The sequence below is a fragment of the Limnothrix redekei LRLZ20PSL1 genome (genome assembly GCF_043235035.1).
Classification (GTDB): Bacteria; Cyanobacteriota; Cyanobacteriia; order CACIAM-69d; family CACIAM-69d; genus CACIAM-69d.
In genome coordinates this window covers 1-57,671 of record NZ_JAZAQF010000088.1, presented here as the reverse complement: position 1 = coordinate 57,671, position 57,671 = coordinate 1, and the positions used below count along the sequence as shown (strand labels likewise).

The 57,671-nt window shown below is 53.2% G+C and carries 50 protein-coding genes and 2 pseudogenes (1 of these 52 running past the window's edge); 35 read left to right on the top strand and 17 right to left on the bottom strand.

The features are described 5' to 3' along the window. Positions 1–170: the 3' portion of a tetratricopeptide repeat protein gene (locus tag VPK24_RS16750; RefSeq protein ID WP_393015087.1), read on the top strand. It extends 637 nt beyond the left edge of the window; 170 of the gene's 807 nt are visible here — the last part of the coding sequence; its start codon lies beyond the left edge, outside the window; the stop codon is at positions 168–170. A gap of 93 nt (positions 171–263) precedes the next feature. On the opposite strand, the gene VPK24_RS16745 is transcribed toward VPK24_RS16750, so the two are convergent. The 5 genes from VPK24_RS16745 to VPK24_RS16725 all read right to left on the bottom strand — a co-directional run bounded on the left by VPK24_RS16745 (position 264) and on the right by VPK24_RS16725 (position 5,364). Next, positions 264–1,160 (bottom strand): tetratricopeptide repeat protein, encoded by an 897-nt coding sequence (locus tag VPK24_RS16745; protein ID WP_393015085.1) that lies wholly within the window; start codon positions 1,158–1,160, stop codon positions 264–266. 221 nt (positions 1,161–1,381) lie between these two features. Next, positions 1,382–1,744 (bottom strand): response regulator transcription factor, encoded by a 363-nt coding sequence (locus VPK24_RS16740; protein ID WP_099534967.1) that lies wholly within the window; start codon positions 1,742–1,744, stop codon positions 1,382–1,384. Positions 1,745–1,803: 59 nt separating this feature from the next. Continuing rightward, a complete protein-coding gene (locus tag VPK24_RS16735) occupies positions 1,804–2,283 on the bottom strand; it encodes a secondary thiamine-phosphate synthase enzyme YjbQ (RefSeq protein WP_099534966.1) in 480 nt (159 codons plus the stop codon). A 604-nt stretch (positions 2,284–2,887) separates the two neighbouring features. Further along, positions 2,888–4,528, bottom strand: coding sequence for a ShlB/FhaC/HecB family hemolysin secretion/activation protein (locus VPK24_RS16730; RefSeq protein WP_393015082.1), 1,641 nt, complete (start codon positions 4,526–4,528; stop codon positions 2,888–2,890). 386 nt (positions 4,529–4,914) lie between these two features. After that, complete coding sequence (locus VPK24_RS16725) at positions 4,915–5,364, bottom strand: hypothetical protein (RefSeq protein WP_393015080.1); 450 nt, start codon at positions 5,362–5,364, stop codon at positions 4,915–4,917. 301 nt (positions 5,365–5,665) lie between these two features. Here VPK24_RS16725 and VPK24_RS16720 point away from each other — a divergent pair, with 301 nt between their 5' ends. From VPK24_RS16720 to miaA, 5 genes and pseudogenes are all read left to right on the top strand, one after another. After that, positions 5,666–6,754, top strand: coding sequence for an isochorismatase (locus VPK24_RS16720; RefSeq protein ID WP_393015078.1), 1,089 nt, complete (start codon positions 5,666–5,668; stop codon positions 6,752–6,754). 101 nt (positions 6,755–6,855) lie between these two features. Continuing rightward, positions 6,856–7,266: pseudogene (locus tag VPK24_RS16715) on the top strand (SufE family protein); the annotation flags it as partial. Positions 7,267–7,463: 197 nt separating this feature from the next. After that, positions 7,464–8,792, top strand: a complete 1,329-nt coding sequence (locus VPK24_RS16710; protein ID WP_393015076.1) for a recombinase family protein — start codon at positions 7,464–7,466, stop codon at positions 8,790–8,792. 692 nt (positions 8,793–9,484) lie between these two features. Next, complete coding sequence (locus VPK24_RS16705; RefSeq protein WP_393015074.1) at positions 9,485–10,366, top strand: prohibitin family protein; 882 nt, start codon at positions 9,485–9,487, stop codon at positions 10,364–10,366. Positions 10,367–10,537: 171 nt separating this feature from the next. Further along, on the top strand, positions 10,538–11,716 hold the full coding sequence (miaA, locus tag VPK24_RS16700) for a tRNA (adenosine(37)-N6)-dimethylallyltransferase MiaA (RefSeq protein WP_393015072.1): 1,179 nt from the start codon (positions 10,538–10,540) through the stop codon (positions 11,714–11,716). Between the two features lie 647 nt (positions 11,717–12,363). On the opposite strand, the gene VPK24_RS16695 is transcribed toward miaA, so the two are convergent. Beyond that, complete coding sequence (locus VPK24_RS16695; protein WP_393015070.1) at positions 12,364–14,094, bottom strand: ATP-binding response regulator; 1,731 nt, start codon at positions 14,092–14,094, stop codon at positions 12,364–12,366. A 516-nt stretch (positions 14,095–14,610) separates the two neighbouring features. Continuing rightward, the gene (locus VPK24_RS16690) at positions 14,611–14,904 is read right to left on the bottom strand and encodes a hypothetical protein (RefSeq protein ID WP_393015068.1); all 294 of its coding nucleotides are present in this window, start codon (positions 14,902–14,904) and stop codon (positions 14,611–14,613) included. Positions 14,905–15,543: 639 nt separating this feature from the next. Between VPK24_RS16690 and VPK24_RS16685 the strand changes: the two genes are divergently transcribed. The 6 genes from VPK24_RS16685 to VPK24_RS16660 all read left to right on the top strand — a co-directional run bounded on the left by VPK24_RS16685 (position 15,544) and on the right by VPK24_RS16660 (position 24,257). Continuing rightward, complete coding sequence (locus VPK24_RS16685) at positions 15,544–16,770, top strand: EAL domain-containing protein (RefSeq protein ID WP_393015066.1); 1,227 nt, start codon at positions 15,544–15,546, stop codon at positions 16,768–16,770. 1,063 nt (positions 16,771–17,833) lie between these two features. Continuing rightward, positions 17,834–19,117 carry a response regulator gene (locus VPK24_RS16680; RefSeq protein ID WP_393015064.1) on the top strand — a complete coding sequence of 428 codons (1,284 nt, stop codon included), beginning with the start codon at positions 17,834–17,836 and terminating at the stop codon, positions 19,115–19,117. A gap of 294 nt (positions 19,118–19,411) precedes the next feature. Further along, on the top strand, positions 19,412–19,717 hold the full coding sequence (locus VPK24_RS16675; RefSeq protein ID WP_393015062.1) for a glutaredoxin family protein: 306 nt from the start codon (positions 19,412–19,414) through the stop codon (positions 19,715–19,717). A gap of 34 nt (positions 19,718–19,751) precedes the next feature. Continuing rightward, positions 19,752–21,278, top strand: a complete 1,527-nt coding sequence (locus VPK24_RS16670; protein ID WP_393015218.1) for a UDP-N-acetylmuramoyl-L-alanyl-D-glutamate--2,6-diaminopimelate ligase — start codon at positions 19,752–19,754, stop codon at positions 21,276–21,278. Between the two features lie 217 nt (positions 21,279–21,495). Further along, positions 21,496–23,430 (top strand): response regulator, encoded by a 1,935-nt coding sequence (locus VPK24_RS16665; RefSeq protein WP_393015060.1) that lies wholly within the window; start codon positions 21,496–21,498, stop codon positions 23,428–23,430. Between the two features lie 449 nt (positions 23,431–23,879). After that, positions 23,880–24,257: a response regulator gene (locus VPK24_RS16660; protein ID WP_190532714.1), complete on the top strand. Its 378-nt coding sequence runs from the start codon at positions 23,880–23,882 to the stop codon at positions 24,255–24,257. A gap of 165 nt (positions 24,258–24,422) precedes the next feature. Here VPK24_RS16660 and VPK24_RS16655 read toward each other — a convergent pair whose 3' ends face one another. From VPK24_RS16655 to VPK24_RS16625, 7 genes are all read right to left on the bottom strand, one after another. Beyond that, a complete protein-coding gene (locus VPK24_RS16655) occupies positions 24,423–25,292 on the bottom strand; it encodes a transglutaminase family protein (RefSeq protein ID WP_393015058.1) in 870 nt (289 codons plus the stop codon). Between the two features lie 66 nt (positions 25,293–25,358). Beyond that, complete coding sequence (locus tag VPK24_RS16650) at positions 25,359–26,039, bottom strand: pseudouridine synthase (protein ID WP_393015056.1); 681 nt, start codon at positions 26,037–26,039, stop codon at positions 25,359–25,361. Positions 26,040–26,117: 78 nt separating this feature from the next. Continuing rightward, a complete protein-coding gene (locus VPK24_RS16645) occupies positions 26,118–27,854 on the bottom strand; it encodes a diflavin flavoprotein (RefSeq protein ID WP_393015054.1) in 1,737 nt (578 codons plus the stop codon). Positions 27,855–28,085: 231 nt separating this feature from the next. Continuing rightward, on the bottom strand, positions 28,086–29,501 hold the full coding sequence (locus VPK24_RS16640; RefSeq protein ID WP_393015052.1) for an aldehyde dehydrogenase: 1,416 nt from the start codon (positions 29,499–29,501) through the stop codon (positions 28,086–28,088). 318 nt (positions 29,502–29,819) lie between these two features. Next, a complete protein-coding gene (locus VPK24_RS16635; RefSeq protein ID WP_393015051.1) occupies positions 29,820–30,866 on the bottom strand; it encodes an ABC transporter substrate-binding protein in 1,047 nt (348 codons plus the stop codon). A 378-nt stretch (positions 30,867–31,244) separates the two neighbouring features. Then, on the bottom strand, positions 31,245–31,775 hold the full coding sequence (locus VPK24_RS16630) for a DUF4214 domain-containing protein (protein ID WP_393015049.1): 531 nt from the start codon (positions 31,773–31,775) through the stop codon (positions 31,245–31,247). 453 nt (positions 31,776–32,228) lie between these two features. Then, complete coding sequence (locus tag VPK24_RS16625) at positions 32,229–35,387, bottom strand: AAA family ATPase (protein WP_393015047.1); 3,159 nt, start codon at positions 35,385–35,387, stop codon at positions 32,229–32,231. 270 nt (positions 35,388–35,657) lie between these two features. Between VPK24_RS16625 and VPK24_RS16620 the strand changes: the two genes are divergently transcribed. The 6 genes from VPK24_RS16620 (at position 35,658) to VPK24_RS16595 (ending at position 41,772) form a co-directional block, all read left to right on the top strand. Further along, entirely contained in the window at positions 35,658–36,758 is a 1,101-nt protein-coding gene (locus VPK24_RS16620; protein WP_393015045.1) for a C1 family peptidase, read from the top strand. A 287-nt stretch (positions 36,759–37,045) separates the two neighbouring features. After that, entirely contained in the window at positions 37,046–38,125 is a 1,080-nt protein-coding gene (fni, locus tag VPK24_RS16615; RefSeq protein WP_393015217.1) for a type 2 isopentenyl-diphosphate Delta-isomerase, read from the top strand. Between the two features lie 568 nt (positions 38,126–38,693). Next, on the top strand, positions 38,694–39,743 hold the full coding sequence (locus VPK24_RS16610) for a diguanylate cyclase (protein ID WP_393015043.1): 1,050 nt from the start codon (positions 38,694–38,696) through the stop codon (positions 39,741–39,743). 111 nt (positions 39,744–39,854) lie between these two features. Continuing rightward, a complete protein-coding gene (locus tag VPK24_RS16605; RefSeq protein ID WP_099534942.1) occupies positions 39,855–40,025 on the top strand; it encodes a chlorophyll a/b-binding protein in 171 nt (56 codons plus the stop codon). A gap of 377 nt (positions 40,026–40,402) precedes the next feature. Then, entirely contained in the window at positions 40,403–40,771 is a 369-nt protein-coding gene (locus tag VPK24_RS16600) for a hypothetical protein (RefSeq protein ID WP_393015041.1), read from the top strand. A 92-nt stretch (positions 40,772–40,863) separates the two neighbouring features. After that, positions 40,864–41,772, top strand: coding sequence for a 6-carboxytetrahydropterin synthase (locus tag VPK24_RS16595; protein ID WP_393015039.1), 909 nt, complete (start codon positions 40,864–40,866; stop codon positions 41,770–41,772). Positions 41,773–41,787: 15 nt separating this feature from the next. Here the strand turns inward: VPK24_RS16595 and VPK24_RS16590 are convergent, their stop codons facing one another. Next, positions 41,788–42,114 carry a heavy metal-binding domain-containing protein gene (locus tag VPK24_RS16590; protein WP_099534939.1) on the bottom strand — a complete coding sequence of 109 codons (327 nt, stop codon included), beginning with the start codon at positions 42,112–42,114 and terminating at the stop codon, positions 41,788–41,790. 235 nt (positions 42,115–42,349) lie between these two features. Here VPK24_RS16590 and VPK24_RS16585 point away from each other — a divergent pair, with 235 nt between their 5' ends. The 8 genes from VPK24_RS16585 to VPK24_RS16550 all read left to right on the top strand — a co-directional run bounded on the left by VPK24_RS16585 (position 42,350) and on the right by VPK24_RS16550 (position 50,222). After that, positions 42,350–42,721, top strand: a complete 372-nt coding sequence (locus tag VPK24_RS16585) for a cupin domain-containing protein (RefSeq protein ID WP_393015037.1) — start codon at positions 42,350–42,352, stop codon at positions 42,719–42,721. A gap of 371 nt (positions 42,722–43,092) precedes the next feature. Continuing rightward, on the top strand, positions 43,093–44,478 hold the full coding sequence (locus VPK24_RS16580) for a nicotinate phosphoribosyltransferase (RefSeq protein WP_393015215.1): 1,386 nt from the start codon (positions 43,093–43,095) through the stop codon (positions 44,476–44,478). 127 nt (positions 44,479–44,605) lie between these two features. Beyond that, complete coding sequence (locus tag VPK24_RS16575) at positions 44,606–45,184, top strand: nicotinate-nucleotide adenylyltransferase (protein ID WP_393015035.1); 579 nt, start codon at positions 44,606–44,608, stop codon at positions 45,182–45,184. Beyond that, complete coding sequence (locus tag VPK24_RS16570; RefSeq protein WP_393015033.1) at positions 45,166–46,005, top strand: NUDIX hydrolase; 840 nt, start codon at positions 45,166–45,168, stop codon at positions 46,003–46,005. The genes VPK24_RS16575 and VPK24_RS16570 overlap by 19 nt, the downstream gene beginning before the upstream one ends. 63 nt (positions 46,006–46,068) lie before the next feature. After that, positions 46,069–46,770: a DUF2834 domain-containing protein gene (locus VPK24_RS16565; protein WP_393015031.1), complete on the top strand. Its 702-nt coding sequence runs from the start codon at positions 46,069–46,071 to the stop codon at positions 46,768–46,770. A gap of 294 nt (positions 46,771–47,064) precedes the next feature. Next, the gene (locus VPK24_RS16560; protein ID WP_393015029.1) at positions 47,065–48,162 is read left to right on the top strand and encodes a TRAP transporter substrate-binding protein; all 1,098 of its coding nucleotides are present in this window, start codon (positions 47,065–47,067) and stop codon (positions 48,160–48,162) included. Between the two features lie 60 nt (positions 48,163–48,222). Continuing rightward, positions 48,223–48,879 carry a TRAP transporter small permease subunit gene (locus tag VPK24_RS16555; protein ID WP_393015028.1) on the top strand — a complete coding sequence of 219 codons (657 nt, stop codon included), beginning with the start codon at positions 48,223–48,225 and terminating at the stop codon, positions 48,877–48,879. After that, positions 48,879–50,222 carry a TRAP transporter large permease gene (locus VPK24_RS16550; protein ID WP_393015026.1) on the top strand — a complete coding sequence of 448 codons (1,344 nt, stop codon included), beginning with the start codon at positions 48,879–48,881 and terminating at the stop codon, positions 50,220–50,222. The genes VPK24_RS16555 and VPK24_RS16550 overlap by 1 nt, the downstream gene beginning before the upstream one ends. Before the next feature lie 213 nt (positions 50,223–50,435). Here VPK24_RS16550 and hpsN read toward each other — a convergent pair whose 3' ends face one another. Next, positions 50,436–51,449, bottom strand: coding sequence for a hormogonium polysaccharide biosynthesis glycosyltransferase HpsN (hpsN, locus tag VPK24_RS16545; protein ID WP_393015024.1), 1,014 nt, complete (start codon positions 51,447–51,449; stop codon positions 50,436–50,438). Positions 51,450–51,548: 99 nt separating this feature from the next. Further along, positions 51,549–52,106 (bottom strand): rhomboid family intramembrane serine protease, encoded by a 558-nt coding sequence (locus tag VPK24_RS16540; RefSeq protein ID WP_393015023.1) that lies wholly within the window; start codon positions 52,104–52,106, stop codon positions 51,549–51,551. A gap of 52 nt (positions 52,107–52,158) precedes the next feature. Here VPK24_RS16540 and VPK24_RS16535 point away from each other — a divergent pair, with 52 nt between their 5' ends. The 9 genes and pseudogenes from VPK24_RS16535 to VPK24_RS16495 all read left to right on the top strand — a co-directional run bounded on the left by VPK24_RS16535 (position 52,159) and on the right by VPK24_RS16495 (position 57,360). Continuing rightward, a complete protein-coding gene (locus VPK24_RS16535; protein WP_393015021.1) occupies positions 52,159–52,365 on the top strand; it encodes a hypothetical protein in 207 nt (68 codons plus the stop codon). Positions 52,366–52,707: 342 nt separating this feature from the next. After that, a complete protein-coding gene (locus VPK24_RS16530) occupies positions 52,708–53,136 on the top strand; it encodes a hypothetical protein (RefSeq protein WP_393015020.1) in 429 nt (142 codons plus the stop codon). A 25-nt stretch (positions 53,137–53,161) separates the two neighbouring features. Further along, positions 53,162–53,527 (top strand): annotated as a pseudogene (locus VPK24_RS16525) (L,D-transpeptidase); the annotation flags it as partial. Between the two features lie 282 nt (positions 53,528–53,809). Continuing rightward, complete coding sequence (locus VPK24_RS16520) at positions 53,810–55,321, top strand: UbiD family decarboxylase (protein ID WP_393015018.1); 1,512 nt, start codon at positions 53,810–53,812, stop codon at positions 55,319–55,321. Positions 55,322–55,327: 6 nt separating this feature from the next. Next, positions 55,328–55,687: a VOC family protein gene (locus tag VPK24_RS16515; protein WP_393015016.1), complete on the top strand. Its 360-nt coding sequence runs from the start codon at positions 55,328–55,330 to the stop codon at positions 55,685–55,687. 134 nt (positions 55,688–55,821) lie between these two features. Further along, positions 55,822–56,178: a nucleotidyltransferase family protein gene (locus VPK24_RS16510; protein ID WP_393015014.1), complete on the top strand. Its 357-nt coding sequence runs from the start codon at positions 55,822–55,824 to the stop codon at positions 56,176–56,178. Positions 56,179–56,413: 235 nt separating this feature from the next. Continuing rightward, positions 56,414–56,671 carry a HepT-like ribonuclease domain-containing protein gene (locus VPK24_RS16505; protein ID WP_393015012.1) on the top strand — a complete coding sequence of 86 codons (258 nt, stop codon included), beginning with the start codon at positions 56,414–56,416 and terminating at the stop codon, positions 56,669–56,671. 61 nt (positions 56,672–56,732) lie between these two features. After that, positions 56,733–57,095 carry a nucleotidyltransferase family protein gene (locus tag VPK24_RS16500; RefSeq protein ID WP_393015010.1) on the top strand — a complete coding sequence of 121 codons (363 nt, stop codon included), beginning with the start codon at positions 56,733–56,735 and terminating at the stop codon, positions 57,093–57,095. Beyond that, on the top strand, positions 57,076–57,360 hold the full coding sequence (locus tag VPK24_RS16495; protein WP_393015009.1) for a HepT-like ribonuclease domain-containing protein: 285 nt from the start codon (positions 57,076–57,078) through the stop codon (positions 57,358–57,360). Before VPK24_RS16500 ends, VPK24_RS16495 begins: the two co-directional genes overlap by 20 nt. Positions 57,361–57,671 lie beyond the last annotated feature (311 nt).

The window sequence follows — 57,671 nt, the reverse complement described above, 5'->3', positions numbered from 1 at the left end:
CGGCCCTGACGGCGGCCCTGTGGGACGCGGGCGATCGGGGCGAGGCCGAAAGCCAGTGGGTCTCGGTGGTGGGCCTCGATCGGCGCTACAAGGACTTGGAATGGGTGGCGAAGGTGCGCCGTTGGCCGCCCGCCATGGTGGCCGCCCTAGAAAAATTCCTCAAGCTTTAACCTCTAGAGCAATCCAGCGGGCGAGAACCGGCATTGTCCATCCCTGCTGGATTGCGTTGAAGCTAAGCGAGTTGAAGTTGAGCGAACTGGCATTTAGCGAGCTGCGGCCCGATCGCGCTTGAGGCGATCGAGCAACACTTGTGCATCTTTCAACAGTTGAGTGCCCCAGAGGTTGTCCTTCAGGTACTGCAAATCCGCATAGCGCTCATCGGTGTCCAAAGCTTCCTGGGCCAGGGCCAACCCCTTCAGGCAGTTGGGATCTCGGGCTTGGCTTTGGCAACCGGCAGCGGTATAGGTGGCCGTAGCGATCGCCAGTTTGGGTTCTGCGGCAGTTGGATCCACTGCCAAAGCCGCTTCCCACTCCTTGAGGGCGTTGTCTCGATCGCCCAACTCATACAGCGCCAAGCCGATATTGTTCACCGCTGGCCACATCCGCGCTTCCAGGGTCACCGCTTGCCGAAACTGCTCGATCGCCTGCTGAAATCGGCCCATGGTTAGGTAGACATTCCCCAAATCAAACCGGCCCGTGGGCGAATCCTGAAGCTTAAGGCCCGCCTGCAACGTGGTCAGCGCCTCATCCCAGCGCTTCTGTTGCCCGTAGGCTGACCCTAACGCCAACAACACCGATGGATCTTCCGGAGCCAAGGCCCGGGCCGATTCCAACACCTGAATGCCCCGATCAATCTGTTGAGACTGGAGATATAAACCGCCCATCAACCGCAAAACCTGCGGATTTTTGGGAGCGAGATAGGCCGCCACTCGAATGCGGGCCAGGGCCTCATCGTATTGCTCAAACTGCACCAATCGCGCCGCATCTTGGGCTAGATCCAAAGCCTGCTCAGACCATTGGGGATCAATCGGCGGTGCATAGGGAAGCAACACTTCCGCCCGGGCCGGCATGGATAACCCCATGCAACCCCAAAGCACAGCCAGAACCTGGAGCGCTCGGATGCTCTGTTTTTTGAAGCTCAGTTTGCCCAGTTTGCTCACAGTCCTGTTTACCCAATGCTGCTGACAACGATCGCAAGGCCATCTTAGCAACCTGAATTAATCCAGCGGGCGATTAATCTGGCACGGCGGGTGGGCAGGGGCAAAAAACTGGGTTGGGTTCAAGACTCGATCGCCCAATATCCCCGGAGTCTCGCGCGATCGCAGGTGTTGCCAGGGAGGGGATTGGCCCAATTTCAAGATTCCAGACGCTCCTTCAGGTGCTACTTCAACAGTTGCCGCACCGTGTCAATCAGCTCTTCCGGTTGGAAGGGCTTGGCGATGTAAGCATCGGCCCCTTGTTTCATGCCCCAGTAGCGATCGAACTCTTCGCTTTTGCTGGTGCAAAGCACCACGGGCACATCCTTTCGGTTGTTATCCGACTTCATCCAACGACAAAATTCATAGCCATTCATCCGGGGCATCACAATGTCTGTGATTACCAAATCCGGAGCACTGGCCTCAAATTGCACCTGTGCCTCTACCCCATCGCCCGCCAAAACCGTCGTCATGCCGTGTTTTTGGAGGAGTGCGGCAATCATCTCGCGCATCGTTGCGCTGTCATCGACAATTAGCACCTTACTCACGACATCCTCCTTCGCAGTTGGCGGCGGTTGCTGACCGCCATCCCTCGCAATCGGGCGAGTTAACCACCCATGATATGTACCACAACTTCGCGCGTGCGACCGTGCTGTCGATGTTCCCAGAGATAGATTCCCTGCCAAATCCCCAGTCCCAGTTGACCATGCACGATCGGAATTTGTTCAGAAGTGTGGGTCAAGGCGGTGCGAATGTGGGCCGGCATGTCATCGGGCCCTTCGGCACTGTGTTGGTAGGGAGCCGATTCGGGGACGAGGCCGGCGAGGAAGGCTTCCAGGTCTTGTAACACGTCAGAATCGGCGTTTTCCTGGATCACCAGGCTGGCGGAGGTATGCTGCACAAACAGCGTACAGAGGCCGGTGGTCACTCCCGATCGCGCCACCAGTTCCGCGATCGCGCTGGTGATGTTGTGCAACCGTTTGCCTTGGGTTGAAAGGCGCAGCACCTGTTGCACATGGGTCGTTTGCGATCGCTGGTCGATCGCCCCAACCGAAATGACAGTGGCGGAGGCGCTAGAACGACTCATGGAAACTGGAATAGGGACTGAAAAAGTTCTGCATGGAGCGATCGAAATATTTCAAAAAGCAATTATTCACAAACAACCACGAACAATCACAAACAATTATTCATGGATCCGGATCGGTCGCTCTATTCCGATGCAATGCCGCCATCAAAAATAGGGTTGACATCCTCCCCACCGCAAGTGGACGGGGATTCCCAAATCATGAGGTTTGGGTTTCTGCTTCATCGCACCAGCCTGCTGAGATCGATTCTCTTTGGGTTTTACGGTTGCTCCACAGACTGAAACCGCTAGCCCAGCGGCCACCTGTAATTTAGCATGACCTGAAAGGGCGGGGTTTTAGACCTAAATTTTTCTATAAATCGATTTTTAGCGAGATTTATGGACAAGATTTCCGCCATTGACAGCTTGGGTTCACCAATTTTGGGGGAAGGCTGAGTCCTGGTTGGGCGGTGGTTGGGTGCTGGTTTTGGGTGGTTATTTTGGATGATCGCTCCCCATCGTTCCCAGCGGCAACGGGGCAATGGGAGCTATGAGTTTTTGGAATTCGTGCCCGATCGCGCCGATCGCCGTTGGGTCAAGGGAATTCGCCAGCGGCGGAACTCCGCAATCAAAAAGCTCGCCACTGCACGGAAAAATAGAGGCCATTTTCCTGCCAGGTGTCTTGGTCTGGGTTGTCCACCTCCACCAGGGGAATGGCGTAGTCTAGGCGCGCTGTGAATCGATCGCCCTGTTGCCATCGGAGGCCCAACCCGAGACCAACGAGGGTTTGGGGATCGGGATCGGGTCGATCGCCCCGGTTCCAGCCGGTTCCCACATCCAGAAAGGGCACAATTTGCATCACCCCTTTAATTTTGGGCGCGCGGAACAGGGGCAGGCGCAATTCAGCCGACCCAAACAGCCCGCCATCGGTCAGCAGCAAGTCTTGGCGATAGCCCCGAACGCTTTCAAATCCCCCTAGGCCAAACTGCTCCACGGGCAAGAGCGGGCGATCGGCCCATTGGGCCTCACCCCGCACCAGCAGCAGCGTATCGGGCGCAAATTGGCGCACCCACTGGGCTTGGCCACGCCAGGCCAAGAATTGACTATCGGGCGACTCGCGATTGATGGTGGAGTCAAGGGCATCCAGTCCCAAACTCAGTTGCGATCGCAAGGCCAAAACGTAGCTTTCGCTGCGACTGGTCCACTCGTGAAACCACCGCAGGGCAGTGACGCTGGTTTGTCCTTGGTCATCGGCTCCCGGGGAAAGGGGAAAGTCAATGCCGAGCAGGCTGGTTTGGCTGTCCAGGTGCGAGAGGGTTAAGCCCGTGACGACTTCATAGTTGGGCTGCTGCACCAGGGGGCGGCGATAGGTCAGTTCGTATTGGTAGGAGTCGGCTTGGATGTCGAGGGGGCCGAAGGGATCTTCAACGATGCTGCTGCCGGTCCATTGGAAGCGGGCCCCGATCGTGCTGTTGCGACTGTCGATCGGGATGGTGTAACTGGCTTCGATCGAGTCGCTGCCGTCGGTGTTGGTGTAGCTGAGGCTGATACCATCGCCTAGCCCCAGCAGGTTGGCTTGGGTGATGGTGGCGCGTCGTCGAACTGTGCCCACGCTGGGCGATCGCCCATTATCCACCGATAGATCGCCATGGAGGCTGTCGGCTTCCGTGAGGGTGATCCGCAGCAGGTTCGTGCCCGGTTCGGTTCCTGCCGAAAGCTCTGCGGAAACGGTTTCAATGAGGGGATCGGCCTGCAACAGTTGCAGAGCGGTCAGCAGGCGATTGACCTGGAGCGGCGGTTGGGTGGCCCGTTCAATGCGCCGTTGCACGTAGCTGGGGCGCAGTCGTCGTAACCCCTGCACCTCGATCGCCTCTAGCCGACCTTCCAGTACCCGAATCTCCACAATGCCCTGAACCGGATCAATCTCCTGGGGCGGCAAAAAGGCCCCGGAGGTTTTGTAGCCTTTGTTGACATATTGCTGTGTCACCGCCGATCGCGCTTCCAGCAACTCCGCAAAGGTGAGGGGGCGATTGGTGTAGGGTTGAAGCAGGGTCGCAAATTCACGCTCTGTGAAAATCGTGCTGCCCGTGACCCGAAAAGCCTTCACCATAATTTGACCGGGGATCGGCGGCAGGTCAGAGGGCGAGGCTGGCTGCTCGATCGGGGGCGGCTGCAAAGTGGGCGGGGGCTGGTCTGGCTCCGGAATGGTGATTGGATCCGGCAGGCGATCGGGACGGGGCAAAGGGGGAGTTTGGGCGATGGCTGCCACTGTCCCACCGCCCAAACAGCCCAAGCTCGCCAGCGATCCCAGCAACCACCGCCAATGGCGATCCGAGCAATGCCTGAATGTAGGCTTCAATTCATGGCTCTCATGGTTCAATTCAGGCTTCGATATTGGGAATCTAAAGACTAGAAATCTAAGCGCTGGAAATCTAAGCGCTGGAAATTGCAAGGGTAGAAGTTGCAAAGCTAGATATCGCAAGGCCATAGATTAAGAGACAGATCGACCAAACGATCGCACCAACCGTAACAGATCAGTCAATCGGGGTCGAGCCATCTGTAATCCTTGGCCACAACCCGTTTGTGTTCAGAAGTTGATAATTGGGTTGCTCCAAAACAGTCCAGTGCAATCATGCTTTGGCAAAAAGTGCCGATCTAGCGTTTACATTGCTCGAAACGGGCGATCGCCAGGGCTGTCAGGTCAGCCAGTCCCGGGCCTTGGTGGGTGCTGGCCGCATTAGGTAGGCTGCCAGGCGGAGGCAGTGGCGCGGGAGCCTCCTGGGCCGCCCATTCCTGGGCTAGGCTCGTGGGGGCGGCCATGGCGGCCAGACGAGATTGGGTGCGCAATCCCAACTGACCGTCGCTATAGTCGCTCCAGAGGCGATCGACCTCCAGCAGCAAATCACAGTCCGTCTGCATCAGGCTGTCCACCTGAGCATTAGGAGCCAAAATTTGCCAAGTCAAGGCATTGGCCGTTTGCCAATGACCACTGGCCAACTGCTCCGCAAGACGGCTGAGGGTCTCGTTGCGAGGCCGCATGACCACCAAGGCCGCAGCCCCGGCCCAAAGCAGAATCGCAATGACCGATAAACGCTTGAAATTCACGGCCGATGTCATGACTGTTCCCGGTTGCCCCTCCATCGCGCTAGGACAATTGGCTGCCTCAGCGGTTGTTAGTGTAGTGGCCGCTGGACTTGGGTAAGCTGACACGAGTGAATGATGCTGGGGGCTGTTTAACAACATAAGAAGCTCGTCTGCGAGAGAGCCTTGAGCGATCGCTGCTGAGGCTAAGCAACCAATCCCTTCTATTGATTTATTCTGAGGAAAAATCAGACTATCCGAATAATCTGGCATTCATTTTTGAACCATTTGAATACAGACTTTTCACATTGGAGAAAATTGCTTGATGTCCTTATCATTACCGATTCCTGACTGGTTTGAGGGCGATCGCGTTGGCGAAGTTTGGCGTGTGCCCTATGCCCAACTGGCCACCGAGGCTCAACAATGGGCCAAGGCACACCAAATTACACCGGCACAGGAAGATTCGCAACGAATTGCTCTGTTAATGATTGATGTGCAAAATACGTTCTGCGTTCCTGATTTTGAGTTGTTTGTGGGCGGGCGATCGGGGCAAGGTGCAGTCGAAGATAATATTCGTTTATGTAAATTTGTTTACCGAAATTTGAATTTACTCACGGAACTCATCCCCACGTTGGATACCCATGGGGTTGCTCAGATTTTTCATCCAATCTTTTGGGTAGATGCCGAAGGGAACCATCCCGAACCCCTGACTAATATTGACTGGGAAGCGGTCAAGACTGGCCGTTGGCGACCCAATCCCCAATTGCAAGCCAGTTTCCAGCTTCTGCCTAACGCCATTGGCCAAAGCGCATTGCTTGATCGCTCTCCAGAAGCCGCGAAGATGCATGGCAACTTGACCACCTATGCCGCCCACTACACCAAAACCCTAGAAGATTTAGGTAAATATCCTCTGACCATTTGGCCCTATCACTCCATGCTGGGCGGTATTGGCCATGCATTGGTTTCGGCCGTTGAAGCTGCCTGTTTTACCCATGCCATTGGGCGGCAAATTCCAACACGATTTGAGCTGAAGGGTAGCCATCCCTTAACGGAAAATTATTCCATTCTCAGCCCCGAAGTTCTCAGTGATGAACATCAACAACCGATCGCCCAAAAGAATCAGGCTCTGATTCAGCATCTTTTTGAATTTGATGTAGTGATTATTGCTGGGCAAGCAAAGAGCCACTGTGTGGCTTGGACAGTGGCTGATTTTCTGCGAGAGATTCAAACACAAAAACCGGAATTTGTCGATCGAGTCTATTTACTCGAGGATTGCATGTCGCCCGTGGTGGTTCCTGGGGTGATTGACTTCACGGAATTGGCTGATCGAACCTTCCAGGACTTTGCTTCAGCGGGAATGCATTTGGTGCGGTCTACGGACCCGATCGCGCAGTGGCCAATGTTTAATCGCTAGTGAAAAATTCAATCCGAGAACTAGCACCAGAGTCATTTCAATAAAATGGTAAACTAAGCATAGTTTTTCAGAAAAAACTCATTCAATTCACGCTTCTGCCCATGACTGTTCCTACCTCTGCCCTACCGGAATCCTTGGCTAAATTAGTTCAGCGATTTTCCCGAGTCACCAACCCTAAGCAAGGTTACGAGCAACTCATTTGGTTTTCAAAGCGGCTTCCTGAGCTGGATGAAGTGGATCGTAGCCCTGAAAATAAGGTTCATGGCTGCACTTCTCAGGTATATGTGGCCGCAGCACTAACCGATGGCAAAGTTTGGTATCGGGGTGATTCTGATTCACAACTAGTGAAAGGTTTAGTGGCATTTCTAGTTGAAGGGTTGAACGGTCTAACACCGGCCGTGATCACTGCTTTAAAACCGGATTTCATTCAACAAACAAAGCTCAACGCTAGCCTGACTCCTTCGCGGGCTAATGGATTTTTCAATATTTTCAAAAAGATGCAAGATCAAGCTCAATTGCTTCAGTCTGAGTCCCATGCAGATTTGAATTTCTTGGGTTCATTGTCCTCCCCACCAAACCTTGAACCTAATCATGAAGCTCCTGAAAAAGTGACTGATTGAGCCGTTGATGAATGCTCAATGACGCAAACGCGGCAACGCAGGCGCAATGAAACCAGGCGCAATGAGCCAGATGCAATGAGCCAGATGCAATGAATCAAACGGTTGCCTATATTTATCATGACCCAATTTTGGAATTGGTCACAGAGCCAATCGATTGGGAAGTTGATGTGCAAAACCTATATGTGGATTTGGGCGATCGGCAAGCATTGGGGCAACTCATGCAGTTGGTGAAGCAGGGAGCAATTCACACACTTCTCATTCGACAAATTCGCGACTTGGGCGACTCGATCGAGTCCATTCTCAATGTTTTGAATCAGTTAGAAAACGCTAGGGTGATACTGCGAGTGATGCAGGGTGGCCTCCCCAAGGGAACCGATCCTAACTGGATTCAACAATTGCAATGGCTTCAGGAACTGAACCAAGACCAGCACCGACATGCCATTCAAAAAGGCCACGCCCGTAATCGGTTAGCAGCCTTGCCACCGCCGGGGCGTGCTCCCTTTGGCTATCGACGGGGCAAGGATCGGTATGTGATTGATCGCGCTGCGGCCAGTATCGTGAAAGACTTTTTTGAAAACTTTTTGCTCTATGGTTCCTTGCGAGGAGCGGTGCGATTTATTAACCAAAAACATCAGAAAAAAATTTCAATTTCGACGGGTCGTAATTGGCTGACTAATCCTGCTTATCGAGGTGATTTAGCCTATAAGAATGGCGATGTAATTTTGAATACGCACCCCCCACTGGTATCTCGCGAAGAAGCAGCCCAGGTTGATCGACTCTTGCGACGTAATCAGACCCTGGCTCCCAAAACGGCTAGCGCTGCACGTTCCTTGGCGGGGTTGGTGAGCTGTGCCCAATGCCAAGCAAAATTAGCCGTAACTTCCACTCGATCGCGGGGATCCAAAACTCCCAATTATCTTTACTTGCGCCCCAATCCCTGTGGAAAAGGACAATCAGCTCCCGATCGATGCCCCCTGGCGGACTATAACCAGATCTTGAAGAAAACAATTCAACGTATTTGTCGAGAATTGCCACAACGAGTGAGTCAGGCACAGTTACCGAATATTGAGCAATTAAAATCTCAAATTCAACAACAACTTCAAGCTCAGGAAGAGCGCCTAACTCAGCTCATTCAGCTTAAAGAAAATGGAATTTTGGATGAAAATATATTGCAAGTTCGTTCCTATCAAATTCGAATCGAAATGGGAACTTTACAAGATCGGCTTTCGCAACTGCCTCCTGCCAGCTTATCGATGATTTCTCGATCGGTTTCAATTCCAGAATTTTGGCAAGGTTTATCCGAAGCCGAACGGCGTTTCTACTTTCGCGAATTCCTGAAAGGCATCTGGCTAACTTATTCAACAAAGGGAAAAGGGCAACCGGCTTGGCGTGTACAATCTTTGGATTTTGTTTTTTAAAATTAGTTGTTTAAAATTTTTTTAAAAAATTTAAAATTCAAACTAAAGATTAAAAGCATTTTTAAAAATCAAGCATTAATGTTTTTCTATCTTCATCAACGAATGAAAGTAAAAAATTTCACTCTTTCGTTTCTATAATTGACTTTAGACCTCTTTTATGAATCAGTTAAAAGCTTTCATCCTTGAACCCCTTCCCTCAAGATGGGCTAATCAACGATTAGCTTGTAGGTTGAGTTGAGGTACGAAACCCAACAACAGTGAGGTTCGTGATGATCGAGTTGGGTTGAGCTTTGCGCGACCCAACCCACCGAAGAACCAGGCGATTGAAAATGTTGTCAGTCAATTAGCAATCTCGGAGAGAGATTTAGGATAAGGATTGTGATTGATGCAAGAGGTCTTTTGAATGAATCCTGCTAATCTAAAACAAATTTTGAATAATTGAGTATTTCTTGTGACGGTTGATTGAGTGTTTACATTGTTAGTTAAAGCAATTTCAAAATCAGATTTTAAATAAATTTTGCATGTTTTTACTTTTTCGTAAAATAAGTTGCTCATCTCCAAAACTCATAAATTGCTGTCTATAATGTTGCTTGTGAGGCGATTTGATCACAGATTAAAATTTGATCGCTTAGGCTGTTGAGCAAGCCTAAACTTTAATATTCAATGATAGTACTAGCACTTTAGGTGAGTTTATGTTTACGTTTTTTCTAATGCTATTGATTGGCGGTGGCGCAGCCTTTGCCGCCTTGAAAAGTGATGATTTACCTGCACCATTGCCTATTCGATGGGCCGTGCGGGGCGGCGGTGGCTTTGTGGCGGTTTTTGTGGCGCTCTATGTCATTAGTCGTTTCGTTGCGAATGTACCGACGGGAAGTGTTGGTGTGCGTGATTCCTTAGGCAATGTGGAAGAAAGACCATTGCTACCCGGGTTGCATTTCAACACACCTTTTTCGCGAGTGGTAGTGTTTTCAACACGGTTGAAGAATATTCAGGAAGGTATTGAAGCAACATCCCAAGAAGGTTTAATTTTTGATTTAAACGTCAGCTTGCAATATCGCATTGATCCGCGAAAAGTGTCCCAGGTTTATCGAACCATTGGCACAAATGAATCAGAAATTGTCGTATCTCGATTTCGAGCAGTCGTTCGCTCAATTACTGCATTACATCCAGCCGAGTCTATTTATTCAACCAAGCGCACAGTGATTGCTGAAGAAATGCGCCGACAATTGGCACAACAACTGGAGCCTTTGGGATTTATGGTAGAAGCAGCTCTGTTGCGAGAAGTGAAACTGCCGGAAACTGTCCAAGCAGCAATTCAACAAAAACTGAAAATCGAACAAGAAAGCAAACAAATGGAATTTGTGTTGTCAAAAACTCGTCAGGAGGCTGAACGAAAACAAATTGAGGCCCAGGCGATCGCCAACTACAATCGAACGGTTGCTCAGGGCTTGACCAATCAGGTCATTCAATTGAAGCAAATTGAAGCTATGCAAAGTCTAGCAGAATCCAAAAATACAAAGGTGATCATTACCAATGGCAATTCACCGATTTTGGTTTCTCCAGGCGGTAATTAGTCCAATGCCCATGAACGTGCAATTGATCGCCACTGAGTAGAATTGCTTCGATCGACTAATCTATTTCATTGAATGATGAATTGCACTAAATCAATTTGTTTAAAAGCTTTGATCCAAAATTACCTATAATCTTGAAACCCTATTGATTAGAAATTTGAATTGGCGACACAAATGTCGGAACCCAGCATGGCAGCGGATGAGCGCCACCCCGATCGCCCATTGAATTCAACTTCAGAAGATGTGAACTTTACGCCTAAGCTGATTGTGATTGTGGGGCCGACAGCTTCAGGCAAGTCCGCCTTAGCGATCGAGCTAGGTCGGTCTTTAAATTCTGTTATTCTGGGAGCGGATTCTCGCCAAATTTATCGCAATTTTGATATTGGAACTGCTAAGCCGTCATTGAGCGATCGTGCGGCGGTTCCCCACGAGTTAATTGATATTTGCGACCCGGTTGAGGTCTTCACAGTTGCTGAGTTTCAGACCCAAGCAAATCAACTGATTCATCATTATCATCAACGCCAAACAATTCCCCTATTGGTTGGGGGAACCGGACTTTATATTAAATCTGTGGTTCGAGGATTACGCATTCCTCAAGTGCCGCCCCAGCCAATCTTGCGATCGCAATTGGAGCAACTGACTCGCCTCGATCGCCGCCAACTTTTGTTGACTCTTGATCCTGTTTCTGCACAACAAATCCATGAGCGTGATGATGTGCGAACCATCCGAGCACTGGAAGTTTTTTATGCCACAGGTCAGCCAATTTCTAGCCTGCAAGGAGAAAAAATTCCCGCCTATCCAATTTTGCAAATTGGCCTAGACTGCCTCGGTGCTAAGAGTTTGGATGGACTGATTGCTAACTCGCGATTAACTAACGATTCAAACGATTTAAACGATTCAAAGAAGGCGATCGAGCAACTCGATTGTTCCCAAACCCATCCTCAAAATTCTTCTCGCCAGCGGTCAAAAAAGCACAGGAAAGAAAAATTAGCCCCAGATGAAAATGATCGGCTATGGCAGCGAATTCAACAGCGCACTCGCTCGATGTTTGAGCAAGGGTTTGTGGAAGAGGTTCATCAGTTAGTGGAACTTTATGGCCAGAATTTGCCCTTACTTCAAACCTTGGGCTATCGTGAAGTGTTGCAAGCAATGAATGGTGACATAACTTGGCCAGAGGCAGAACAGTTAACTGCTGTTCACACTCGCCAATTTGCAAAACGACAGCGAACTTGGTTTCGGGCAGACCCTAACATCCATTGGTTAGATGCAGATCACCCAAGACTCTTGGAGATGGCTCTAAAGTTGGTGCAAAACTTCCTGAATGATAGTAACAAATTTGATCAAAGTTCTTGATTGAGTTGATATAAAAATAGACTAAAAAATGACAGAACGCTTAATTCAATCAACCTCTTTCAGGAATCAGTTAAAAGTGCTTATTCTTAACCTCTTTTCTTAAGATCGGCTGATCAACGATTATCTGGTAGTAGCACGACAGACTTAATGCATTAGACCTCTTGCGTCAATCACGATCCTTATCCTAGATCTCTCTTCGAGATTGCCGATTGACTGACAAAATGCTCAGTCGCCTGGCTCTTTAGTAGGTTGGGTTTCGCAAGGCTCAACCCAACTCGATCACTACGAACCTTACTGTTGTTGGGTTTCGTACCTCAACCCAACCTCAAAAATGATTGTTGATTAGCCCATCTTGAGGGAAAGGATTCAAGGATGAAGGCTTTTAACTGATTCGTGAAAGAGGTCTATTGGGTCAAAGTTGCGGAGCCAGGCGCGGTAACAAGGGGCTTGAGCATCTTGCTGCTTAACGATCAGACGATGGTAACAGCCATGTAATTTAACCCAGCGAATTAAGGCAGACACGCTAGTAGCTAGTAGGTTGGGTTGAGGCACGAAACCCAACAACAGTAAGATTCGCGATGGTCTGAAAACTAATCAAGGCTTAACCAAGAATCATATCAATAGCTAATCAAATTCCTAAATTTTTCTTAGGAAGACGATAGCCTTGGTTCTTGAGAAATGGTGTAAGTGGTTTGGATAATTCCTTCAATGTTATTACTTCGATCCAGACTATTACAGTCAAGGGAACCAGGCGCAAGATGATTCGCTTCTGGATTTTGAGATTCTGGAAGCTCGCTCCAATTTTGAGGTAAAGAAATATGGAAAGTGCTGCCCTTTCCTAGTTCACTGGTAACCCAAATTTGTCCGCCATGCTGCTCCACAATTCGACGACAAAGGGTTAGGCTGACCCCCAGTCCACCACGCGATCGGGAGTCGGAGGAATCCACTTGATAGAAGGGTTCAAAGATTTGCTCTAGGTCTGTGGGGGGAATGCCACAGCCATGGTCAGTAATATGAAAAATCACATCCTGTGGTGAAAGGGTGACCGCAAATCCTAAGACTGAGCCAGGCGATGAAAACCTGATCGCATTATCTAAAATGCGATCGAACAAATCTAAAATGGCATCAGGATCAGCCCAAACGGTTAGGTCGTCGGGAATTGAATAAGTAATAGATAAATTTTGGGCTTGTAATCGACTCACCACGCGCTCGTAAGCTCGATTGGCCAAATCCTGCACCCAACAGCGTTGCCTGGCGAGGCTTTCGGTAGATGCTAAATCGGCCAATCGCAACACCACATCAATTGCTTGCCCCAACCGTTCCGCACTTCGCAGGGCCACGGCAATTAATTGTTGTCCTTGCATGGATTGCAAATCACAGCGTCCCGTGGCCAAAAGCTTAATTGCACCCTGCAAAGAGCTGAAGGGGGTGCGTAACTCGTGGCTCACGATCGAGACAAATTCATCCTTCATCCGCTCGATCGCCTTGTATTGGGTAATGTTGCGACACATCAGCCGCACACCATCACCCAACTTGCAGGCATCCACTCGAAACCAACTGTTCAATCGCCGATCGAACACCTCGCGCGATTGGTTGGCCTCCTCCGTCACCACCGGTAGCAACCAGGTGAATAACTCTTGGCTGGCCCGTGCCGCCTGCTCCACCTCCGACTCGCCCATCACCACCGGCTCCGCACTAAACGGCACGGCTGCCCGCGCCCCCGGATCCGTGCCATGGGCCAGCAAACTGCGCTGGGCCAGCACCGCCGCCGAACAGCCCGTTGCTCGCTCCGCCGCCGGATTCACCAACCGCCACTGAAAATTCACCACCCGATCTCGGTCATCACGCATCACCTGTAACACCGCGATCGCGTCCGGCGACAGGTTCAACACATCCATCAAAAATGATTGGGAATCCGCCAGCCGCAACTCCGCCTGTTTCCGCTCGATCGCGTAGCGCATCGATCGCACCAGCAGCGTGGGCGAAATTTCCCCCTTAATTAAATAGTCTTGGGCCCCCAACCGCAGGGCATCAACCCCCGCCTGCTCGTCACCCGTTGCCGTCAACACCACTACGGGAATCGTGGGTTGGGCGGCCTGAAGTTGGCGCAGCGTCCCCAGCCCCACCGAATCTGGCAACGACAAATCTAGCAACGTCACATCAAAACGCTGCTGTCGAATGCAAACCAGCGCCTCTGCCAGGGTGCCCACCGCTACCAGATCAACTCCCGACAGCAAAAACTCCGCCTTCCGCAGCATGAGTTGCACAAGGCGAACGTCGATCGGGCTGTCTTCAACCAGCAACACCCGTGGTGAAAACAGCGAGGCCGATTGGTTGAGCAAGGGATTGCCCTGAGATGCAGAATCAGAAAACGTCATACGCCCGACTGTTTGGGCCTGGTACAGCACTTGCAGAGCCACATGAGTTGCACAGAAGCAGCAGACAACATCGCTACCCGAAAAACTTTTGAATTTTAACGGCGATCGACAGGCTCCCTAGTTCATCTTATGCGCTCCCCTGAATTGTCCCCATCGTTTATTGCCTGACCCGCAATCCGATTCGTGATAAGAGCCACTCGATTCGCGATCGCTGAACCCTGGTTTCACCTTTCTTTCAGATTCAATTTTATTTGCAGAGGGAGATGAGATGCACCTGATCAGAGACAAATTTGAGCGTCTCTTGTCACCCAGCCGCAGAGAATTGATTCGGTATTAACAGAGAATTAAACAAAAATCTGATGAATGAATCAGTTAAATCAAGCACTTTGGCCTGGAGGATAGAGGTAGCTCCAAACAACGAATCGCTCCATCGCAATTTTGAGTTGCAACGGGATCGCGACGTGATCATCAAGCCTTCCACTACACCCGTAATTACGAGAGTGCAACCGCCATCGTTTATACCATCATTACGCGAAATCCCGTGCTAGTCATCAGGGAAATACTTCGCTTGAAGCACTTGTCGCCACCTGTTGTGGGCAGCTCACCCTCAATTTTCCCAAGTGACGAGCGGCTGGGGGAAATTGTCCAGTCTCCCCCCTCCATTACAGCATTTGAACCTTCCCGCTGCTCGAGATCCGCGCGATCGCCCTGAGGTTCATCATCATGTGCCCCGATCGCTAATTTAGTCACCATCAGCCAATTCCAAAATGGCTTGATCTCAAAAAACTCTTTAAATCCACCACTTTTCATCGATTTTATTGGGTATCTAATCGGATGTCTGACAAATCCCGACTCATAAGGATCTTGTCCGCATCTTGTCCGCATCTTGCTCGCGCCTGGTTCGCAAAACTTACTCAACAACCTTAAAAACTATGTTTCATGTAAATTGATCATCGTTAAAAGAACTTAACTTGAATTTTTATTCAAAGTATCAACTTAAATTTGCAACACCAAATTACGATTTTCGATTTGTATCAGCTTTTGGTTGGTTTTTGTCAACCAACTTGCTAAAAATCAAAACTTAATGAAGGGCTGCCAGTTCGTTATTTGTGAATTTTAAGTGCGTCTGCTTTTATAAATCTTGTTAAAAGAGACTAAAAATCATATCTTTTAAGAAATTTTTAACAATAAATATCAAAACAAAATTTGAAAAATCGCAAAATAATTTTGAATAATTTCATGTTCTGAATCAAACATCAATAGGAATTACTTGATCAAGGTGAAGAGAAAATCAGGAGGTCAGTTAATCTAAAAAAATGACTCATATACCCATGAAATTTCCCGTAATTCTCGACTTTTTCCCGTAATTCTCGACTTTTTCACCTTTTCTGCCTAGTCTGGCATTGAACAGCGGTGGATCCACGATACCTATTAGAGCGAGTTTGGATAATGTTTCTCATTTCTGACTCAGAGTTATCGCCTAGGGCGATCGACTTACCCGAACCAAACCCATCCGACTCCCCTTCCCCCGCTCTTGCAACAGCCTCTTCGCCTGCCAACACGCCCGCTAACCTATCTGCTAATTTATCTGCAAATCTGCCCCCAAATCTGCCTCAAAGTTTACCCGCAAACACTCACCTCAATGCCAAAGATCATCTGAAAAATACCGCCAACACGAACAGCAATACCAACATCAACACCAGCGTTTCTCTGGGATATGAATTGCGGGCTTCCCTCGCCTCAATTCATGGGGCCCTGCGACTGCTCACCAGGGATCAAGACTCGGTGACCGATCCCAACGCACGGCGGCTGTTGCGAATTGCCATGTCTAACACGCATCGGTTGCTGAGTTTGGCCGTTGCGATCGAGGGCGAAACCCAACAACCCAATGTCCTGACAACCGCTGCGATCGAGCGCCTAAGACTGGCCAACGAACTGCAAGGGGCGGCTGAGCGGGGAGAATTCATACTGGTTTACCAACCCGTGATTTGCTTGGTGAGCGGTCGCACCGTGGGTTTGGAAGCGTTGGTGCGCTGGGAACATCCCACCCGAGGATTGTTGCAGCCTGATAGTTTCATTGCGATCGCCGAAAGTAGCGGTTTCATTGCTGAATTGGGCCTGTGGGCCATCCGAGAAGCCTGCACCCAGCTTCGTCACTGGCAGCGAACGGGGATGATTGACTCAGATCTGTGGGTTAGTGTGAACCTCTCCCCCTGCCAATTGTTGGAACCAAACCTGCTGGGGCAGTGCGAAGCCATCTTGCGCGAAACGGAATTATCCCCCCAATGTTTGCACCTAGAGCTAACGGAATCCGTTGCTTTGGACTTGGGCATGGATGTGCTGGCAATTTTGCAAGGATTCCGGCAACTGGGCATTGCGATCTATGTGGATGACTTCGGCACGGGCTATTCCTCCTTGGCCCGACTCCATGAGTTCCCGATCGATGCGCTGAAGATCGATCGCTCATTCATCCTGCGGGAGCAGTGGGAAATCGTGCGAATGATTGCCCTCCTGGCCGAGCACCTGGGAATTCAAATTGTGGCCGAGGGAATTGAGTCGGTACACCACCTGCACACACTCCAAGGCTTAGGGTGTCAGATGGCCCAAGGATTTTTAATTTCGCGCCCTTTGGATGCGTCGGCGGTAATTGACTTCATTCAAGATCTAGACTCATAGAGAATCGCGATCTGATGGATTGAGTCACTCAGTAGCCAATTTAACCATTAACTCATCTAGTCAGATTTGCCCAAAAACCGAATAACCAGCAGCGGCTACTAGTCCATGGGGGCATTCTTTAGCCGTTGCTGGCAAGTTCACTGGCTACGAATTTACGAATTAACGAGTGATGAGCCTATCATTCAAGGCTGTCGATTTGGAAGTATAAACACAGCCCCAACAGCCATGACAAACTTAATTATTGAAACTGTGCACTAGATCACACCCACGACTGTCACTTAGCTTTTAGGATAGACACCGTTTATGGAACTGGTGTTCAGCCCTGTTGTAATCACGAAGGCAAAACTGTTGCCTAATCCATCCTTCTCTGAGCCTGCGAATTGAGTGCTGTGTCTCTTTCGATTTTCGCTGCCAGTTCATTCCCCAATCCCTTAATCGTCTTGCATCAAGTCTGAACACCAACCTAGCCACTGCTCTGCTTCAAGATTAATCCAGAATTCAGACCGAGAGCCGTGCTGGGCAAGAATCGGGGTTGGTTTGAATTCAGTATTAACACTTAATGATCGAGAGTCGAAATAGTCGCCCTTGGCACAATTTTGGCTGAGTAACAAGCTCCGTAGCTGATGGGTGTCAATTGCCACATGCTTGCAACCAATTAATTGAAGGATGATTCATTCTTTCCGAGTTTTTCACGATTTTTTCTTAAAATCATGTATGCAACTTGGGGGTGTTTCTGCAAAGTTGACAATGCTTCTAGTTAGCTCTAAATGGGAGATGAAGCTGATTAATAGATGCCTGAAAATGCCTGAAAATCATGTAAGCATTTACGAAACCTTAAAGAATTGAAGTTTAAATCGACTGCTGAGCTAGTTTCAAGATCGATCGTAAGAGTAAATTCATTGGCTGTAGATAAGCTCTGAAAAATTCTGGAAAATTCTGGAATTGCTCTGGCGATCGATAGACCAAGAGGGCTACACATTACTGAAATCACTTAAGATCTTCAGTTGCCCGTCTCCGGATGCAAGTTACTCCTATGAACACAGGCGCAGTTGCGAGGTACGCTATGTCAAACCAAGTTGTCGGTCTGCTATCCCTCGCGCGGGCCATTGCCCAGGTGAACCACAATCAGGTGTCTGGAACATTGATGGTTCGGCAGGGCCAAACCCATTGGCGGCTGGAGTTTCATCAGGGCAAGTTGGTTTGCACTGCGGGCAGTGATCATCGGGTGCGGCGCTGGCGGCGTGCTCTGATGGGGCAACAGATTGAGCCAGCGGAATTAACGACGGGGCAGCCTCCGGCCTCCTACGATCCTTGGGAATATGCGCTGTTGAGTCGGGCGGTGATGGCAGGTCGGCTAGATAGCGGTAAGGCGGAGCAGGTGTTGGCAGCGCTGACCCTGGAGGCGCTGACGCAAATTGCGACCGATGCAACGATTCGGGTGACTTGGGAGGTGCGATCGAACCGATTGCTAGACTGTGCGGTGGTTGGTTCGGGACTGCACTTGCCGGGCGATCGCCTGCAACAATTACTGAAAGATGCGCGGGACTTGAGCCAACTGTTGCCGAGTGACCGGCCGGCCCAAGCTTGGATCGATCGGGGACTGTCGTTGGATGCCGGCATTGAGCTGGATGATAGCCGTCAGCACACTGCCCTGAGCTTGCAACCGCTGTTTAATGGCCGGCGCACCTTTTGGGATTTGGCCCTGAAGTTAAATCAATCCCCTGCCATGACGGCTCGGATGCTGGGTTACTTTTTCCGGCAGCAGTTGCTGACCTTTCAGGTGTTGCCGGATTTGGAGTTTCACCCCATGCTCTCATCCACGAGTTCCGCCACCCCGGCGACCAAAGCCGAACCGCCTTTGGTGGTTTGCATTGATGACAGCATGGTGGTGCTGCAACGGCTAGAACGAATTGTGACCCAGGCGGGCTATCGGTTCTGTGGAATGCGGGATTCGGTGCAGGCGCTGACGCAGTTGATTGAGCTAAAGCCAGATTTGATCCTGCTGGATGTGGTGATGCCGGTGGTGAATGGCTATGAAATTTGTGCGCAAATTCGCCGGGTGAAGGCCCTGGAGCATACCCCGATCGTGATTTTGACCGGGCATGATGGCACGATCGATCGGGTGCGGGCCAAATTGGCGCGGGCTTCCGAGTTTCTCTCGAAGGTTTCGGATAGTGGGCGAATTCTGGCGACGTTGGAGCGGCACTTGCCGAGCCACAATTCCACCCGCCCACATGCACCCCATCCAGATCCGTCCCTATCCGGTTGCACTACCAATGGGCAAGATCAGGGGGCTGGCTTCAACCTAAATTCACCCCCCAGCGCGTTCAAGTCTGCTTTGGCCTGAGAGGATCTTGGAGAGGATGGCGAAAAAGCCAAACTTGCATCAGTCCCATAGACCAATCTTCATTCCAGATCCATCCCAGTATGAATCCGGCGGATGAACGGTTGCTGTTGTGCCCGAATTTGCCAAGATGCGCCCAAAGTGGTTCCTCGATGCTGTTGCTGGGGGTAGTTGCTGGGAGTATGATTCCGGCATCGGTGGCCGTCAGGATTCGTGATCAGTGAGCGATCAACTAGCCATTCATGAGATCTCATGAGCCATCAGCCGTCATTCAACAAGTCATTCAACGCCCGTCCCTTGTCTCATCATCTGCCCCACCATTTGATTTTGTATAGCAAGCCCGGTTGCCATCTCTGTGAGGGATTGCAGGAAAAGTTGGAAATGGTGAACTTGTCGAGCGATCTGCACCTCACGATCGAGCTGCGGGACATCACCACCAACGATCGCTGGCTTGCCGCGTTTCAGTACGAAATTCCGGTGTTGCGTTGGCTGGCGGATGGGGAATCTGAATTGCCGATTCCGCGGCCGTCGCCCCGCTGTTCGGTGGTTCAGCTCGAACAACACCTCCGGAAAGCCTTTGCCACAATCACCCAAAACCACTGAGCCATCTTAGGAGAGGCAACCGCCCATGGAACCCATGACTTTGCGCGAACTGCTGGCCAGCGTCTCCACGGAACTGGTGATTCCCGACCATCCGGCACTCGATCGCCCAGTGAAGGGGCTGACGACCAATTCCCAGGCTTGCCAACCGGGTGACCTGTTCATTGGTCTGCCGGGGACTCGGGTTGATGGCGGTGAATTTTGGCCCAATGCGATCGAGTCGGGGGCGATCGCGGCGGTGGTGTCGTCGGCCATTGCTGCCGCCCAGCCAACCCAGCCGGCCGGGCCCTGCCTGATTGGGGCCATGGACGTGGTGGGGGCCTGTGCAGATTTGGCGGCGGCGTTCCATGGCCACCCAACCCAGCAGTTGCAATTGGTGGGGGTGACGGGTACCAATGGCAAAACCACCACCACGCAATTGATTGAGTTTTTATTGAAAACGGCCGATCGCCCCACGGCACTGCTGGGCACGTTGGTGGTGCGTTGGCCGGGCTTTGAGCAAACGGCGATTCATACCACGCCCTTTGCGGTGGAGTTGCAGGAGCAGTTGGCCAATGCTCGATCGGCCGGGGCGGACTATGCCGTGATGGAGGTTAGCTCCCATGCCCTGGCCCAACGACGGGTGCAGGGTTGTGAATTTCAGGTGGCGGTTTTCACCAACCTGACGCAGGATCACCTGGACTTCCACAACACGATGGAAGAGTATTTTGCGGCGAAGGCCCTGCTCTTCCAGCCCAATTACCTGCGAGGCCGGGCGATCGTCAACTTTGATGATCCCTATGGAGCGGCCCTCGCAGCTCAACTCGATCGTGATCGCTGCTGGTGCTACAGCATTGACGACTCCGAAGCCGATTTTTATCTGAGTGATTTGAGCTATGGCCTCGATGGGGTCAGCGGCACGTTGCACACGCCGGCTGGCGCGATCGCGTTTCGATCGCCCCTCGTGGGCCAATTCAACCTGCAAAACTGGCTGGCCGCCGCTGCCACCGGGTTGCACTTGGGTTTGGATCTTTCGGCAATGGTGCAGGCCCTGGCCCAGTTCCCCGGTGTGCCAGGCCGAATGCAGTTAGTCCAAGTGACCGATACGCCCTTGCCCCAAGACATTAGCGCGATCGTGGACTATGCCCATACGCCCGACAGCTTGGATAATGCCCTGCGGGCGGCCCGTCCGTTTGTGCAAGGGCGCTTGATTTGTGTATTTGGTTGTGGGGGCGATCGCGATCGCACCAAACGGCCGATTATGGGTGGCATTGCAGCCCAGGAGTCCGACTGGGCGATCGTCACTTCCGACAACCCCCGCACCGAAAATCCCCAGCGAATTTTGAACGATGTGGTGGCCGGGATTCCCGTCGCTGCGAACTACACTGTGGAGGGCGATCGCGCCAAAGCTATCCAACTGGCCATTCTGGAAGCCCAACCTGGCGATTGCGTCTTAATTGCGGGCAAAGGCCACGAAGACTACCAAATTCTAGGCACTGAAAAAGTGCATTTTGACGATCGGGAACAGGCCGAAGCGGCCCTACGCCTGCGATTGCAAGAAACCATTACAACTACTGCAAGTTGAAGCAGGTTGAAGCAAGTTAAAGCAGGTTGAAGCACCTGGATACAACTCCATGAGATTCAGCGATCGAAAAATCAGGGGCGTATCCCATGCTCCGACCCCGCCCGCCCGCGATCTATTGGCTGAATCTGTTAAAAACTGTTAAATCTCATCCCTGAGCGCCCCCGTTTGGATTTGCCCATGATTCTGTGGAAGATTGATACCGTTTCTGCGAAGTTGCGTGAGATTCCTGTTAGTTGAAGATGACCCAGCCATTTCCCACACGCTCGGCGCGGCCCTGGCGGAGCAGTTCTATGTAGTGGATGTGGCTGAGGATGGGCAAGAGGGACTGGATTACACCCGATCGTTTACCTATGACCTGATCATTCTGGATGTGACCCTGCCTCGACTGGATGGCCTGAGTCTGTGTCGCCATCTGCGGCGGGAAAAGTATACGGGCCCCATCTTGCTGTTGACCGCCAAGGGCGAAACCGAAGACAAGGTAAAGGGTCTGGATGCCGGGGCTGATGATTATGTGGTCAAGCCTTGCACCGTCCAAGAACTGATGGCGCGGGTGCGGGCCCTGTTGCGTCGCCAGCGATCGACCGATGCGCCCGTGTTGGAATGGGGCCCCCTGCGTTTGGATCCGAGCGCCGGTCAAGTGACCTATAGCAATCGCCCCATCAACCTCAGCCCCAAGGAATACAGCCTCCTGGAATTGTTTTTGCGCCATCCCCGGCGGTTGTTTTCCCGCAACGCTATCCTCGAACACCTGTGGTCTGTGGGCGATTTTCCCGGCGAAGAAACCGTCAAAGCCCACATCAAAGGTGTGCGGCGCAAGTTGGCCCTGGTGGGAGCGCGGGATCTCATTGAAACGGTTTATGGCATGGGCTACCGGCTGCGGCCCGGGAGCGCTCAGGTGCCGGAACCCCAGGATGGGGATGTGTCCCTGCGGTTGCGCTCGGCGCTCGATCGCGCCTGGGAACGCTTTGAAGGGATGATCTATGAGCGGCTGGAGTCCCTGGAGCGAGTAACAGCGGGCATTGGGGCTGATCGCCTCTGCGAAGCCGATCGCCTGCGGGCCCTGGAAGATGCCCACAAACTGATCGGCTCCTTGGGGCCATTTGGATTGGTGCGCGGTTCCCAACTGGCCCGCGCCATTGAAGAGCAACTACAACAACTGCAACCCTACGCCCAAGATCCCCACAGCCCTCCTGACCCCAACGGCTTCGGTTGCGCCGCCAATTCGGCCGCCACGAGTCCAACGGCCACCAATCGCCACAGCATCCTGCAACTGGCCCACCAAACCCTCATTGCCTTGGTGGGTGATCTGCGCCGCGAAATTCAAAGCCGCCAGCAGATCGAACACAATCGCCTGCGGCTGGTTTATTTGGGCAACAACAGCCGCTGGTCTCAGGCCCTGGCCGCCGCCATCGCCCAAGAAGGGGCCTTGATTGACCTGGTGCTGCCCAGTTCTCCCACCACTTGGCTCACGCAACCTGCCACCGCCTTGCCCAGTGTGGTAATTATGGATTGGAGCGATCCGGAGCGGGCCGATTTTCTGGCGGTATTACCCAGCTTGCGCCAGCGCCAACCATCCCTGATCGCGATCGCCCTGATGGAGCAGTCCGACCCCAATGATCTGCTGCAATTTGCGGATGAAGGCTGGGACACGGATTGGACGGTCGATCGCTCGATCACGCCCCTGATCCAAGCCCTCAGTCAATACCAAACCGAACAACGCATTGGGGGCAATTTGCGAATTCTGGCCATTGGCCTGTCTAACAACGCCAACAACCTGGTAAGACGCTGTTGCCAGCAACAACAATGGACGCTGGCCGCCGTTTCCCAACCCCAACGCGTCAGCGCCAGCATGGCCGCCAGTCGGCCGGATCTCATTTTGCTGGCGGCCGATAGCAGCCCCTGGGGAGGCGTTTTATGGACGAGGGCCCTCCGCAGCGAGGGATTTGGCGGGCGGCGAATCCCGGTGATTGTTTTTGCCTCCGAAGCCTCGCCCCAAACCCTCGATCGACTCTACCAGTCCGGGGCAACTGCCTGTATCCTAGAGCTTCCAAGTGCTGAAGAATTGGCGGATAGTTTGCGACATCAGCTCATCCGAGCCGGTCGATCGGAATTGTTCAATGGCCGAGCCACCAAACCAACTAGTAAATATTAATTGGCACTAATTGGCACTAATTGGCTTGATTAACTGGAAGGATTAATTGGAATGAATTGAACTCATGAATTTAGCTCAATTCAACTGAATTTAACCCATTCAATCAACTAATTCCACTCAATTAATCAACTAAGAGGTTGAGCTAATAAAATTAATTAACTCAACCTACCTGGATCGATTAATCTGATTAGTTCGCTTAACTCGATTAACGATTAATTCGATTAATTAGTTGAATGACTTGGTTAAATTGATCAATTGAGCTTATTCAGTGGAACGGATAGTCCAATTAATTAAACTGATGGACAAGACTGATGGCGCTGCTGGGACTTCCTAGGCCAGTTAGATTGCTTGGTTGCATCCGATGGCACTTGATTGAACTCCTGGACTGGCCATGGCTTCTGGATTCATACGAAAAAGCCCCACAATTCATATTTTCCTCTCCATCTCCTATGACTAAACAAGTGCTTGTTATTGATGATGAACCAGACATGCGAGAAATTGCGCGCATTGGTCTGGAAGTTTGTAATGGTTGGCAGGTGTTGCTGGCGGCTTCCGGTGCTGAAGGAATTGCCGTGGCTGCGGCCCAACAACCTGACGCAATTTTGTTGGATGTGATGATGCCACAAATGGATGGCACGGCAACCTTGGAAGCATTGCAAAAAAATCCCTCCACCAGTCATATTCCTGTCATTTTATTGACTGCCAAGGTGCAAGCGGCCGATCGCCAACGCTATGCTCATTTGAAGGCGGCCGCAGTGGTTACCAAGCCATTTGATCCCTTGGTGTTGGGAGATTCCATTTGTCAAATTTTGGGCTGGTCTTCCTAATAATTTCTCATCATTAGGTTGAGATGACTCGGCTGAGATGATTAGGTTGAGCGGCTTGAAACTGGGGCGATCGAGTCAAATCTAGTTCAATTCAGTCAAATCTAGTCCAATTCGGTTTGATCGAATTCCGCTGCACCGGAACTGGTTCAATCGGATCAAATTGAGTCAAATCGAGTCAATTGGCTCAATTTCTAATTCAAAGGTCATGTGGGCCGAGGCCGATCGCCCGCGAAACGTGCCCGGCATGGGGGCCGTGTTTTGGGGGAAAGCGCTGGCAGCCAGGGGAATATGCCGATCGGCCGTGACCAGCCCTTGGGTGGGGTCATAGCCTCGCCACCCGGCCCCCGGCAAAAAGACTTCAACCCAGGCGTGCAGGTGCTTTTCGGGCAATTTGGGGTCACCCGCTTCATAGCCACTGACAAACCGCACCGCCAAGCCCACCACCCGGCAAACCTCCATAAACAACACCGATAAATCGCGACAGGAGCCGGTTTTGCGCCGCCAAGTCATGCCCGGTGGCATTGGGTCGCCCGTTTCTCGCTGCTGATAGCAACAGTGGTTATAGACCGTTTGGTTCAAGTCGCCCAAAAAGTCCAGGGTGTTGCCATGGTTTTTGTAAAGCAACCCTTGGGCTAACTCCCAAATGGCGGGATCGAGTCGATCGCCCCCCAACCGTTGATCGCTCAGGTAAGGCCGCACCTGGGCCAGTGTTGAGGCGGGATAGTCGAAGGGGAGCGACAGGGCCCAAGGTTCCAGCAAAAAGTTAAACGGGTTCGATCGCAGGGTTTCCACGATGCTGGTGGCCTTCACATGCAAGGATTCCACCAGATCTCGGTTAAACCAACTTTGAATGACTGTGTTGCCTTCCAGGTCAAAAATATCGGCTAAACCCAGGGGGTGCGGCGACACCTGAAGTTGAAAATCGTGCAAGACCTGGGATCCATCGCAGCGGGGCCGCAATCGCAGGGTATGGGGGCCAAGTTCGACGGGTTGGCTATAGGTGTAATGAATTGCGTGATGGATGCGATAGCGCATGGCCCGGCCTAACGAACAATGGGGATTCCATGGCCATTTTAAGGAAGTCCCCCTTGGAAGTGGGGTTTAGGAGGAAGCTGGAGATCGGCGCGATCGCCCCCGACGTTTGGCCGGGCGACTTCGGGGCGATCGAGCAGTGGGTTCACCCCTGACCGCCGAGGCTGGCTGGGAAGATTGGGCGATCGCCCGCAGGCTGGCTAGTTCCGTTGCGGTCAGGAAGCGCCACTGGCCCGGCTCCAACCCCGCCAAGGTGAGCGACCCGATCGCCACTCGCACCAAGCGCAAGGTGGGATGGCCCACGGCCGCCGTCATCCGTCGCACCTGGCGATTGTGGCCTTCGGTGAGGGTTAACTCCAACCAGGCGGTGGGCACGGATTTCCGGAACCGAATGGGCGGATTGCGAGGCGGCAGGGTTGGCTCCTCGGGCAACAGACGCACCTGAGCGGGGCGGGTTCGGTAGTCTTGAATGGTCACGCCCTGTTGCAGTTGGGCGATCGCCTGATCCGGGGGAATCTGTTCCACCTGGGCCCAGTAGGTGCGGGGATGGCCCCAGCGGGGATCGCTTAACCGGTGTTGCAGCGGCCCATCGTCTGACAGCAGCATTAACCCTTCGCTGTCCCAATCCAACCGTCCGATCGGGTAGATCTCAGGCACATCAATGAAGTCCTTCAGGGTGGCCTTGCCCTCGGAGGGGCTAAATTGGCTCATCACCTGAAAGGGCTTATAAAACAGGACGTAGCGGGCCATGGTCGGGCGGAAAAAAGGGGCAAGGGGCAGCGCGGTGTTGCAGCGCGGTGTTGCAGTGCGGTGTTGCAGTGCGGTGTTTTAGTAGTGGCTGCCCGATCGCCGGTGGTGAACCGCCGTGACTCCTGTGGTGTCGAGCACTTTGCCGCTGTTAGCAGTGGCATAAACCACCCAGTGATCGCCACATTCCATGCGACTGCGCACGGTGCATTCCAGAAAAGCCAGGGCATCGGTTAACACCGGACAACCATTGCTGGCGGTTTCCACTTGTAATCCCTCGAACCGATCGGCCCCTGGCGGGAAGTTTTTCATGAAGTGCCGCCGCAGTTGTTTGCCTTCCGCCAACACGTTCAGGACAAACTGCGAACCCTCATGCATCAGGGACTCGATCGCCCGTTCCTTGGCCACGGCGATCGTCACCCCCGGTGGCTTGAAGGTGGCTTGGGAGACCCAGGAGGCCAGCATGGCGGTTTGCACATCATCCTGGCTGGCGGTGACCACACACAGGGAACCCACCACGCGCCCAACGGCCTGGGCCGTGCGATCGGCCGTACCGGCGGCCGGTTTGGGAGCGCGGCGCTTGTTGGCCCGTTGCAGGGCCTGGGCAAAGTCCGTGCCCGCCTCTTCGCACTGTTGCAAGACCGCTTGGGTGGGGGCAAATTTGACCCGAATCGTGGGCATGGCAAATTGGTAGCCCCCGTCCTGGAGTTTGTTTTCCAACAGGTCGATCGCCTCGCCGCTCCAACCAAAAGAGCCGAACACCCCGGCGGGTTTGCTCTTGTCAGCACTGTTCAGGACAATGCCCAGGGCCGTTTGGATTTGGGTGGGAGCATGGCCGCCCAAGGTGGGGGAGCCGATGATGAAACCGGCGCATTTCTCGATCGCCCCTTTAATTTCCTCTGGATCCAAATATTCACAGTTGATCGACTCCACCGCCACGCCGGCCTTGGTGATGCCTCGGGCAATGCTTTGGGCCACGGCGGCCGTGTTGCCATAGGCCGAGGCGAAAATCAGGGCCACGGAAAGTTCCTTTTCTGTCTGCTGTTGCGTCCAGTGGCGATAGGCGTGGCGCAGTTCCGCAAAGCCATAGCGCACGATCGGCCCGTGGCCCGGCGCGTAGGTGGCGGCGGGCAGGTCGTCTAATTTATCGAGGGCGGTGCTGACCTGTTTGGGCTGGGAAGCGTGCAAGCAGTCATAATAAAACCGTCGATCGTCCTCGTAGATCTGCCAGCCCTCATCAAAAATCTGATCGCCGCAAACATGGGCCCCGTAAAGCTTGTCGGTGAAGGCAATTTGGCTGGCGGGGTCGTAGGTAACCATGCCATCGGGCCAACGGGGCGTTGGAATCGGGATGAATTTCAGCAGGTGGCCTTGGCCCAGGTCAAAGGTTTCTTCACTACGCACCACCTCGATCGTCAAGTCCCGATCGGGAAAGAGCGATCGCAGGGTGATGGCCGCCGGGTTGGAGCAAATGAAGCGGGGGGGCTGGCTGGCTTCCAGGAGTCTTTCAATGGTGGCGGCCCGGTTGGCGTTCAGGTGACCCAAAATAACGTAGTCGATCGCCCGATCGCCCAACTGCTGCGCCAATTTATTCAAAAACACATCGGTGAAGGTTTGCCCCGGCGGGTCAATCAGGGCCACCTGATCGCCTTGAATCAGATAGGCATTGGCGGTGGTGCCTTTTTTGAGGGAATATTCAATTTCAAATTTCAGGCGTTCCCAGGTGCGCGATCGCAACACGGTGGTGCCAGGGCCAATCGGCATCACTTGCACGTCGCGGGGTTTGGCCGTTGGGGGGGTTGCTGTGGCGATCGTCATTGCTGTGGCTCCGTGGTTCAAGCCTGATCCCTATAGTTGCCATCCTAGCGGGATCGTGGGCGCAATCAACGGGCGATCGCTTTGCAAAATGTAATCGGCTGGTTAATCAAATCTGAGAGGGAGGCTGAACAGAGTCTTGAAGTCCTGGCACAGCACCCCTGGTTCTGGGCGCAAGGGGCTTCAGCCCCTTGTCTTTGCGGATCGGGAGGGATCTCGGGAGGATCGCCCGCTCTAGCCCATACCCAGCAATTTTTTAATCAGGCCGACCTTTTGAGCATAGGGGGCATAGCGCCAATCTAAATCGAGCCAAGTGGCCTTCTTCAAAACGCTGCGATGGTGCGAGAAGGTGTCAAAGCTGGCCTTGCCGTGATAGCTGCCGATGCCGCTGTCGCCCACCCCGCCAAAGGGCAGCGATGGACAACCCACATGCATCACCGTTTCATTGATGCAAGCGCCGCCGGAACTGGTGCGATCGAGCAAGTAGCGTTGGGTTTGGGTATTTTCCGAGAACACATACAGCGCCAGGGGTTTGGGGCGGCTGTTCACTTGGGCGATCGCCTGATCCAGTTGGTCGTAGGGCAACACCGGCAGAATGGGCCCAAAAATTTCATCGGCCATCACGGGGCTGTCCCAATCCACATCGGTGAGGATTGTGGGAGCAATGTAACGATCGGCGCGGTTGTGTTGGCCGCCCAAGAACGGTTTCCCAGACTCCAGCAAAGTAGCCAGGCGATCAAACTGGCGATCGTTAATAATTCGCCCAAAATCCCCGCTTTGAGCCGGATCGGTTCCATAAAATGCCGTGACCGCCCCGCGCAATTGGGCCAGCAACTCCGGCATCACCGCCCGATCGACCAAAAGATAATCCGGTGCGATGCAAGTTTGGCCCGCGTTGAGGAATTTGCCCCAAGCGATCCGCTTCGCCGCGATCGCCAGATTGGCATCCGCCGTCACAAAGCAAGGACTCTTGCCCCCCAACTCCAGGGTGACCGGCGTGAGGTGCTTGGCCGCCGCTGCCATCACAATGCGCCCAATGGCCGTCCCACCCGTGAAGAAAATATGGTCAAACTTGTTGGCCAACAGGGCTTGGCTGGTGACAGCATCCCCTTCAAACACCGCCACAAAAGCCGGGTCAAAGGTTTCCCGAATCAGGGTTGCCACCACTGCCGCCGTGGCCGGAGCCACTTCCGAGGGTTTCACGATCGCGCAATTTCCCGCCGCGATCGCCCCCACCAACGGTGAAATCGCCAAAGAAAAGGGATAGTTCCAGGGGCCAATAATCAGCGCCACCCCCAAGGGTTGCGGCTCAATCCAAGCGGAACCCGGCCATTGATCGATCGACAACTTGACCTTTTGAGGCTTGGCCCATTGGGTTAAATTTTTCAGGGCCCCGTCAACTTCTGCGATCGAAGCCAATTCAAAATAGGCCTCATATTCCGGTCGGCCCAAGTCCTGTTGCACCGCTGCCACGATCGCGTCCTGCTTGGCCTGAATCGCTTGGCGCAGCTTGGTTAATTGGTCGCGCCGAAATTCCAAATCGCGGGTGCGGCCGGTGGCAAAAAACTGTCGTTGGCGATCGAGGGTTTCCCGAATTTGGGTCTCAAGATCCCAATGAGCCGAATTGGTCGGTTGCGTGGCGATCACCATAACTGTTGATTAACTCTTGAATGAACCCTTGAATGAACCCTCGAATGACTCGAAAGGGAGTTGTCCCGCAAGTGTGCGCTGATCACTAATTTACTGAAAGATTCCGATTCCAGCTTCGGAACGGTAACCAGGATCTAGTATCAGTTCAGTTAAGCTCAACGGGCACTGGAAGGCTGGTTTTTTCAACCGATCTGCCCCAGGCAAGGGGATCAAGCACCTTGTCTCCAATCCCCAGGTAAGGGGATCAAGCACCTTGTCTTTGATCGCGCGATGATGGAATTAGGCGCTTGGACAAATGCTCACCAGGATTAGCCAGCCTTAGGCCGAGGTGGGCAAATCTTGCACAAAATCGAGGGTGAAAGCCTTGCGATAATCCAGTGTTTTGGGATAAACCCCATACTCAACCATGTTTTCAAAAAATTCCTGCCAACGGGCTTCGGTCATGTAGCCAATGCCGTTAGTAATTGCATCGCCCGAAAGCACAATGCCATATTCCTTGAGCTTCCCGAGACCATAGGTTAAGCGATCGTCTGTCATCTCTGGATAGTCTTTTTTAATCAAGGCATTGCCGGGTGTTGGATCGGCTAAATAGCTATACCAACCTTTAGCAGAAGCTTGCACAAAACGTTTCACCACATCGGGCTTTTCAGCAATCATTTGGGATGTGGTGTCGATGGTGGTGGCGTAGGGTTTATAGCCCACATCAGCTAGCAAGAAAACGCTGGGTTTGAAGCCGCCTTCCTTTTCGATGGTGTAGGGTTCTGAGGTGACAAATCCCTGTTGAGCAGAAGTTTTATCAGCCAAAAAGGGAGCGGGGTTAAAGTTATAAACCCGGCGCTGACTATCCGTAAATCCGTATTTCTTAGCCAACAGCCCCCAAAAATCTGAAACGGCTTGGGGCGTGACAAACAGGGGCTTGCCCTTCAGTTCCGACAAATCTTTTACGCCGGGATGGGCCACAATGCAGCGGGGATCCTTTTGGAAATAGGCGGCGACGGTGATTTTTGGAACGCCTTCCGCGACGGCATTCAGGGCGATCGTGCTGTTGCTCATGGCAAAGTCCACCACTTTCCCAAACAGCAGTTGTGTGCCTGTGGCCGCCTGGGGGCCGCCCATCCGAATTTTTACATCCAGGCCATATTCCTGATAAATGCCGGTGGCCAGGGCTTGGTAAAAGCCGCCATGTTCCGCTTGGGCAACCCAGTCTGTGGCGAGGGTGACCCGATCGAGGCCCTTTTCGCCGGTTGGGCTGGGTTCGCTGCTGGTGTTGTTGCCACAGGCGGTGACCAAGCCGGAACCGAGGGCGATCGCCCCGTATTGCAGCAACCGACGACGGGTGAAGGCGGAATCGTTCAACGGAGACATAGGGTTAATTATCGGGAAGATTGAGAATTTTGAGTTCAACGGCTCGATCGGTCAGCCCTGATTAGCCCTGCTCCTTGAATTCTAAACTTCCCATGCCTTGCGCCGTCATTTTCAAGCTTCGTTGCCAAACTTCGTTGCCAAACTTCGGTTCTCAGCCGCGTTTCCAGGTCTTATCGCTGAATCTGCGCTGAATCTGTGGAATGCCAGCAATTTCTAAATTGGTTTCTAAATGAGCGGGATCGCAGCAAGCCCACGCTGCCATCGAAAGCAAGCGTGGGCTTTTGGATTTTGGAATTCGTTTTGCGATTTCGAGCCGGTTGGGTGCGGCTCCAGGCTGTCCAGAGCGAGACTTTCGCCAGACTTGGAGTAACCGATCACCTAGCTGGTGAGGCTGCGGCGGCGGGATTGGGCTTCGTAGCTGGAGCCAATGTCGGTGCGAACGCGACTCAGTTCCCAGCCCCGTTCCAAGCGATCGCGATAGGTATCCAGGCCTTCTTCGTCGGCCGCGCGATCGAGCACTTCCCGATAGATGCGGTGAATCGCCACCTGTGCTTCGGCACTGTTGGCAATGGCCCAGCGCACTTTGCGCACTGACCAACCCTGTTCCAGCGCTCGAACGTAGGTGCGCAGCCCGGCCAGATCTGCCGGACGACCCAGGACGGATTGATAGAGGCGATCGACCTCGGCCGCATGACCAGGATCAATGCCCGTTGCCAACAGCGATTCATCCCAAGCGCCGGCCACACTCACGTACTGTGCGCCGGACTCCAGACAGAGGGACTGTTGGCGATTGCCCACGCAAAGGCTGCTGCCCTGGCTGGGCAGGGCGATCGCGCTGGCGGCGAGGGTAGTGGCCAACACGGTACTGAGCGATCGACGGGGCGATCGGCTCGGGAGCATTTGGAGCATCTCGTTGAGCTTCAGCATCAGATGCCAACTTAGGTTGCAAAGTCGGGTAGCAACGGCGAAGTTGTCTCCCCATTCTAAGGGGAAAGTTCCGAACCTTAAAAGGGATCCGGCACTTGTTCACGAAACTTTCAAAGAGGTTGAATGGCGGGAATTGGATTGCCCAAAGACTCCGCGACGGAAGCCCGACTTGAGCTAGTAGCATGGCTGCCTTAATTCACTGGGTTAAATGACATGGCTGTGACTGTCGCCTGATTGTTAAGCAGCAAGATGCTCAAGCCCCTTGTTACCACGACTGGCTCCGCAACTTTGACCCAATATTTTAAAGATGTCGCGCTACTAGGTGGGGCAAGGGGCCTGGGCGCAAGAGGGCCCGCGCTAAATCTGGGCGCTAGGTCAAAAGACTTAGAGAAAACCCTAGAGAAAAAACTGAGGGAAAAAACTGAGGGAAAAAACTTAGAGAAAAACGGCCAATTTTGAACCTTCAGCGGTTTTTTGCACTTCAATGCGGGCGGTGAACGCCTCCTTGAGTTGGGGAATGTGGGTGACCGTGAGGATGCAACCAAAATCCGGGGCGATCGCATTAATGGCTGCCACCAGCCGATCGCGCCCCGCATCATCCTGGGTGCCAAATCCTTCATCAATGATCAGGAGTTGCAACGCCGTTCCCGATCGCTGGGCTAACAGTCGCGACAGGGCAAGCCGAATTGCAAAGTTGATCCGAAAAGATTCGCCCCCGGAATAGGTTTCATAGGGACGAGTGCCTTGAGCATCGGCAATTTGAATTTCTAGGGTTTCGATGGTGGCACTGGCTAAATCGGTTGCTTTCTGGCGCTTGGTTGCGGTTTTTTTGAGGCGCTGAGTCACAAAATTAATATGCAGTTGATTGGCACTTAATTGGGACAAAATTCGATTGGCCTCCGCTTCCAGTTGAGGCAAGAGGGTTTCGATCGCCAAGGCTTGAATTCCGTTTTTGCCAAAAGCCTTGGCTAACTCATCGTAAACACGCTGTTGATGATGTTTTTGCTGAAGCTGTTGTCGATCGCGCTCAATTTGCTCTGCTACTTGTTGTAAAAATTCTTGCTGTTGGGAAAGTTGAGCTTGCTTGGCCACCGTTGATTCGATCGCCCGTTGCAGATCATTGAGTTGCACTTCGAGCTGTTGTAGATCCTGGCTCGGATCCGGTTGATTGGCCAGTTGCGATTGCACCTCTGCCCACTGTTTTGCGAGTTGAGTTTGGGTTTCGGTTTGGCTCTGTTGGGTTTGGGCGAGCTGACGTTGCCGATCGAGCAGTTGGGGCGCTTCCTGTTGGCATTGACGCAGGGTTTCTGCTCGGGCTAACCACCCCTGAGCCGATCGCAATTTTGCCCGTACTTGTTCATGGTGATCGGGTTGATAATTTAGCGCTGTCAGTTGTTGACGAATCAGTGCGAGTTGAGCGGTTAATGAGGTGGGTTCGGTCGGGTCTAAGTGACCGGCTAAGGTTTTTTGAAGCCGATCGCGCTCTGCCAATAAATCCGGCCGGCGCTGTTGCAATTGCTCTAGCTTACGTTGGGCTTGATTCAACTCATGTTGTTTCAGTTCCACCCACCGCCAGCGATCGACCTCGGCCCGCGCCAAAGCCAGATTTCGATCGTCAAAATTCAAGGCTGCTAGGCGATCGTCTAACTCAGCTAGCTCATGCCGCAAATCTGGGAGCGATCGCCCCAATCCCGGTAATAGTTCGGGTGCTGCTCCGCCCTGATCAAACCAATTTAAAGTCGCTGTGAGTTGAGCGATTGTGGCTTCCTGAGCCGCCAAAGAAATTTGTTCTTGCTCCAGGGTTTGCAGTTGTTCTTGCAGCTTGCCCCGTTCTTCAATCAAACTATTGAGAGGCTGCAATTCCTGTTTGAGGTCTCGATATTCCTGGCGCAAAATCTGAATTTCACGTTCTGTCAGAGCCAACTGCTCTTGAATCACCCACAGGCGATCGCGCAGTTCCGTTTCTTCGAGTTTTTGCTTGGCTTGCACTCGCTCCAGGTGATGTTGATCCAAGGGCTGATCGCATAGGGGACAAGCACCGTAGTCCTCTAAAATCTCGTGAACTTCCTGGTTTTGACTCTTCTGAATCGCTGGTTGCTCTGCCAATAGGGTCATTTTTTCAGTCAGTTTTGCAAGCTGATTTTCTAAATCTACCCGCATTCCTGTTAAACGATCAATAAACCCTTTTCGTTCAGTGCCTTTCTCTTGCACTCGATCTTGATAAACTTTGCGATTTTCAAGGGCTTGAATTCGCTGATCAATCTGCTCCCATTGCTGAATGAGTTGGGGACGACGCGCTACAGAAGCCATCGCTCGTTGCTGCAAATTTTGCAATTCCTCCAAACGAGCCATCAGGCGCGATCGCACCCGATCGCCCTCTTGAAGAAGCTGCTGCCGCCGTTGAACCAGGGGAGCCGTCTGGGTTTGCATCTGCTCCAATTGGTTTAAATGGTGGCGTGCAGTTTGCCACTGAGTAGCCGCCGCTTCCACCTCCGATCGCTGATTCAGAATGCTCTGTAATTCCTGTTCCTGTTGCGCCAAATCTTGCAAGCGACTATGCAATGTGCGCTGCTCATTTTCCAATCGGCTTACTTCCCGATCGAGCGCTTGTTGTTGCCGGTTTCGCTCCGTTGTCCATTGATGATATTGCTGGGATTTTTGACCCAAAATTTCATCTTCTCGCTGCCATTGTTGAAGTTGCTGAATTCCCGCTTCAATTTCCGTTTGGGCGGCCAGGGTGCGATCGATTTCTGCTTGTCGCTGGGCCAGCCGCTGGCCTTCCTGGGCTAACCGTTCCAGCTCTTGGCGAACGGTTTGTTGCTGCTGCTGAATCCATTGCAATTGTTGTTGCTGGCTTTGGCGCTGTACTGCAATTGATCGCAATTGCTCCAGTCGGGCTTCTGCTTTTTGCCGATCGCCCCTTAGTGCTTTGAGCTGTTGCTCAACGGTGGCTAACTCTTGGGCCAAACTCGTTCGATCGGCTAGCTTTTGCTCCTGCGATTGAATCGACTCCTCCAGTTGTTTGGCTTCACCCTTCAGCAGCTTTGAGCGTTCCTTTGCCTGTTCTGCCAAATCATCGTATTGCCCCAGCTTCAACAAATCTGCCAAAATGTCTTTGCGATCGGCCGGTGTTTTCAACATGAATTCATCGGCTCGTCCCTGACGCAAATAGGCAGAATTCACGAAAGTGTCATAGTCCAGCCGCAAGCGCTGCAAAATAGCTGCTTGGGTCGCCCTTGCTCCCCGTTCCGTTAAACTGCGAAAGACCCATTGATCGGGATCGCCCTCATCGATCGCCATTTGAAATTCCAAAGCAGTGGCTTGGCCCAGTCGGCGTGTTCGAATCACCCGATAAACTTCATGACCAAACCGAAAGGTAAAGTTAACGGTCGCTTCCGTTTCACCCGCGAAAATCACATCATCTTCAGTGGAAGCGCGACTTTTACCCCAAATCGACCAAGCCATGGCTTCCAGTAGTGACGACTTCCCTGCACCATTGGCTCCACAAATACAAGCCGTTTGCAGCCCCCCAAAGTGTAGGGTTGCTTCTCGATAACTGAGGAAATTTTTGAGGATAAGCTGTTCGGGGATCACGGTTAACCTCTGCCCTGCCTCTGTGAACCCATTGCTGATGAATGAGCTGGATTAATCTTGCTGAATGAGTTACTTTTCAGGCTCATTTTGACATTTTTGGCACTCCTTTTGGGTGCTCATTCAAAAACAGGCTATAACCAGAAACGGCAGCCCCCGCATGGGGGGCGATCGCCCAAGCCCTGGCTACGGTGCGCCCTGGGTGATTGTCCAGCTCCCTTCAACACCTACCTTTCTCAACCACTTATCGTCTATTTTTAGGCTCTCTGAACCATGGCAAAAGTTGGCTATTTGGTTAACCGCCGCAGCGGCAAAAAAATTCGAGTTGGCGCTTGTGTCAAATCCACACGGAAGCCACCGAGATTTAGCCTGTTTCAGTCAAAACTTGGTGCCGATCAGTTGCCCAGCCGCGTTGATTTGCGTCAATATATGACCCCCGTTGAAGATCAATCCACCGTGGGCAGTTGCACCGCCAACGCGATCGCCGGAGCCTATGAATATTTAGCGCAGCGGGCCCACGGAGAAGCGGGCGACATCAGCCGCCTGTTTATTTACTACAACACGCGGCGCGCGGAAGGAACCGTGGGTGACGGTGGCAGTTCCATCAGCGGCAGCATTCAAGTGCTCGAAGAAGTTGGCGCTTGCACCGAAGAAACCTGGCCCTATGTTCCTGAAGACTTTGACACGGAACCTTCCCCCGAGGCTTACGAGGAAGCACAGAACTTTTTGGTGGATGAAGCCCGTGAAATTCCCATTGATTTAGCAGCCATGAAAGGCTGTTTAGCGGAGGGTTATCCCTTTGCGTTTGGCTTAATTCTCTACAATTCCTTTAATCAAGCGGGAAAAGGTGGCCGCGTTCCGCTGCCTAGCCGCAATGAGCAAATTCGCGAAACCCATGGGGCCCACGCCATGCTCTGTGTGGGTTATTCCGATCGCAATGAAGCCTTTATTGTGCGCAACTCTTGGGGATCAGATTGGGGTGATCAAGGCTATTGCTATATCCCCTATGACTACATGACCAACACGGATTTGTGTTTCGATTGCTGGGCAATTCAACAAGTTTCGGATCTAGATTTTTCGGCTGGTATCTACAGCGAAGATGACGAAGAATTTGCCAGTGACTACAACTCTGAGGACGATGAGAGTGATTATGACTACTCAGAGGAAGAGGACGAAGAAATCAGCGTCTCAGTAGACTACGACGGCGAGGAAAGCGACGAGGAAGAAGAGGAAGGCGACGAGGAAGAAGAATACGACGAAGAAGATTACGAAGATTCAGAAGAGGAAGAAGAAGAAGACTACGAAGAAGAAGAAGAGGAAGAAGAAGAGGAAGAAGAAGAAGACTACGAAGAAGAAGAAGAGGAAGAAGAGTAAGTTGCTGATTGGGCATTCGCTCGATCGAACCTTTGGCTGTTCTCGGTTCTCCAGTGATTAATCAACGGGTCGGCCGATCGAGGATTGACCAATCAAGGACTGACCGATCGGCTGATCGACCATCTTGGGCAAGGGGCTTCAGCCCCTTGCCTGAGGTGGTGTCAAGGCTTTTGGTCATGGGCTTTGCCACAGCCATTGGCCAGCCTCAATGTTGCAAAAGTTGGCGGGGACTCATGCAGGGTGATCGGGTCACGCGACACTAAGGGATGGTTCTTGTTCCCAGCGCCATGCAATCCACCGAGTTTTTGCCCCAACCCGCCCCCAGCACCGCGCCCGAAACCGCCCAGGCGACCCAAAATCGCAAGGCTGACCACCTGCGAGCCTGCTTGCAAGATGATGTGCAGTTCCGGCAGGTGGGTAGTGGCTTGGATCGCTACCGATTTGAGCATTGCTGTTTGCCGGAACTGGATCGATCGACCATGGATCCCAGCACTCAATTTTTGGGCAAACCGCTGCGGGCCCCGTTGCTCATTTCCTCTATGACGGGTGGCACAGACCAGGCAGAACAAATCAATATGCGGTTGGCAGCGGCAGCCCAGCGCTGGGGCTTGGCCATGGGCGTTGGTTCGCAGCGGGTGGCGGTGGAGCGGCCGGAAGTGCGCCGAACCTTTGCGGTGCGATCAGTCGCTCCAGACATTCCGTTGTTTGCCAACCTGGGGGCGGTGCAGCTTAACTATCGCTATGGTTTGGCTGAGTGCCAGTCTTTGGTGGATTGGTTGGAAGCAGATGCGTTGATTTTGCATCTGAACCCCTTGCAGGAGGCGGTGCAAACCAAGGGCGATCGTAACTTTGCTGGGTTGCTCGATCGAATTGCAGACCTTTGTGCCCAACTGCCCGTGCCTGTGATTGCCAAGGAGGTGGGCAACGGCATTTCACGCGCTATGGCTGAAAAGTTGCTGGCGGCCGGTGTCCAGGCGATCGACGTGGCCGGAGCGGGGGGCACGTCTTGGGCCAAGGTGGAGAGTGTACGGGCTTTGGATCCTAAGCAACGTCGCTTGGGCGAAACCTTTGGTGATTGGGGCATCCCCACGGCTGAATGTATCACTGCAATTCGCCAGGTAGCTCCAACGATTCCGCTAATTGCGTCCGGTGGTCTGCGCAATGGTTTGGATGCGGCTAAGGCGATCGCCCTTGGTGCAAATTTGGCGGGGTTAGCGATGCCCTTTTTACATGCGGCTAACGAGTCCGACAGTGCTTTGGATTTTCTGTGTGATGTGTTGATTGCGGAATTGGAAACTGCCATGTTTTGCACCGGCAATCGCACGATCGAAGACCTACAAACCCGCGGCCGACTGCAACTTCAGTAGACTACTGTGCCTGATGGCAATCGCTTCTTAGGGGCTGAGGGGATGATCCCTTCAGCTATTCCTCAAGATGGGGTCAAATTGGACTGTTGCTTGAGCCAGACTTTAAAATAGTAGAACTTTGAGTGATCACAATCACAATCAAAATGTAATTTGCAGTTTACTGAGTTAGGGATGCGGCCCGCTTTTCTGGGGCTAGGGATTAAGATCAAGACAGCAAGATAAAGATAGAATAAATATAAGCTTCTGACGATTCATTGTAACCACTTCACCAGTGGCTTTTCTTTGCTTTTTCGCCCTTGAAGAATGTGCCTCAAAAGGTGGCATTGCTTTTTTCGTGGCCTTTTTCAGGGCTGTTTGGATGGCTGTTGGGATGGCCTTGATGGGTGAGTCCTGATTTCCTTGTCTTGAGTGGTTTGGCAAACTTTGCTCAATACGATCGCCCAGAAACCGCCATCAATGCCCTGTTCAAGCTCACTGCCCGATCGTTGCTCTGGTGACCCAATGGGGAATGACGATCAGGCTCGAAATCAATCTTCTCTCTATTAATCTTCTCTCTAGCGTTAGGTTCATGACCAATTCTCAGGCGATTGCAGCCAATTCAGAACCCATTCGACGATTAGCGACGGGCAAGGCAGAATCCCCATCCCGGCCGTTTGATCCCGGATCGTTTCTAATTTTGGTGGTTGATGATGTCAGCCAAAATGTGCGCCTGTCGATCGAAATGCTAGATCAGGCGGGCTATGAAACCACATTTGCCATGACGGGAGCCGAAGCGTTGATGAGGGTGCGATCGGCTCAACCGGATCTGATTTTGCTGGATTTGATGATGCCGGGAATGAGCGGTTTGCAACTGTGCGATCGCCTGAAAGAAGATCCAATCCTACGGGATATTCCTGTGTTGTTTGTCACGGCCAGCAACGAAGAAACCCACATGCTGGAAGCCTTTCAGCTTGGCGCTGTGGACTACATCACCAAGCCCTTTCGCTCGGCGGAACTCTTGGCCCGGGTGCGGGTGCATTTGGAACTCAAGCAAGCACGCGATCGCCTCAGTCAGGCCCTGACTGCCCTACAACGAACCCACGCCCAACTGCAAAGTGCCTACACCGAATTGGGCCGCTTGGCCACCACCGACCCCTTGACCGGTTTGGCCAATCGACGGCATTGGATGACCCTGGCCAAAAAGGAATTTCAGCGCAGTTGTCGCTATCAACATCCCCTTTCAGTGTTGATGTTGGATTTGGATCACTTCAAGGCCGTGAATGATACCTATGGCCATGCCGTGGGCGATTTGGCCTTGGCGACGGCCACCCAAGCCGCCAGCAGCATTCTGCGAACTCAGGATTGTTTGGGGCGTTATGGGGGTGAGGAATTTGTAATGTTGTTGCCGGAGACCGATGCGGCCGCCGCTGCGATCGTGGCGGAACGGATTCGCAAGGCGATCGCCGATCCGACTATCACCAGTTTGCCCAGCGCCCCGGGCTTAACCCTAACGGTCAGCATTGGCGGCACGAGTTGCCAGTCCACCGACACCTCGATCGAGGCGGCCTTGAACCGGGCCGATCGGGCCCTCTACCAAGCCAAAAACCGGGGCCGCAATCGAGTGATGATGGTGCTGTAGCAGCCGATTGTTTACGGTTGATTAACCTTCGGCAAGGGCCCACTGCTGGCCGAGGTGCGATAAACTGTTACGAAATGTAAAACTCAAAACGTAACAATTCAGGAACAAACCATGACTCAACCACAACCGACCACCACCCCCAACCTCGAAGAACCCAAATTTGGCTTCAATGACTATGCCGAGCGCCTGAATGGCCGCGCCGCCATGGTGGGTTTCCTGCTGGCTTTGGCGATCGAGGCGGTGACGGGTCAAGGGCTGTTGGCTTGGTTGGGCCTGCTGTAGGGGCCTGCTGTTGTCCGTTGCTTGGCAACCTGCTGCGACTGGTTGAGCTTGTTGAGCGGGATTTGCCAAGCCTAATCCTTTGCGAAATGCTTTGTGAAATTAAGGGCGCAGCCCCTGCCCGATCGCTCGGACTAAGAGGCGGGTGGGCGTGGCTGCGTCCCTTCCGTGGGCTGCGAATGAGTCGATTCCACAACCGCAAACTCCACAGCCGCAAATGTGGAAGGTTTTTGAAGGTCTTTTGAAGGTCTTTTGATAGCAACAGAAAAAATTTCTAGTAGCAGAAAGGTTTATACAATCAGAATTAGGGGCGACATGGCTAGGGATTGGCCATCGTTTGGGAATCACCCTTGGGATCAAAACCGCTGAGGACTAAACCGATGGGTAAGCGTTGGCCGCGGCTGTTGCAGCAACGATATCGACGAGAGCCGATCGCCGCCTTCGTGCTAACCATGGGCCTGGTGCAGGTGACGATCGGGGGAGCGGATAGTGATGCGGGTTTGGCCGCTTTGGGGCTAATCTTTTTGGGCACGGCCGCCGCTCTCTATTGGCTGAAATATTCCGCGCGCGTGATTGACGCGGCCCGATCGCCCCGCATGGCCTACCGCAGTTCCTCCGCCAGTCGCTTGCCCGTTTTACCCGCAGCCCCTCGGTTAACCCCGGCCTACGGAGACCCGGTTTACACAGATCGATCGCGATCGCCCCTGCCGCCCTTGCGCCTCCGCGATCGCCCCAATTCCGCCGACTAGCCCTTGTCGCCAGCCTCCGCGATCCCCCAGCCCTCTTGTCAGGGTGAATCCAGAAGTCTGAGCGAATCATCGTCCCGATCGAGCCGCATTGCATGAGCGATCTTTGCACCATCAGCCGTCGTGTCCAATTTTCCGCAAGCTACCGTTATTGGTTGCCGGAACTGACGGAGGCGGAAAATCATCGACGGTTCGGGATCGCCGCTCGATCGCCCGGCAGCACCTTCACGCTTTGGGTGCAAGTCCAAGGGCCGATCGATCCCTTTGGCATGGTGGCCAACCTGTCCACCACCATCAAACGTGCCCTGCAACGGGAAGTGCTGGAACCCTTGCACGGAGCCAACCTCAACCAGATTTGGCCAGAATTTGCCAACACCCTGCCCACCAGCGAGTGGCTGGCCCAGGTGCTGTGGCAGCGTTTGGGCCAATGTTGGCAGCGGCAGGGCTTGCAACTGCGGCAAGTGCAACTGTCGCCCGATCCCGGTTTAGTTGTGGAATATCGAGGGCAAGCTATGGAAGCTCATCTAACGGTTCATACCCACTTCAGTGCCGCCCATCGTTTGGCTTTGCCAACCCTAACTTTGGCTCAAAATAGCGAAATTTATGGCAAATGTTCCCGACCCAGTGGCCATGGCCACAACTACCAATTATGGGTGACGGTGCGCGGTCAAATTGACCCTAGAACAGGGATGGTTGTTGAACTCAACCGGCTCCACAATCTCATTGAAATGCAAGTGGTAGAGCAGCTTGATCACACCTTTTTGAATCAGGATATTGCCTACTTTCAAGACATTGTACCCACGGCGGAAAATATTGCCGTTTATATTCGCGATCAACTGCTGGAGCCATTGCAGAAATTGGGGGTGCAGTTGGTCAAAATTCGATTGGATGAAACCGACAATAATTCCTGTGAAGTGTATGTGGAAACGGAAGCTCCGTGGGTCGATCGCCCCGTGAACAACGCGATCGACCAAGGAAAGCCGGCGGGCGTGGGTGCAAACTAGGGCAGTCCGTGCCAGCTATTCAAACCGTACCGCCGTGCCGCTAACCGCCACCATCAACATGCCGCCTCCGTTGGACAGGCTAATAGTTTCATAGTCAATATCAATGCCAATGATGCCGTTCGCTCCCAATTCCGTAGCGGCGGCTTTCATTTCATTCATGGCGATGTCTTTGGCCTTGCGCAGTTCTTTTTCGTAGGAACCCGATCGCCCGCCAATCACATCTCGAATGCCAGCGAAAAAGTCCTTGAAAATGTTCGCCCCCAAGATCGCTTCTCCACTGACCACGCCGTAATAGGAGATGATGCGCTTGCCTTCGAGGCTGGAGGTGGTGGTTAGCAACATAATGTGATTAGGAATTCCGGTGATCGGTTCTTTGATTGGGTTTTGCTTGATCTCATCCCTGTTGTAGCAAGATTGATGGGCGATCGACCGAGGGGTTGTGGGAGACTGTTCACGGGTTTTGGTGACTTTCACAGAAAAGACCAAGCCGCTCGATCGGGTCAATGGCCACTCAATCGCCACGAATGGCGGCAAATTTTGCTTGAATGGCCCGCAGATGTTGCACGGGGTCTCAACCATGCTGGTACGAAAGTTGGGCGATTGCGAAGAATTTGTGGCCGGCGATAATTCGATTTTGCGAGAGCTGCTGCATCCCGACAAACAGCCGATCGACCTGCGCTATAGCTTGGCCCATGCGATTTTGCCCGTGGGCGAAACCTCGCTGCCCCATTCCCTGACCACCTCAGAGGTCTACTACATCATGGCGGGGCGGGGGGAAATGCACATCGATGGCGAGGTGCAAATCATTGAGCCGGGGGATGCGGTTTATATTCCGCCCAACGCTAAACAATTCGTGCGCAGCTTGGGGCCCGAGCCGCTGACCTTTATCTGTTTGGTGGATCCGGCCTGGCGCAAGGAAGATGAAACGGTTTACGGGAGCGAATCCTAGGGCTTGTCATCAAGTCGCCTACAACCCTGACGATCGCGTTTCCCCAACCCATCAATCGTAGGGGCGGGGTCTCCTCGCCCAGCCCCAAGCCCCACACGCCCCAGCCCCGTGATCCTTGGGCGTTCCCAGGGGTGAGCAGGGTTGTAGCGATCGCTCAGGTTAGGGTTGGGAGACCCAACCCCTACGGCGATGGAAATGACGACAGCCTCTGCCGACCTGTGCCAGTCGCAGGGGCGATCGGGAGTAGGTGGGTTGCTATTTTTGGTAAAAATTACTATAAATAAATTGACTGGCCACCCGTCAACGGCCAGAGCGGTGTGACTGCCTCAAGATCCCTCCTGGCGATCGCCCGATCGATCGCTTCCCCAGTTATGTTGACCCTCACCACGCCTGACTTGGGGCCCGCAACCCTGGACGCTCAAGTGGGCAACAGCGCCCTGCTGACGGATTTGTATCAGTTAACAATGATCGCTTGCTATTGCGATCGGGCGGTGGAGCAACAAACCGCCAGTTTTGAGCTGTTTACGCGCCGGTTGCCCGATGGGTTTGGCTATTTGGTGGCCATGGGACTGGAACAGGCCCTGCAATACCTGGAGCAGTTTCAGGTCAGCTCGTCCCAACAGGCCCAACTGCGGGCCACGGGGCTGTTTGACCATGCGCCCGATCAATTTTGGGACTTGTTGGCAACGGCTCGGTTTACGGGAGACTTGTGGGCCGTGCCTGAAGGAACCGTGGTGTTTGCCCATGAACCGCTGCTGCGAATTGAGGCTCCCCTCTGGCAAGCCCAGTGGGTGGAAACCTATTTGCTGAATGTGCTGAACTATCAAACCTTGGTGGCCACGCGATCGGCCCGGTTGCGGGATGTGGCGGGCGATCGGGCGCAAATTTTGGAGTTTGGCACAAGGCGGGCCTTCAGTCCCCAGGCGGCCCTGTGGGCGGCGCGGGCGGCCTTGGCGGCCGGTTTGGATGCCACTTCTAATGTGGAAGCGGCGTTGCAATTGGGGCGACAACCGGCGGGTACGATGGCCCATGCCCTGGTGATGGCCCTGGGCGCTTCCATGGGGTCAGAGCTGGCGGCGTTTGAGGCGTTTCAGGGACTGTTCCCCCATGGGGCGCTGCTGGTGGATACCTTTGACCCGGTGCGGGCGATCGAGCAGTTGGCGGAGCGAGTGCGGGCCGGCGGGGCCCCCGTGCCGGCCATCCGGTTGGATTCGGGAGACTTGGTGAGCCTGTCACAGCTAGCGCGCGATCGATTGCCGGGAACGCAAATTTTGGTCAGCGGTGATCTGGATGAAGCGGAAATCGATCGCCTACGGGCGGCCGGTGCTGAGATTGATGGCTATGGGGTAGGCACAAAGTTGGTGACTGGCCAGCCGGTGAATGGGGTTTATAAATTAGTGGAGTTGGCGGGGCAACCGGTGGCCAAAGGCTCCAGTGGCAAGGCCACCTATCCGGGCCGAAAACAGGTGCTGCGAGATCGGGATGAGGCGGGCCGTTGGTTGGGCGATCGGCTGGTGTTGGCCGATGAAGTGTCCCGATCAGAGCTGGGATTGTTGCGGCCCGTGATGCGTGCGGGACAACGGCTGACGGATCCAGAATCCCTGCTGACCATTGCCCAACGCACCCGATCGCAGGTTCAAAGCCTTCCGGAGGCGGTGCGATCGATCCATGACCCAACCCCAGTGCGGCCGGAACTGTCGCCTGCGCTACAATCGCTCACGACTCGGGTGCATCAGTCGCTCCAAGCTGCTTCCTAAGCTGCTTCTTAAGCTGCTTCCCAAACTGTTTCAAGGCCAGCACCCCAGTGGTTGCCAATTCCGCTCCATCAACCCGTCATTTTCTACAAACCTGTATTCCTGCCGTTGTTTTGGCGGCCAGAATCCCATGATGTCGATCGCGTTGTTTGGAACCAGTGCAGATCCCCCAACCTATGGCCATCAGGCGATCGTTGCTTGGTTGGCCCAACGGTTCGATCGGGTTGCGGTTTGGGCTGCGGACAATCCCTTCAAAAGTCATCGTGCTCCCCTCGACTGTCGCACGGCCATGTTGCGGGTGCTGATCGAGTCGATCGAACCACGGCCCGCCCATGTGCAGGTTTGTCCAGACCTGAGCCACCCGCGTACGGTGGTGGTGTTGGAACGGGCCCGGGAACGCTGGCCCCACGCCCAGTTCAGCCTGGTGATTGGGTCAGATTTGGTGGCCCAACTGCCCCGGTGGTATCGCTCGGCGGATATTCTGCAATTTGCCCAATTGCTGGTGATTCCTCGGCCGGGCTATCCCTTAGAAACGGCCGCGATCGAACATTTAGCCGACCTGGGAGCCAAGGTGCAGGTGGCTGACCTCAGCAGCCCCGCCAGTTCTTCCACCGCCTATCGGGAAGCGGGCGATCGCAACAGTATCCCCCCCGAAATTGAAGCCTATATTCGGGGTGAGCAGCTTTACCTATGGCAGAACGTCGGCTAGGTTCCCATCGCCTCAACGCAAAACTCAGTGCCAAGCTTAGTGCCCAACAGAGCACCAAACAAAGTGCCAAACAGAGTGCCAAACAATCGCCTGCTCCCCTGGCGGTCGATTCCCTGGCCGATTTCAAAGTAGGGGTTGATAACGTCATTTTTTCCGTGGACAGCGACAAGCGCCGACTGTTGGTGTTGCTGGTGATGCGGCAACATGAACCCTTTGCCGGTTGTTGGAGCTTGCCCGGAACCTTGGTGCGCCAAGGCGAGGCCCTGGAAGCGGCGGCCTATCGCGTCTTGGCGGAAAAAATTCGCGTCCGGCATCTGTACCTGGAGCAGCTTTATACCTTTGGTGGGCCCGGCCGCGATCCCCGGGAAGCCGCCGACAGTTTTGGAGTGCGGTACTTGTCCGTCAGCTACTTTGCCCTGGTGCGCTATGCGGAGGTGGAGGCGATCTCGGATTTTGCCACCGATGGGGCGATCGGGATTGCTTGGTATCCGTTTGATCGCCTGCCGGAACTGGCTTTTGATCACGATCGAATTGTGCAATACGGTTATCAACGCTTGCGCAACAAATTGGAATACAGCCCGATCGCCTTTGACGTGTTGCCGGAATCCTTCACCCTCAGCGATCTTTATCAGCTTTACACCATTGTTTTAGGCGAAAACTTTTCGGACTATTCCAACTTCCGCAGCCGCTTGCTGAAACTGGGAATTTTATTGGACACGGGCGTGAAGGTGTCGCGCGGCGCTGGTCGCCCGGCCAGTCTTTATCAATTTGATGCGATCGCCTTTCAACAGTTGGAAAATAAGCCCCTCGTTTTTGTCTAAATCTTGGGCGAAATCCTGGTCTAATAGTCCAAGTTGCCTGCAAAAAACCTGCCAAAAACGCCGATGACTGCGCCCAGTAACTCCCCCGATCTTGACCAGTTGCCGGACGATCAAGCCAGACAACCGGCCCAGCCTTGGTTTTGGCTCCTGTGGGCCGGCTTCACGCTCTATGCTTTCCTGTTGGCTCCGCCCGATCGCCCGGACACCTTGGATTTGATCATTCGCCTTTCGACAGGGCAAGTATCCGGCGAAAATTTGCTCATTGTGGCTCTTTTTAACCTAATGGGCATTTGGCCGCTGGTTTACTGCTGCTTGCTGTTTGCCGATGGGCGTGGGCAGCCGGTGCGTGCTTGGCCCTTCGCGATCGGGTCGATGGCATTGGGGGCCTTTGCCCTGTTGCCTTACCTGGCCCTGCGGCGATCGAACCCACAGTTCACGGGCGAGCGATCGCGTCTGATTCGGTTCTGGGATTCCCGTTGGCTGGCTTTGGGTCTCAGTGTTGGGGTGATCGGACTGCTGGGTTGGGGTCTGTCCCAAGGTAACTGGTCAGATTTTGGGCAGCAGTGGCAAACCAGCCGATTTATCCATGTGATGAGCCTCGATTTTCTGATGCTTTCCCTGCTGTTTCCTGCCCTGGTGGGCGATGACTTAGCCCGGAGAGGTTGGCATCAGCAAACCATTTGGCAATGGCTAACGTTCTTGCCTTTGGTGGGGCCTTTGGCTTACCTTTGCCTCCGCCCACCGATTCAGGCGACAAATGAGTAACTAGCAATTGCTGGGGGAGTAAACTTGGTTGGCTTGCAGCAAATTTTCAAAATCTTTTTAGTCTTGGAGTCTTGTAGGTTGGGTTGAGGCATGAAACCCAAAAACAGCAAAATTCGTAGTGATCAAGTTGGGTTTCACAAAGCTCAACCCAATCTACCGGCTTCTAGGAAATTTCTAAGGCCTCTTTAGGGATTTTTTAGAATCTTTTTGAATTTTACAAATTTTACAAATTCCGTTAAAAGCTTCAATCCCTTTTAGGCTATTCAAGCATCTTTTGAAAGAGTGTTTTAACCCATGAAACGTCGCCATTTAATGCAGTCGATCGGGCTGGGTTCCGTGACGGCCACCGCTGCGGCCTGTGCCCCCAAACCCAGTGGCGGCCCGCCCGTTGCCGCCGACCTACCCAGAATTCAGTGGCGAGCGATCGCCAGTTGGCCCAAAGCCCTCGACACCATTTTTGGTGGCTTAGTCAGCATCTGCGATCGGGTCAAAGAACTCAGCGACGGCCGATTCATCATCACGCCCCACACCGCCGGAGAAATTGTGGGCGCACTGGAAGTGATGGACGCAGTACAGCTCGGAGCTGCTGAATGTGGCCACAGTGCCAGCTATTACTATTTGGGCAAGCATCGAGGACTTGCTTTTGGTACTTCAGTACCCTTTGGCCTCACAGCTCAACAACAGAATGCTTGGCTCTATGCCGGAGGCGGCTTAACAGCTTTACAAGCCATTTATCGCAGCTTTAACATCATTAATTTTCCCGCTGGCAACACGGGAACCCAAATGGGGGGCTGGTTTAAACGCGAAATTCAAACCCTCAGTGATTTGCAGGGTTTAAAAATGCGAATTCCCGGCCTCGGTGGCGAGGTGATGTCGCGATTGGGGGTGAATGTGCAGGTGCTGCCCGGTAGCGAAGTGTTCTTGGCGCTCGATCGGGGAATTATTGATGCGGCCGAGTGGGTTGGCCCCTATGACGATGCAAAATTGGGACTGAACCGCGCCGCCCGTTTCTATTACTATCCCGGTTGGTGGGAACCCGGCAGCACACTCGATTTCTTTGTCAACTTAGAAGCCTGGAACCGATTACCAAAAGCCTATCAACAGATAATTCAACTGGCCGCCCAAGAAGCCAACTATGCCATGTTGTCAGAATATGAAGCCCTCAACGCGGCAGGTCTCAAAACCCTCATTGCTAGTGGCACACAACTACGATCCTATTCCACTGAAATTTTAAAACAAGCCAAAACGGAAACAGAAGCACTGTTTGCAGACTTAGCCCAGCGAGATGCAAACTTCAAGGCCATTTATGAACCTTGGAAAACCTTTCAACAAGCGGTTATTGGCTGGAACAGCACCAATGAATGGGTTTTTGCGGAAGCGGTTAAACCTTGAACGATCCAATCTTGTCTTTAAATCTTTCCTTAAATCCTTTAAATTTTCCCGTTTAAACCTATGCAAAATTGGCAACGATGGCTTCAACGGCAACTCCCTCCCTGGTTGCGGCTGGCTCGACAAATTGATCGCTGGAATTTTCGCTTGGGTCAAGCCATGGGCTGGTTGGTGGTGGCCATGCTGGCGATCGGGTCTTGGAATGTGATTGGTCGCTACTTGGGCCGGGCGATCGGGCAAAATCTCACTTCCAACACCAGCATTGAGTTGCAGTGGTATCTCTTTAGCGGTGTGTTTTTGCTCGGTGCTGCCTACACGATGCAGCGGAATGGCCATGTGCGGGTAGATGTGTTCTATAAAAATTGGTCGCCCCGCACCCAGGCGATCGCCAATTTAGCTGGAACCATTCTGTTTCTAATACCCTTTTCGGCTTTGGTTTTGGTGGCTTCTTGGCAATGGACAGCCAATGCTTGGATGGTTCAAGAACTCTCGCCCGATCCTGGCGGTTTGCCGCGCTATCCCATCAAAGGATTGATTTTAATTGGTTTTGTGGTTTTGATGATTCAGGGAGTTTCAGAAATCATTAAAAACTTGGCAATTATTGCCGGGTTAGGTGCAGATCACTTGCCACAACCGATCGCCCACTCGATCGCCCCCCATCAACCCAGCCAACCATCGGCCAGTCAACCATCGAAGAACCCCTCGGAGGGCGATCGCTAATGGAAACCCTTGGATTTGACTGGCTGGGGCCCCTCATGTTTTTGGGGGCGCTGCTCTTTTTGTCCCTCGGCTATCCCGTCGCCTTTTCCTTGGGTGGGGTTGCTATCGTTTTCGCCCTGATTGGGATCAATGTCGATGCGTTTGAGCCAAGCTTTTTAGCTGCCTTGCCCAGCCGTATTTTTGACATTATGAAAAACTACACGTTGCTGGCCATTCCTTATTTTATTTTCCTAGGATCCGTTCTGGAAAAGTCAGGAATTGCCGAGCAACTTTTAGAAACCGTCGGTATTTTGTTTGGCCGCTTGCGGGGTGGCTTGGCCCTAGCGGTGGTGGTAGTGGGGGCAATGCTAGCGGCCACAACGGGAGTGGTGGCCGCAACGGTCGTGGCCATGGGTCTCATTTCCCTGCCCATCATGCTGCGCTATGGCTATAATCGCGAGCTGGCCACGGGGGTGATTGCCGCTTCTGGAACCTTGGGGCAAATCATTCCGCCCAGTGTGGTGCTGGTGGTGCTGGGTGACCAATTGGGCGTTTCAGTAGGCAATCTGTTCCTGGGGGCAGTGATTCCCGGCCTGATGATGGCGGGGGCCTTTGCCTTGCATGTGTTGCTGGTGGCCTTTTTGAAGCCGGAAGCTGCGCCGGCCCTGCCGCCGGAGGTTTGCCAAATGCCGCGCCGAGAATTGCGGCAACGGGTGGTGCAGTCCATGTTGCCCCCGTTGGTGCTGATTTTGTTGGTATTGGGGAGCATTTTCTTTGGCATTGCCACCCCCACGGAGGCGGGTGCGGTGGGTTCCTTGGGAGCGATCGCCCTGGCCCTGTTGAATCGCCAATTCAGTTGGGTTGCCCTGCGGGACTCCTGCGAAGCCACCCTACGCATTTCCAGCATGGCCCTATTTATTTTGATTGGTTCAACGGCTTTCAGTTTGGTTTTTCGGGGTCTCCACGGCGATCGGTTCATGTTCGAAATTCTGTCGAACTTACCGGGTCAAGGAGTGGGTTTCCTGGCCCTCAATATGTTGGTGGTTTTTCTGTTGGGGTTCTTTATTGACTTCTTTGAAATCGCCTTTATTGTGGTTCCGATTTTTGCTCCCGTTGCCAAAGCCCTTGGGTTTAATATGATTTGGTATGGGGTGATTTTAGGGGCAAACTTGCAAACTTCTTTCCTCACGCCGCCCTTTGGATTTGCCCTGTTTTATCTACGGGGCGTTGCTCCTGCCATTGTCAAAACGGAGGAGCTATATCGGGGAGTAATTCCTTTTATTTGTCTGCAACTGCTGGTGTTGCTGATTATTATTCTGTTCCCAGATTTGGTGATGTGGTTACCGTCTCTCAGCTTCGACTGATTAGACACTAGGCCTCTTTCGTAAATCAGTAAAAAGCCTTTATTCTCTTCTCAAAATGGGCTGATCAACGCTCATTTTGTAGTATCGCGGCTGCCTTAATTCTCTGGGTCAAAGTCGCAGAGCCAGTCGTCATAACAAGGGGCTTAAGCCCCTTGCTGTCTAACGAGCTGGTGACATTAATAGTCATTCGACGGAAGAACCAAGCAAAGAAATCTAGGAATTCAGGGCCGGGCGATCGCGCTGTTGATCCTGCCGAGAATACACTTGGCCATCATCCCAAATGCCAACCAGAGCCGTGATTAAAGCTTTGGTAAAACCCATGCAGTAGCAGCCAAAACGTACCAATACTTTCAGAGGCGAACCGCTCTTGTAGCAGGGGGGATGGCCCAAAACATGACAGTCAAACAGCTTGGCAAAAAAGCGAATCTGTTGCCCAAGGCTGAGGTGTTTGAATCCGAGCCAAAAATGGTTGTGATAGAAGGTGGTTTGATAGCCGATCGAGCGGGTGCTGATGTCATGGCAACCGCCGGTTTCTTCGCCTAAATGCACCAAATGGGCGGCGGGGTCATACCAAATTTTGAAGCCGGTTTTACGCAGGCTTAAGCAAAAGTCGGACTCTTCGCGAACAGCGCTGCCCCGATAGCGTTCATCAAACCGTAGGCCATGCTGCACAAACAGGTTGCGCCGAAAGGACATGTTACAACCTCGGGCAGTGATCACCGGCTGGGGCTGGGTGGCCCGCACTAGGTCGATGTGATACCAGGCGATCGCGGGGTCAGAGGCTTCCGGCACTTGGTAATCAAATTCGCCCACATGTTTGGTGCATTCTTGCTCCAATTTCATGCGATCGAACACGCGCCCGGCCACCGCTCCAATGTGGGGATCGCCGTAGTTTGCCACATGAGCCGCAATGAAACCTGGCTCCAGGCGCACATCATCATCAATAAAAATGAGAATTTCACCACTCGATCGCCGGGCCGCAAAGTTTCGGGCCCCGGGCAGGCTCGCCCACCGCAGGCGATGCCATTGGATTTTGCCCCCATCGGCCCATTGGGCCAGTTTCGCTTCGGTTTCGGGCAGGTGCTGCGGGGTTTGGTCAACGACGATCACTTCAAAATCAGGATAGTCCTGGGCGAGCACATCCTCGATCGAGGTGCAAAGCACTTGTTCGCGCCCGTAGGTGGGCACAATGACTGAAACCTTTGGCAACTGGGAAACCTGACTCATATCAGCAACCGTGGGGGGATGGCTAGGATGGCTGGAGCGATTCGATCGAACCGTAAATCTTAATCCAAGAGCATCCGAGCGTTGTCCGGTGAAGGGCCGCTAGGGGCGGGGGCGGTTAACATACCGCGCCGCGATCGCTCCGCCAATGAACCCAAAAAGATGCATTTGCCAGGACACGCCCGAGCGCAACGGTAGCACCCCAAAGATCAAACTGCCATAGAGGCTGAAGATAAAAATCGAAAGCAAAATGCCGCTGGCACTGCGTTCAAACCAGCCCCGAAATAGCACATAGCTGAGATAGCCAAATACCAAACCACTTGCACCGATGTGGATGGAGTTGCTGGGGCCAATCAGCCAGGTTCCCAGACCGCTAATGAGGGCGATCGCGCCGGTCACTTTCCAAAAGGTTTCGCGGCCGCGCACCAACACCAACCAACCCAGCACCCCCAGGGGCACGGTGTTGGCCATCAAATGGGCCAAGTCGCCATGAAGCAAGGGAGCAAAGACAATCCCCCGCAGGCCGATGACATTGCGGGGAACAATGCCCAATACATCGAGATAGCCCCGAAAAACAAACTGATCAACAATTTCCAGCAGCCACAGGAGGCCAATCAGCGATGCCAAAAATCGCCCTTGGGATTTGAGTTCTTCGGTCACATGCTCAAGGAGTGATTACTGAAATTGACGACTGGAAAGGATTCCCAGGGGGATGCAATCGGGAGAGAGAGCGGCGATCGTTTTCCACTATAGCCAGGATAGCGAACGGAACCGTCGGCGGGGGCAGCCCCCGATTGCGGATCGGCGGGGGCGCGATCGGGCGATTGTCGTGGGGGCTGAATCCGAGGTGATAGCGATCGGGCGATCGACCGTTTTGGAAATCTGTCCCTTTTGGAGATCTGTCCCGCAGAATCGATAGTGAGATAGAAATGTTGGCTAGGCTGAAGATAGCCAGGCTTTTGATTCCCCGCATCCCAACGCCTTGGCTGTCAACCGTCACTTTTCAATGACCGATCGCCCATGGGTCCCTGGCCTGAGTTCAGACTTTCAGAACCTGGGTTCAGTGCTTGAGTCGGGTCTGCCAGTTTGGGCATGTTTCCCTTGCGGCTCCGCCAAGCCAGCCGGACTCAGTGACCAGTGAGAATGGCAAGCGATCGCTGAAGACTTATTCGGGCCCCGTCGCCATGTTTCCTAATCGTTCTCCTCGTTTGGCTGCCCAGTTGCCCCCTGCCGTGCGATCGGGCCCTGCTGCTGCGCGTCGGTGGCGGGGACTTTGGGGCGGGGCGATCGCCCTGTGGTTGGGTTGGCCCGGCGTTGCGTTGGCTTATCTCCAGTCGATCGACCCGGTTCCCAGCCCCAGTCCCAGCCGCCCTGTGACACCCACGCCCACGCCCACGCGCCCGCCGACTCCGACTCCCACCCCAACACGCCCGCCGACTCCGACTCCCACCCCAACACGCCCGCCGACTCCGACTCCGACCCCAACACGCCCGCCGACTCCGACTCCGACCCCAACGCGCCCGCCGACTCCGATCCCAACTCCGACCCGTCCCCCAACTCCGACTCCGACCCGTCCCCCAACTCCGACTCCGACCCGTCCCCCAACTCCGACTCCGACCCCAACACGCCCGCCGACTCCGACCCCAACGCGCCCGCCCGATCGCGCTGCTCCCTGCTTGAACGAGGGTGATCGTTACCGATCCCGCATGTGTGAGTTGCGAGCTTCAGACGAGCGCTGGATTGAAATTCACCTCAGCAATCAGCGATTGATCGCCTGGGAAGGAAATAAGCCCGTTTATGCGGTGATTGTGTCCACGGGCAAACCGGGTACGCCGACTTGGCCAGGAATTTTCCGAATTCAGCGCAAGCTCCCGATCGATCGAATGCGCGGGGCCGATTACGACGTGCCCAACGTACCCCATGTGATGTATTACCACCGGGGATATGCGATTCACGGGGCTTACTGGCATCAGCGCTTTGGCACGCCGGTTAGCCATGGTTGCACCAACGTGGCCCCGGATCATGCTCGCTGGCTTTTTAACTGGGCCGATGTGGGTACCCCGATCGTGATTCGGCCCTAGGGATTGTCGTCAAATTCCCTGAAACCCTTACTCCACCTTGAATTGATCGCGAGGAACAAGGGGCTTAAGCCCCTTGTTACGACAATTGAGGCAAGGCAGATCCATCACGTCAGCCGTCGCCCAGACCAGGACGACAGGATCCAAGTCAGTCAGCATCGATCCGCATCGCACCTTCTGATCGGGGGCGATCGCCCCGGCGCGGCGGGTCAGTGCCGAATTTCGGGATAATGGGAATCGTTACGGTTCGTTACATCACCCCTTCGCTATCCCCTCGATCGCCCCATGCCCCGAGATCTACGCGGCTTCTTGAAGCTTTTGGATGAGCGCGGTCAACTGCGCCGGATTACGGTTCCCGTTGATCCCAACCTGGAAATCGCCGAAATTGCCAATCGGATGCTGGCGGCGGGTGGGCCGGCCCTGCTGTTTGAAAACGTCAAGGGCAGCCCTAGCCCCGTGGCCGTGAACCTGTTGGGCACGGTGGAGCGCACCTGCTGGGCCATGAACATGGAAGCACCCGAGGAACTGGAAGCTTTGGGCCGTAAGCTGTCGATGTTGCAGCAGCCGAAGCCGCCCAAGAAAATTTCCCAGGCGATCGAGTTTGGCAAGGTGCTGTTTGATGTGCTGCGTGCCAAGCCCGACATCGACCTGTTTCCCGCTTGCCATCAGGTGGTGAAGCGGGGCGAAGAGGTGAATCTCAACGAAATCCCGATGATTCGCCCCTATCCCGACGACGCGGGCCATGTGGTGACGCTCGGGCTGGTGATTACCAAAGATTGCGAGACCAAGATCCCGAATGTGGGCGTTTACCGGCTGCAACGGCAATCGAACAACACGATGACCGTCCAATGGCTGTCGGTGCGGGGCGGCGCGCGACATTTGCGGAAGGCGGCGGAACGGGGCCAAAAACTAGAGGTGGCGATCGCCCTGGGCGCTGACCCGTTGTTGCTGATGGCGGCGGCCACACCGATCCCCGTGGACTTGTCCGAGTGGCTGTTTGCGGGTCTCTACGGCGGTTCCGGCGTACACCTGACCAAGTGCAAAACCCTGGATTTGGAAGTGCCGGCCAACTGCGAAATGATTTTGGAAGGGACGATCGACCCCTCGGAAACGGCGATCGACGGGCCCTTTGGCGACCACATGGGCTACTACGGCCCGGCGGCTCCCGGCCCCCTGCTGCGGGTTCATGCCGTCACCCACCGCAAGGATCCGATTTACCTGACCACCTTCAGCGGCCGGCCGCCCAAGGAAGAGGCGATGATGGCGATCGCCCTCAACCGGATTTACACGCCGATTTTGCGGACGCAAGTGCCGGAAATTACGGACTTTTTCCTGCCGATGGAAGGGTTGAGCTACAAGGCGGCGATCATCTCGATCGACAAGGCCTATCCGGGTCAAGCCCGCCGGGCCGCTTTGGCCTTTTGGAGCGCCTTGCCCCAGTTCACCTACACCAAATTTGTGATCGTGGTGGACAAGTCCATTAATATTCGCGATCCGCGCCAGGTGATGTGGGCTGTTTGCTCGAAAGTTGACCCCGATCGGGATGTGTTTATCCTGCCGGAAAATCCCCTGGATTCCTTGGATTTTGCCACCGAAAAAGCCGGTCTCGGCAGTCGAATGGGCATTGATGCCACCGATAAGATTTATCCCGAAATCGATCGGGAATGGGGCAAGGTTTTGGAATCCGATCCAGAGGTGGCCGCCACGGTCGATCGGCGCTGGGCGGAATACGGCTTGGCGGATATTAATCTGATGGAAGTAGATGCCAATTTGTTTGGTTACGATATTCGGAGGTAGGCGATCGTGGCGGTAATCCGGGGGCTACATGTGGCGCTGAATGTGACCGATCTCGATCGCGCCGCTGAATTTTACGGGGGATTGTTGGGGCTGGAATTGATCGATCGCCCCCTCAAGTTTCCTGGACTTTGGTATGCGATCGGGGATTGGCAAATTCACCTAATTGTTGCGCCCCAGGTGGTGAACAGCACTCAGGATGATCGGTGGGGTCGCAATGCCCACTTGGCGATCGCAGTGGATAACCTAGAAGCCCTCAAAACTCAGCTCACCGCCACCGGTATTTCCTGGCAAGCCAGCGCCTCCGGTCGCGCCGCCATTTTTGCCCCCGATCCCGACGGCAATCTCTTAGAATTCCAGCAATCCTAAACCCCTCTCGATCCATTGCCCATCACGCAAGCCATCGTCTGCGCTGAAATGCCATAGCACTCACATCTCTGACAATTAGCGCGGCTAAAATAGTGGGCAGCCTTCGCAATCATGGTCATCAGTGGAGCAAGAGTATGGCAACTGATGCAATCTCAATTCAGAAAATTTACGATCGCCTAACTATCACGCCCGAACAGCTCAGGGATTTCTGCATTCGATGGCAGATTGCCGAACTAGCCGTTTTCGGTTCAATTTTACGAGACGATTTTCGCGATCGTGGAGATTGCATTAGCGATATTGATTTGCTTTACAGCCTAAACCAGTCTTCAAGTCATAGCCTTTTCGACATCATGCAGATGCGCGAAGAACTAGAAAATCTTTACCATCGAAAAATTGATTTTGTTAGTAAGCAAGGAATTCGGAATAGTCGTAATTGGCTGCGCCGCCAAGAAATTTTGAATTCAGAGATTATTCTATATGCCCAGAGATAGTGCATCCAGAGATTATTCTATATGCCCAGAGATAGTGCATCCAGAGATGATCAATCCCTACTGGATATTGCTGACTCAATTCAGTTAATTATGGAATATACAGCCTTTACCTAGAATTATTGGCACGCCATATTGCAGATGCCATGAAGCAACGGTTTGGTGGGCAGTGCCCACCCTACGGGCGACTATGCTTAGTAATTGAGGTAAGAGCTGTATCTCTGGCTGGGATGAATTCTTGAAATCTGTCAAAGATCAAGATGCTGTCATTCGTCGTCTGATTGTTATTGGCGAGGCGACCAAACGATTGTCAATGACGTTTCGCAATGCTCACCCTGATATTCCTTGCAAAGAGATGGCAGGCTTAAGAGACGTGATCGTACATGATTATGATGGCATTGACTTTGAACGACTGAAGCCTGTCATTGAGATTAATCTACCTGACATTTTGCGCCAGATTCAGTCACTACTACCCACACCACCTCAAAGTTTATGATCAATTAGTCAACGATCTAGTTGGTACTCAATTATCGTCATAAATTCAGAGAGCAAGTGACATGAAAACTGACACAGTTTCAATCCAAGAAATCTATGATCGCCTAGCCATCACACCCGAACAGCTCAGGGATTTCTGCATTCGGTGGCAGATTGCCGAACTAGCCGTTTTTGGTTCGATTTTACGAGACGATTTTCGATCTGATGGAAAAAAATCTAGTGATGTAGATTTCCTGTTTTGTTATCTGCCAAATGCAAACATGAGCTTATTGCGACGGTCAAGAATGGTAATAGAACTAGAAGCACTATGTTGCCGATCTGTTGACTTGATCTTATTAAAGGAAGTATTAACCAGCCATAACTTAAATCGAAGAAATGACATTCTAGATTCAGCGGTGTGGATTTATGGACAGAAATCGAGATAAGGACGCAATAGTTGATATTCTCAAAGCGATCGAAGAGATTATGTTCTCGATGGCTGGTGTCACCCTAGATCAGCTATCTACCAATCGAGAGAAGCAAGCTGCTATTCTTTATTTTCTGATCATTATTGGCGAAGCCACCAAGCGACTATCTTCAGAGTTTCGAGCAACCCATTCAACCATTGATTGGAAAGGAATGGCAGGAATGCGAGATATTTTAGCGCATCAATATGATCGTGTTGATGTTCAAGTTACAGCCTTTACCTAGAACGATTGGTACGCCATATTGCAGATGCGAGGGAGCAATTATGAGGTGGGCACTGCCCACCCTACGAGCGATTGTACTTAGTAAGCAAGGTAAAGGCTGTATTTGAGATGTGGTGCAAACGGACTTAATACCTTTATCTCAATCACTAAAACAGTTACTAGAGCAGCAATGACAATCTAAAATCAACGTGAATTCGGGTTAAGCAGGGAGTTCAATGCCTAGTGTCGCTAGGTCAAGAGTGGGCTTCTTGGGCTGATGGCAGTAAGCAATCAGCCCACTGAGCAAATGCACAAAGCCACTGACTGGACTGC

Coding starts and splice junctions, on each gene's coding strand:
- VPK24_RS16735 (WP_099534966.1), bottom strand. CDS start 2,283: ATGAGTCGTTCTAGCGCCTCCGCCACTGTCATTTCGGTTGGGGCGATC.
- VPK24_RS16720 (WP_393015078.1), top strand. CDS start 5,666: ATGTCCTTATCATTACCGATTCCTGACTGGTTTGAGGGCGATCGCGTT.
- VPK24_RS16710 (WP_393015076.1), top strand. CDS start 7,464: ATGAATCAAACGGTTGCCTATATTTATCATGACCCAATTTTGGAATTG.
- VPK24_RS16705 (WP_393015074.1), top strand. CDS start 9,485: ATGTTTACGTTTTTTCTAATGCTATTGATTGGCGGTGGCGCAGCCTTT.
- miaA (WP_393015072.1), top strand. CDS start 10,538: ATGTCGGAACCCAGCATGGCAGCGGATGAGCGCCACCCCGATCGCCCA.
- VPK24_RS16695 (WP_393015070.1), bottom strand. CDS start 14,094: ATGACGTTTTCTGATTCTGCATCTCAGGGCAATCCCTTGCTCAACCAA.
- VPK24_RS16690 (WP_393015068.1), bottom strand. CDS start 14,904: ATGAAAAGTGGTGGATTTAAAGAGTTTTTTGAGATCAAGCCATTTTGG.
- VPK24_RS16685 (WP_393015066.1), top strand. CDS start 15,544: ATGTTTCTCATTTCTGACTCAGAGTTATCGCCTAGGGCGATCGACTTA.
- VPK24_RS16680 (WP_393015064.1), top strand. CDS start 17,834: ATGTCAAACCAAGTTGTCGGTCTGCTATCCCTCGCGCGGGCCATTGCC.
- VPK24_RS16670 (WP_393015218.1), top strand. CDS start 19,752: ATGACTTTGCGCGAACTGCTGGCCAGCGTCTCCACGGAACTGGTGATT.
- VPK24_RS16660 (WP_190532714.1), top strand. CDS start 23,880: ATGACTAAACAAGTGCTTGTTATTGATGATGAACCAGACATGCGAGAA.
- VPK24_RS16655 (WP_393015058.1), bottom strand. CDS start 25,292: ATGCGCTATCGCATCCATCACGCAATTCATTACACCTATAGCCAACCC.
- VPK24_RS16650 (WP_393015056.1), bottom strand. CDS start 26,039: ATGGCCCGCTACGTCCTGTTTTATAAGCCCTTTCAGGTGATGAGCCAA.
- VPK24_RS16645 (WP_393015054.1), bottom strand. CDS start 27,854: ATGACGATCGCCACAGCAACCCCCCCAACGGCCAAACCCCGCGACGTG.
- VPK24_RS16640 (WP_393015052.1), bottom strand. CDS start 29,501: ATGGTGATCGCCACGCAACCGACCAATTCGGCTCATTGGGATCTTGAG.
- VPK24_RS16635 (WP_393015051.1), bottom strand. CDS start 30,866: ATGTCTCCGTTGAACGATTCCGCCTTCACCCGTCGTCGGTTGCTGCAA.
- VPK24_RS16630 (WP_393015049.1), bottom strand. CDS start 31,775: ATGCTCCAAATGCTCCCGAGCCGATCGCCCCGTCGATCGCTCAGTACC.
- VPK24_RS16620 (WP_393015045.1), top strand. CDS start 35,658: ATGGCAAAAGTTGGCTATTTGGTTAACCGCCGCAGCGGCAAAAAAATT.
- fni (WP_393015217.1), top strand. CDS start 37,046: ATGCAATCCACCGAGTTTTTGCCCCAACCCGCCCCCAGCACCGCGCCC.
- VPK24_RS16610 (WP_393015043.1), top strand. CDS start 38,694: ATGACCAATTCTCAGGCGATTGCAGCCAATTCAGAACCCATTCGACGA.
- VPK24_RS16605 (WP_099534942.1), top strand. CDS start 39,855: ATGACTCAACCACAACCGACCACCACCCCCAACCTCGAAGAACCCAAA.
- VPK24_RS16600 (WP_393015041.1), top strand. CDS start 40,403: ATGGGTAAGCGTTGGCCGCGGCTGTTGCAGCAACGATATCGACGAGAG.
- VPK24_RS16595 (WP_393015039.1), top strand. CDS start 40,864: ATGAGCGATCTTTGCACCATCAGCCGTCGTGTCCAATTTTCCGCAAGC.
- VPK24_RS16590 (WP_099534939.1), bottom strand. CDS start 42,114: ATGTTGCTAACCACCACCTCCAGCCTCGAAGGCAAGCGCATCATCTCC.
- VPK24_RS16585 (WP_393015037.1), top strand. CDS start 42,350: ATGCTGGTACGAAAGTTGGGCGATTGCGAAGAATTTGTGGCCGGCGAT.
- VPK24_RS16580 (WP_393015215.1), top strand. CDS start 43,093: ATGTTGACCCTCACCACGCCTGACTTGGGGCCCGCAACCCTGGACGCT.
- VPK24_RS16575 (WP_393015035.1), top strand. CDS start 44,606: ATGATGTCGATCGCGTTGTTTGGAACCAGTGCAGATCCCCCAACCTAT.
- VPK24_RS16570 (WP_393015033.1), top strand. CDS start 45,166: ATGGCAGAACGTCGGCTAGGTTCCCATCGCCTCAACGCAAAACTCAGT.
- VPK24_RS16565 (WP_393015031.1), top strand. CDS start 46,069: ATGACTGCGCCCAGTAACTCCCCCGATCTTGACCAGTTGCCGGACGAT.
- VPK24_RS16560 (WP_393015029.1), top strand. CDS start 47,065: ATGAAACGTCGCCATTTAATGCAGTCGATCGGGCTGGGTTCCGTGACG.
- VPK24_RS16555 (WP_393015028.1), top strand. CDS start 48,223: ATGCAAAATTGGCAACGATGGCTTCAACGGCAACTCCCTCCCTGGTTG.
- VPK24_RS16550 (WP_393015026.1), top strand. CDS start 48,879: ATGGAAACCCTTGGATTTGACTGGCTGGGGCCCCTCATGTTTTTGGGG.
- hpsN (WP_393015024.1), bottom strand. CDS start 51,449: ATGAGTCAGGTTTCCCAGTTGCCAAAGGTTTCAGTCATTGTGCCCACC.
- VPK24_RS16535 (WP_393015021.1), top strand. CDS start 52,159: ATGCAATCGGGAGAGAGAGCGGCGATCGTTTTCCACTATAGCCAGGAT.
- VPK24_RS16520 (WP_393015018.1), top strand. CDS start 53,810: ATGCCCCGAGATCTACGCGGCTTCTTGAAGCTTTTGGATGAGCGCGGT.
- VPK24_RS16510 (WP_393015014.1), top strand. CDS start 55,822: ATGGCAACTGATGCAATCTCAATTCAGAAAATTTACGATCGCCTAACT.
- VPK24_RS16500 (WP_393015010.1), top strand. CDS start 56,733: ATGAAAACTGACACAGTTTCAATCCAAGAAATCTATGATCGCCTAGCC.
- VPK24_RS16495 (WP_393015009.1), top strand. CDS start 57,076: ATGGACAGAAATCGAGATAAGGACGCAATAGTTGATATTCTCAAAGCG.